Origin of the sequence: Enterobacter sp. JJBC, assembly GCF_036936505.1 — a bacterium.
Taxonomy (GTDB): Bacteria; Pseudomonadota; Gammaproteobacteria; order Enterobacterales; family Enterobacteriaceae; genus Enterobacter; species Enterobacter hormaechei_C.
Genome location: NZ_CP136935.1, coordinates 1725610 through 1780738, shown reverse-complemented (window position 1 = coordinate 1780738; position 55129 = coordinate 1725610). Strand labels below are relative to the sequence as shown.

The following is a 55129-nucleotide window of genomic DNA, read 5'->3' as shown; positions in this document are numbered from 1 at the left end:
CAGGAACAGCTTCCAGCGTTTGGTACGCAGGCCCACCGTGGAACGGCTGGAGATCACCGACACAAACGGCGACAGGATCAGCGAGAAGACGATTGGCGCCAGCCAGAACAGGAAACGCAGATCCAGCCAGGCCATACCAACGGCCCACACCAGGCCCAGCAGCAGCTGAGAGCCGTGGCGCATAAAGGCCTCACTCCACGGCGTAGAGTCATCGTCACGCTGCGGTGAATTCCATACCACTTCCCATCCCAGGAACGCGCTCACCACAAACACCGTATGGAACAGCATACGCACCGGCGCCAGCAGGACCGAGAACAGCACTTCCAGCAGCAGTGAAAGGGTCACGCGGCAGAAACCACCGTACTCCTTCGAACCTTTGCACCAGATCAGAATGATACTGAGCAGCTTAGGCAGGAACAGCAGCACCATGGTCGACGCGAACAGCGCAATCGCCAGCTCCGGACGCCACTGCGGCCACACCGGGAACAGCTGGCGCGGTTGCAGGAAGTATTGCGGCTCCGTCAGAGCATGCACAACCTGCAACGCGGTCGAGAGTGCCAGGAACATAAACCACAGCGGCGCAGACAGATAGGACATAACGCCCGTCAGGAACACCGCACGGTGAACAGGGTGCATCCCTTTCACCAGGAACAGGCGGAAATTCATCAGGTTACCGTGACACCAGCGGCGGTCGCGTTTGAGCTCATCCAGCAGGTTCGGCGGCAGCTCTTCATACGAGCCAGGCAGATCGTAGGCAATCCAGACGCCCCACCCTGCACGACGCATCAGAGCAGCTTCCACAAAGTCATGCGACAGAATGGACCCGGCAAACGACCCTTCACCCGGCAGCGGCGCCAGGGCACAGTGCTCGATGAATGGCTTCACGCGGATAATGGCGTTGTGGCCCCAGTAGTGAGATTCACCCAGCTGCCAGAAGTGCAGACCGGCAGTAAACAGCGGCCCGTAGACGCGGGTCGCAAACTGCTGGCAGCGCGCATACAGCGTGTCCATACCTGACGCTTTTGGCGAGGACTGAATAATACCCGCGTTCGGGTTGGCTTCCATCAGACGGACCAGCCCGCTCAGGCAGTCGCCGCTCATCACGGAGTCCGCATCCAGTACCACCATGTAGCTGTACTGGTTACCCCAGCGACGACAGAAGTCATCAATGTTCCCGCTCTTACGCTTAACACGACGACGACGACGGCGGTAGAAGATCTGCCCTTCCCCCTGCACCTCGGCAATCAGCTCCATCCAGGCTTTTTGCTCTGCCACGCAAATATCCGGGTTGTAGCTGTCGCTCAGGATATAGACGTCGAAATGCGCCGCGTTACCGGTCGCCTTCACAGACTCCCAGGTGGCACGCAGCCCGGCGAATACGCGGTCAACGTCTTCGTTACAGATAGGCATGATCAGCGCGGTACGGTGCTCAGGATTGAGGGGTTCATCCCCGACCGTCGACGCGGAAATGCTGTATTTGTCACGCCCCATCAGCAGTTGCAGGAAGCCCATCAGCGCCGTCCAGAACCCGGCGGAGACCCAACAGAACAGCACGGCGAACAGCAGAAGAATGCCGCTCTGTAAAATATACGGCAGCAGCTGCATGAAGGAGACCCAGATATCCTGGCCAATCATGTCAGCAGGGTTAATCAACGCCCAGCCCTGGTACGGCAGAATGGTTTTCATGTACCAGGTGGCGACAACCGTCTGCGCCAGCGTCAGCAGTAGCAGAATGTAACGACGAATCGTTCCTACGGTACGCCATTTCTGCTCGGAGGCCTGCTGTTCTTTGGTCAGACGTGACAGATAGCGCGGTGTCACGTCACGCCCACGCAGACGATCCCAGAAGCGGCCCACCGGGTTGGTGCGCCACGGATCGGGGAACATGGAGGAACGCGTGGCCTTCGGCATCGCCTGTAGCTGGTCACGCCCTTCGTCATCCTTGATTAACTGCCCTTCTGCCAGCGAGTCCGGCCATGCCTGCTCCAGACGTGCCTTCACTGACCCCAGCGGCGTATCATCATCACGGGAAAAATGACGATGTTCACCATCCAGCGCGGTGTGAACCGCACGGATGTCGCTCGCAGGGAGCGCCGCTTTTTCAATGTCCGTCAGCGGCATGGCATCAATATATTCAGATGTATTATTCATTGGCAGGTAGCTGATAGCTCCAGGTTTCACTCAGCGGCTTATCGTTACTGACCAGCGCGGCGCGCATTTCAGTGGTCTGTTTCGGATCCTTCACCTTCACGCGCAGGGTCAAACGCCACCCTTTGGTGACCGGGTTGTACCGCACGGCGTTTTCAACGATTTCACCGTTATCGCCAATGCTGGCCTGTGCCGTCACGGCAGTATCCGGCGCCAGTTTTTTCATATCCTGCCCGGTGAAGTCCACGATAAATGCCAGCGTGCCATCCGGCTGACGAATCAGGTTGGACTGCTTCACGTCACCCGTTGAACGACGCGTCTGCATCACATACGCGTTATCCGGTGCGTGCAGCTTGTCTTCGTCACGGCTGAAGGTAATCGCATACTTGAAGTTCATCTCTTTACCGGCTTCAGGCAGCTGATCCGGTGTCCAGTACGCCACGATGTTATCGTTGGTTTCATCGTTGGTTGGAATTTCAACCAGCTCAACCTTACCTTTACCCCAGTCGCCTTTCGGCGTAACCCAGGCGCTTGGGCGCAGATCGTAGCGGTCATCCAGATCTTCAAAGCGGGAGAACTGACGGCCACGTTGCAGCAGACCAAAGCCCTGCGGGTTTTCCATCGCAAAGCTGCTGACCGCGAGGTGTTTCGGGTTGTTCAGCGGACGCCAGATCCACTCGCCGTTACCGGCATGGATGGAGAGGCCATTGGAATCATGCAGTTCAGGACGGAAATTGGTCGCCGGAGATGGCTGGTTCGGCCCAAACAGGAACATACTGGTCAGCGGTGCAACGCCCAGTTTGCCCACTTTATCGCGCAGGTAAACTTTAGACTGCACGTCAACCACCGTGTCACGCCCTGGCATGATCACGAAGCGATAAGCGCCGGTCGCACGAGGGGAGTCCAGCAGCGCATAAATTGTCAGACGTTTGTCGGTTGGTTTTGGACGTTCGATCCAGAACTCGCGAAAACGTGGAAATTCTTCACCTGATGGCAGCGCGGTATCAATTGCCAGACCGCGCGCAGAAAGCCCGTACACCTGCCCCGCGCCAATCACGCGGAAGTAGCTGGCGCCAAGCATGCTGACGATTTCATCGTTTTTATCTTTGCTGTTAATCGGATAAAGCACCTTGAAGCCTGCGAAGCCGAGGTCTTTCACCGTGTCTTTATCGTGTTGCACATCGCCAAAATTGAAGTAATCCGGGCTGTACTTGATTTTGCGTACCGCGGTCGCCGTCACTTCATTGATGGCAACTGGCGTGTCGAAGTACATACCCTGGTGGTAAAATTCAAGCTTGAACGGGGTTTTAATATTGTTCCAGTACGCTTTATCGTGATTGAACTGGATCTGCTGATAGTCCGCGTATTTCATGTCGCGGAAAACGGAGGGCAGGTTACTTTTTGGCGCTTCGTAGCTCTTGCCCGCCATCGATTTTGCCTGTTTTGCGACATCATCGATGTTAAAGGCCAGTGCAGATGAGGTATACAGTGACAACAGCACTGCTACACCCAACCAACGCATTTTCATCATTTGTGGTTTATGTTTCATAATAAGTAAGCACTTCCCCCTTTGTGTGCTTATATCGATCCGATCCATTTTAATGGAAACTCAGGCAATCCGACAACATTATCACTGCTTTGTTCAGCTCGCTGGCTCATGGATTAAGCAAATGAAAGAACCCGCTTTTCACTTTGCGTGCTTATCCTGGAGACAGGGTGTCGGTCTTGGTGTAGGGTTGGCTCCGAATGTAACCATTATGAGCCTTAGGGATAAGGCGAAAAGTCTGAGAATGCGCAAAGTTATATGAGCACAACCCCTGTACAACGTGAATATTTCCTCGACTCGATCCGCGCATGGCTCATGCTATTGGGGATCCCTTTTCATATTTCACTGATCTATTCCAGCCACACCTGGCACGTGAACAGCCAGATGCCCTCCTGGTGGCTGACGCTGTTTAATGATTTTATCCATGCCTTCCGCATGCAGGTGTTTTTTGTTATTTCCGGTTATTTCTCTTACATGCTCTTCTTGCGCTATCCCCTCAAGCGATGGTGGAAAGTGCGCGTGGAGCGCGTGGGCATACCGATGTTGACGGCCATTCCGCTGCTGACGCTGCCGCAGTTCATCATGTTGCAGCATGTTAAAGGCAAGGCGGAAAACTGGCCGAATCTCTCCTTCTATGAGAAATACAACACCCTGGTCTGGGAGCTTATTTCCCACCTCTGGTTCCTGCTGGTACTGGTGGTGCTAACCACGGTGAGTTTGCTGATCTTCAGCCAGCTGCGTCAGCGCGCGAGCACCACATCCTCGACCTTCTTCGCCAACATCACCCTGGGCAAGCTGTCGCTGCTGTTTCTTGCGCTGGGGGTCGCGTATGCCGCCATCAGGCGTACCCTGCTCATTGTCTACCCTCCCATTCTGAGCGATGGGCTGTTTAATTTCGTGGTGATGCAGACCCTGTTCTACATTCCCTTCTTCCTGATTGGGGCGCTGGCATTTATTCATCCCCGGCTTAAAGCGCTGTTTACCACCCCCTCCCCCTGGTGTGCGGTGGGTGCTGCGCTGGCCTTTGCCGCCTATCTTCTCAATCAGCGCTATGGCAGCGGGGACGCGTGGATGTATGAAACAGAGAGCGTTATAACGATGCTGATGGGCCTGTGGATGGTGAACGTGGTGTTCGCCCTTGGCCATCGTCTGCTGAATTTTAAATCCAGTCGCGTCACCTATTTCGTTAATGCTTCGCTGTTTATCTACCTGGTTCACCATCCGCTGACGCTGTTTTTCGGGGCGTACATTACGCCGCATATCGCCTCGAATGCGCTGGGCTTCTTCACCGGCCTGGTCTTTGTGGTTGGCATTGCCATCGTGTTGTATGAAATCCACCTGCGGATCCCGCTTTTGCGTTTCCTGTTCTCAGGCAAACCTCAGGTTAAAGCGGGATAACAAAACGGCGCCTCCAGGGCGCCGTTTTTGCACTTCAGACATCAAAATGCCTGGCTGCGCGCGGTCAAAATCCGCTGATACAGGTCGGCGGTGTGCTCATCGAAACAGACAAAAATGACTTTTTCCGGCATGGGTTTGAGGGAAAGGTAGTGATAAACGGTATTCACGGCGATCGTAGCTGCCGCTTCCTTTGGATAGCCGAACACCCCGGTGCTAATGGCGGGGAACGCCATGGTCTTATACCCGTTATCCGCCGCAAGCCGCAGGCAGTTACGATACGCCTGCTCCAGAATCTCAGCCTCATGGCGGTCGCCACCGTGCCAGACGGGTCCAACGGTATGGATCACCGCTTTGGCCGGGAGATCGCCCGCAAGCGTAATAACAGCATGCCCCGGCGGGCACTCTCCCTGCTGCTGACGCACGGTTTTGCATGCTTCAAGGAGTTGAGGGCCTGCGGCCCGGTGAATGGCACCGTCCACCCCGCCACCACCCATCAGGGAGGAATTGGCTGCGTTGACGATCACGTCAACGTGCACCGTCGTGATATCGCCATGAATAACGTCGATTTGCGGTCTCATAAACACCCTCTGCAACCCGCCTTTTTCATCAGTGTATCGCAGAGGGAGAAGGAGAAAAACTGCCGCGAAAAAAACGTCGGTTAGCGGTAATCCACCTGAACGACCGCAAGCGTTTTCTGTTCATTCAGGTATTTCATGCTGACAGCGGCCAGAGCTGAATGAGGATGATGGCCCCGGAGCGCCTCGTCATAACTGATGGTATGCGTTTTCATACGGTTATTTTCCGGACAGGAGATCGCAAACTGCTGATGCCGGGGCGTGACTTCGCACGGGTCAGCGACCACCGCGCCACGAAAATGAATCACCCCACCATTTTCTATAGTTGCTGAATAAGCCGGAGAAAAAAAAGAGGACAGGATCAGTCCCAGACCAGAAATAATACACGCTGCGGATTTGAACATTATTTGTACTCCTCAATGAAATTCGTCCTTGAGGGGTAAAAACGCTCCGTTATGAAGTATCAATTTAAGCAACCCGATGACTGGGTTCTTGATATCAGCATAGCTTACCTGTGCAGCGCCGCCACTTTATTAAATCATTGATTTCATGAATTATTAAAGCGCACTTACCGGTGCGTTCCACTGCTGTGATAAATGAAGCGATTTTCCATCGGAAACGGTGACGATTATTTTTACCGCATCCCCTGAGCGAATATTTAAACTGATTCGCGTTAAATCAATCGGCTGATTAGCGGGTATAAAAAGAGTATTTTTCTGCCGCGATGTACTTTGTCCCCCCTGCCCCTGTCGGACAGATAACACCTCAACCTGACATTCGCAAGCGTCTGCCAGCGTGACCTGAGGAATAATGGTTGTCATATTTGCCTGCTGTGAGGTGCTGAACGTTATCTGGCTGGCAAGCGCGGCAAGGAGAATGAAGGTGCTCATGAGATCCTTCCGAAAAAAAACAGGGCGCATGCCCTGTTTTTTGGTACAGAAATGAATCAGTACTGGTGTGCGGTCGCGTTGTTGCCAAAGCCAACCTGGTGCACAGTCACCGTTGAGCCGGACGCTGTCTGGTCTACCGCCGCGCCGTTGCCGCCGCCGAACTGTTTCACGTTGATAACAGAGTCTTTGCTATTCCATTGGTCGATGGTGGCGCTGTTACCAAAGCCTTTTTGCAGCAGATCGATAGAACTGTCATCAGAGCCCTGGCCAACATCTGCGCCGTTACCACCACCATGCTGGGTAATGGTCAATTCAGAATCTCGGGCGTCCGTCTGCAAAGCAAGCGCGGAGTTACCGCCGCCGTACTGGTAAATGCTCAGGGTTGAGTCAGGGCCGTTATTGCCGCCACCCCAGCCACCACCGTGGCCGCCGCCAAATTGTGGTACCGCACCTGCGAAAGCACTGCCAGAAACTACGATTGCTGCAATAACTGCCACTTTGAAAAGTTTCATGGTAAACCCCCATCGGATTGATTAAGGCGTCACACATCGCTAACGTTGAATAACGCGAATAGCCATTTGCGACTGTCTCTGTACTACAACTGCTGTTTTCTGCGTACCATACTGCGTTATATTCGCCCTGTTACCCGAGCCTTTCTGGATAATCATGGCGGTGTTGCCAAAAGCGCCCTGCTTAATACTCGCATCGTTGCCGTTGCCGGTCTGATCGATATAAGCAAGGTTATACGTCCCTGACTGATCAACATTCGCGCGGTTATTCCCGCCCTCCTGAGAAATAACGGACAGCAATTTAGAACCGCCCTGGCGTACATCAGAATTATTTCCTGAACCCTGTTGACCAATAATGGCTGCCTGATTGTATGAAGCTTTACTTAATTCATTTATCGCAAAATTATATTCAGAACTGGCTAAATCTGAATCACCTGCGATTACAAACCCAGGCGCACCCAGTAATGTAAACATCATAAACAACGTTTTGTTTTTCATGCTGTCACCCTGGACCTGGCTATAAAAAAGTATCTTTTGCTCCGTTAACGCGATTCGTTTTGTTAACGCCGCGTTACGGAAAAGAGTATGTCTGCCGAAACATGTTTAATATCTCACCCGTGCGCCTTATTTTTATATTCTCCTTCACCTCAAAGTCGTAAATCTCGCCTGAAACGACGGGATACACGCCTAAAGCAGAAACCAAAAATGTCTTCCTGCGCTTGTACAACAGCGAGACAGACTGTCCAACCTGCACCGGCTTCTTCAGACAAAAAAGACAATGCCCTTTGCCACGCGCGTGACACGAAGCAAGTTTTCTTAAGAAAAAATTCTGGCTTAGGGAAGTCTTATGTTTTTAGCAGAGATCATACTTTTTACCGGCTGGCTTAGAATAATACAAAGCCAAATAATTCAACCCATTATAATATACTTTATGGTTTTTAAAATCTGTGCACGTTTATACACATGTACAACTTTCCCCTTATCTTAAAATCTATTAGCCCTGCAATATACACAAATTAATATCGAATTTTACATTCTGTTACACGATTAACACTTGCTTTAAAGTTTGCAATAGCTAGATTGAAAACAGCAGTACGTTATTTGTTTTTAATTTTACCGCCTCCTTTGGAGGAAGGTTTTTTAACTACACACAGCAGTGCCACACCTGTCAGTACCTCTGGTGCCCTTTTCAATAATACGAGGGCAACTGCCGGGTGTCATAAATAACGTGGGGTTTCATCATGTTTAATGAAGTCCATAGCTTACCCGGTCATACATTATTGTTGATCACAAAACCTTCCTTACAAGCGACAGCGTTATTGCAGCATTTAAAGCAATGCCTGTCTCTTAACGGGAAACTGCATAATATTCAACGTTCTTTTGATGATATCGCTTCTGGCAGCATCATTCTTCTCGATATGATGGAAGCGGATAAAAAACTCATTCATTACTGGCAAGATAATTTAAGCAGGAAAAACAATAATATCCGCGTATTGTTATTAAATACGCCTGATGAGTATCCTTTCCGCGAAATTGAGAGCTGGCCGCATATTAACGGCGTGTTTTACGTCACTGAAGAAGAAAACCGTGTCGTGGAGGGTTTGCAGGGCATATTGCGGGGGGAGTGTTATTTCTCGCAGAAACTGGCCAGCTACCTCATTACCCACTCCGGAAATTATCGCTATAACAGTTCGGAATCGGCCCTTCTGACGCACCGTGAGAAAGAGATCCTGAACAAACTGCGTATTGGTGCTTCAAATATTGAAATCGCCCGTTCGTTATTTATCAGCGAAAATACGGTTAAGACGCATCTTTATAATCTTTTCAAAAAGATAGCTGTTAAAAATCGCACGCAGGCGGTGTCGTGGGCAAACGATAACCTCAGGCGTTAATAGCATGAAACGCACCTTAAGTTGGATTGCCGCCGCAGGCATTATGCTTGCTGCCGGAAACCTTCAGGCTGTTGAGGTAGAAGTTCCCGGACTGTTAACCGACCACACCGTCACCTCTGTCGGACACGATTTTTATCGTGCCTTCAGCGATAAGTGGGAAAGCGATTATCCGGGTAACTTAACCATCAACGAACGGCCCAGTGCGCGGTGGGGAAGCTGGATCACAATAACCGCTAATCAGGACGTTATTTACCAGACTTTTTTATTCCCAACGAAAAGAGACTTCGATCAGAACGTCGCTTTCGCGCTGGCACAAACAGAAGAAGCTATTAACCGCCTACAGTTAGACAAAGCCCTTTTGAGCACAGGCGATTTAGCAAAAGATGAGTTCTAACAACGATACCAATTTCGGAGGCTGTAATGCGTCTCGCACACACAGTGATTTCGTTAATGCTCATTGCGCCGTTGAGCTGGGCCGGAAATATGACATTCCAGTTCCGCAACCCTAATTTTGGCGGCAACCCGAATAACGGAGCCTTTATGCTTAACCAGGCTCAGGCTCAAAACTCCTATAAAGACCCCAGCTATGACGATGATTTCGGTATCGAGACCCCGTCAGCCCTGGATAATTTTACTCAGGCCATCCAGTCGCAAATATTAGGTGGCTTATTAACTAACATTAATACCGGAAAACCCGGCCGGATGGTCACTAACGACTTTATCGTCGATATTGCCAATAAAGACGGGCAGCTTCAGTTAAATGTGACAGACCGAAAAACCGGTAAAACGTCGACAATCCAGGTTTCCGGTTTGCAGACCAGTTCAACTGATTTCTAAACAACCCCGAAATAAGGACAATTATTATGCAGCGCTTTTTTATTTTAGTTGCAGTGTGCTTATTAAGCGGTTGTTTAACTGCCCCGCCAAAAGAAGCCGCTAAACCCACCCTGATGCCTCGTGCCCAGAGCTATCGGGATCTGACGCATCTGCCGGTCCCAACCGGAAAGATATTCGTCTCGGTGTATAACATTCAGGATGAGACGGGTCAGTTCAAACCGTATCCGGCCAGTAACTTCTCGACAGCCGTACCGCAGAGCGCCACCGCGATGCTGGTTACCGCCCTGAAAGATTCTCGCTGGTTTATCCCGCTGGAACGTCAGGGGCTGCAAAACCTGCTTAACGAACGAAAAATCATTCGTGCCGCGCAGGAGAATGGTACCGTTGGCGTCAATAACCGCATGCCGCTACAGTCTCTCACCGCAGCCAATATCATGGTGGAAGGCTCGATTATCGGCTACGAAAGTAACGTGAAATCGGGTGGCGCGGGTGCGCGTTACTTTGGCATCGGGGCCGACACGCAGTATCAGCTGGACCAGATTGCCGTCAACCTGCGCGTGGTTAACGTGAGCACGGGTGAGATATTATCCTCGGTGACCACCAGCAAAACGATTCTCTCTTATGAAGTGCAGGCCGGGGTATTCCGCTTTATCGATTACCAGCGTCTGCTGGAGGGTGAAATTGGCTATACCTCTAACGAGCCGGTCATGCTGTGTCTGATGTCGGCCATCGAAACCGGCGTGATTTTCCTCATTAATGACGGTATCGATCGCGGCTTGTGGGATCTTCAGAATAAAAGTGACGTGAGTAATGCGGTGCTGGTGAAATATCGTGAGATGTCGGTGCCGCCAGAGTCATAATCGGCGGCGCTTAAAAAAGGCGAGATTTCCGTCTCGCCTTTTTTTATTTACTTACCGCAGGAACGCTCTGGCTCTTCTCGCGTCGGGCCGCAAGCCAGAGGCCGCTGTTCTTCATTGCGTAGCCAAACAGTAACCCCAGCATGAGCGAAGGGACCACCAGCTTCCAGTCCCCCTGCCCTGCAAAGGTCGCGCAGGCACCCATGAATGTGCCGGGCACAAAGGACAACAGCAGATGTTTTGCCTGAACGCACATCAGGAAGGCCACAATGCCGGTCATGGCGTACCCCAGGATTTCCACATGCGGCGCCAGCGCGCTGCCTTTCATAATGACCAGCGCCCAGACCACGCCACTCAGTAACGTGCAGCCTGAAATAAAGAGCCCTTTGAGACCACCCTGCGGGCAGGCGAAATAGGCCGTGCAGCCAAGAAAACCAGCCCAGCTCAACAAGCCGAGAGAGACAGCCACCCAACCCCAGAGGCCGGAGAGGATGCCAGTCGTGATTGCAATACAAAGTAATATGTTCATGGTGCGCATCTTAGCAGATGCGCACCATAGAAATGAGATCAGAAGCACATTACGTGCAAGTTGAAATGTATCGTTGCAGAATTTTTGTGATTCAAGTCACTCTTCGTTCTCTTCTTCCAGCTCGTCCCACATAGCAGCGATAGCGTCACGCGTCAGCGGAGCCAGCGTTCTCCAGAATGGCGAAGTGGCGTGGGCTTCCACTTTACCCAGGAAGGTGCCAACCCACGGCAGCAGATACGTTTCGAACAGGGTCTCAATCGCCTCGTTCTCATCATCACCTGCATTATCTTCAATCCAGGAGGCCGCCAGCAGCAGGGTACCGATATGATCGGCAGGCATATCCGTCAGCGGCATGCCGCGTTCTGAAAGAAACGCCCGAACTTCCGCTTCGGTCGCACCTTCCTGCCAGGCAGAACGATACGGCGACACGCGACACTCTTCCCCCACAAACAGCGCGTTGTAATCCGTTGAAATCTGCTGCATATCGCAGCTTTTTTGCAAGCGTTCCAGCAATTCATCCTGTTCCAGCGGCCAGCTCTGCGCCAGTTTACCTTCACGAATAAGGGTAAACAGCGGAACCAGCAGCGGATCCTGCGGCTGGCGGTAATATAAGGTGCCCAGCACGCGACAAAGGATGGAAAACTCATTCATGTTTTTATTCCGTTATTAATTAAAGATCGGCAAATTCATCAATCGGCGCCATGCCGCGCGACTCAAGGAAGTCGAGCATACGACGCGGCGTGACGTTCAGGATCTGTTCTTCCGGGAAATTCACGTCCCGCAATATTTTCAGGCACTCGCTGAAATCCCCCAGTGTGAAGGCCGTGTGTGAATCAGAGCCCAGCGCCACCATTCCGCCCGCGTCACGCACGGCCGCCGCCACTTCGCGGCAGTTGGCTTCACTGCCCTTACGCGAGTGAACAAAGGAGGAGTTGTTAATCTCCAGCGCCACGCGGTGCTTTGCTGCCGCCTGCGCCACGGCCTGAATATCAATCGGGTATTTCGGATTTCCCGGGTGGCTGATAATGTGCACGTTGCCGCTGGCAATAGTGGCAATCATCGCTGCGGTGTTGGTCTCTTTATCCTGGGGCGCAAAGACCGGCTCATGGAAGCCAGCGAGGATCAGATCTAAAGAGGTCAGCATCGGGCCGGTGCAGTCAATTTCACCGTCGGTATTTTTGATGTTCGCTTCGATGCCGCGCAGTATCCCAATACCGTCCACCAGGCGTGGCCAGATACGCATATTCACAAAATGCCAGTAGTGCGGCGCATCCGCCATATCCGGACCGTGATCGGTTATCGCAAACAGTTTGATGCCTTTCAGCTTCGCCTGAGCGATATAATCATGGAGGTTACTGTAAGCGTGGGTACTGGCGACGGTGTGCATATGCAGGTCAACGGGATACATCTTTCTCTCCTCTGCGGTTTTTCCAAAGGATAGCAGTTATCAGCGGCGAATATTAGCAAAAACCCGGCGAACGCCGGGTTTCTCTCAGTAGCCTCGCTGTCTGTCGACCTGTCCGGTCACCGCGTTGCCCTTCTCAATTTCGCTGATGGTATGCGAGATGTACGCCACGGCCTCCGCCGGTCGCGTCACGGCCGCAATATGGGGCGTCATCGCCACGCGCGGATGTGCCCAGAGCGGGCTGTCTTTTGGCAGCGGTTCGCGGCTATACACATCCAGCATTGCGCCTTTCAGTTTACCGCTATCCAGCGCTTTCAGCAGATCGTCTTCCACAACGTGTACCCCGCGCGCCAGGTTCATTAAGTAGCTGTCTTCTGCCAACTGGTTGAGGAGCGTGCCATTGATAATGCCGACCGTTTCCGCCGTATTCGGCAGCAGGTTAATGAGGACGCGAGTCCCTTTCAGGAACGCCGGGAGTTCGTCCGTTCCGGCAAAGCTCTCGACGCCCGGATACTCCTTACGGCTCCGGCTCCAGCAGCGCAGTGGGAAGCCCCACGGGGCGAGCGCTTCGGCGACTTTTGAGCCCAGTACACCCGCGCCGAGGATGCCGATGGTGAAATCTTCACGCTGATAATCCGGGAGCGGTTCCCAGTGGGATTGCTGTTTGAACGCCTGATAATCGTCGAAGCGGCGGAACCAGTGCAGCACCTGGCTCACGGCATATTCCTGCATCTGCTGCCCCATACCGGTATCTTCCAGACGAAACAGGGGAATATCTTCCGGCAGCATTTCAGGGTGTGCCTTCAGCTTACTGAGAATGGAATCCACCCCTGCACCAAGAGCAAACACCGCCTTCAAACGGCGTCCCTGAAGCATTTCGACCGGGGGATGCCAGACCAGCGCGTAGTCGGCATGTTCATTATCGCCCTGTTTCCATTCGCGAACGCGTGCGCCAGGCAGAGCCGCCGTGAGCGCGCTAATCCAGTAAGCCGTATCAAAAGTGGGGTGATAGAAGATAATATCCATAGTCATTGCCTTTTATTGCGCTGTTTTATTTTCATTTTCAACTGGCTTGCCAGCATAACAAATTTATCGCTAAACCGCGTTGCTGATAAAAGAGGCGCATTTCGCACATTTAGGAATCAGGTTGCCTGAAGTTTGTCTAAACACGCTAAATTACTGAAAAAGTGGGTTGACGGCAGTACGGCTTTTCCTTACATTAGCGCCCGTCCCGACAACAACGGGATGACAATATGGTGAGGTGTCCGAGTGGCTGAAGGAGCACGCCTGGAAAGTGTGTATACGGCAACGTATCGGGGGTTCGAATCCCCCCCTCACCGCCATATTCATGATGAGAGCTCGTACGAAAGTACGGGCTTTTTTCTTTTATATTCTCGTAAGGGGGGATGAGACCCCCCGACCGGGGTTCGGCAACTGGCGACAGCCAGTTGGACAGACTGAGAGCGTAGCGAACAGGCTGCCCGAAGGGCGAGCGAAGCGAGTCAATCCCCCCCTCACCGCCATATTTGAAAAAGAGCTCGCATGAAAATGCGGGCTTTTTTTTCACATGTTGCACGCCTGTGGGGGATTCGAACTTTGCAGCCCCTGCGGTAATTGTGTCGGGTGGCGCTACGCTTACCCGACCTACAAAAAGCTAGTCTTCAACCATCTTTGCATACTCTTCGGTGAGAAAATCCACCAGCGTCCTGACCGATGGCAGCAGGCCGCGCCGGGAAGGATACACCGCATGGATCACTTCCCGTCTGGGTTCCCAGGCATTCAGCACCCGAACAAGTTCACCTGAAGCCAGCTGATCCTTCACCATCAAAATGGGCAGCTGTACCACGCCCACGCCCGCCATCGCCGCCTCCCGCAGCGCCAACATGTCGGTAGTCACAAGGCGCGGCGTGAAGTGAATTTCTGCCTTTGCGCCCTCCGGCCCGTTCAATTCCCACTTATGCAGGTGCTTGCCCGCCCCCATACTTAACCCCGGCCACTCGCTGAGTTCAGAGGGCATCGCCGGGTTGCCCATCCGTTCAATCAGTGCCGGCCCGGCAACCAGACAGTGTCCCCTGTCCGCCAGCACCCTTAATACCAGATCGCTGTCATCAAACGGGCGCGGACGAACGCGGATCGCCACATCCACCCCCTCCGCCACCAGATCGACCCGGCGGTTGGTGGCTTCGAGCTGAAGGTTGATCCCCGGATAGCGCGCCATAAACCGCGCCAGCATGGGCCCCACGTGAACGTGCAGCAAGGTGACAGGACAGGTGATCCGGACCATACCACGCGGCTCAGCCTGTAAAGCAGCCACCGCCTCCTCCGCAGCTTCAGCCTCCACCAGCATAGCTTTACAGTGCTGATAGAATGTCTGCCCCACCTCCGTCACCGCAAACTGCCGCGTGGTACGTTGTATCAACCGAACACCCAGGCGTTCCTCCAGCTGCGCAATCCGACGGCTCAGTTTCGACTTAGGCTGATCGAGCGCCCGACCCGCCGCTGCAAAGCCGCCATGCTCCACCACCTTCACAAACCATACGAAATCATTGAGGTCCTGCATACGCCTCCATTGTTCCATTTAAGGAACAGTGAATGTCATTTTTGCTATCTACCGGGATATTAACCCTGAATATAAGCTAATTCCATCAACAGGACATCAGGAGTTAATCATGAAAAACGTAACAGGCGTGTATACCGCACCTCGTCCGCACTGGGTCGGTGACGGTTTTCCGGTTCGTTCGATGTTTTCTTACCAGACGCATGGCGAGCCCCTGAGCCCGTTCCTGCTGCTGGACTACGCCGGACCGCATACCTTCCCGGCGGATGGCGCGAAACGCGGCGTGGGCGAGCATCCTCATCGCGGTTTTGAGACGGTAACCATCGTCTACTCAGGCGAAGTGGAGCACCGTGATTCCACCGGCAGAGGCGGCGTTATTGGCACTGGCGACGTGCAGTGGATGACGGCAGGCGCAGGCATTTTGCACGAGGAGTTCCACTCCAGCGCGTTTTCGCAGAAAGGCGGTGAACTGAAAATGATGCAGCTGTGGGTCAACCTGCCCGCCAAAGACAAAATGGCGACGCCTGGCTACCAGAGCATCACTCAGGCGGATATCCCGGTGGTCACCCTGCCGGATAACAGCGGAACATTGCGTGTGATTGCTGGCCGCTTTGGAGAGGTAACCGGCCCGGCGCATACCTTCTCACCGCTGAACGTGTGGGATCTCGCGCTGCATCAGGGTAGCCACCTGACGCTTAATCAGCCCGAAGGCTGGAGCACGGCGCTGGTTGTCGTTGAAGGCAGCGTGACGGTGAACGGCACCACGCCTGCCGGTGAGGCGCAACTGGTCGTGCTGAGCCAGAGCGGTGACAAACTGCATCTCGAAGCCAGCAGCGATGCCAAAGTGCTGCTGATGGCCGGGGAGCCGCTGAATGAACCCATCGTGGGCTATGGCCCGTTTGTGATGAACAGTAAAACCGAAATCGCCGAGGCTATTCGCGATTTTAACTCCGGCCGCTTTGGCCAAATCTAAACGTAATAAAGGAGCGCATTATGTCTACCCCTGCAAACTTCAACGGTGCACGTCCCGTTATTGACGTAAACGATGCCGTTATGCTGCTTATCGATCACCAGAGCGGGCTGTTCCAGACCGTAGGAGACATGCCAATGCCTGAGCTGCGCGCCCGTGCAGCAGCGCTGGCAAAAATCGCCTCGCTGGCGAAGATCCCGGTGATCACCACGGCGTCGGTTCCACAGGGACCGAACGGCCCGCTTATCCCGGAGATCCACGCCAACGCGCCGCACGCACAGTATGTGGCACGCAAGGGTGAGATCAACGCCTGGGATAACCCGGAGTTCGTGGCGGCGGTGAAAGCCACCGGGCGCAAAACGCTGATTATCGCGGGGACGATCACCAGCGTCTGCATGGCCTTCCCGTCCATCAGCGCGGTGGCGGACGGATATAAAGTGTTTGCGGTGATTGATGCCTCCGGCACCTACAGCAAAATGGCGCAGGAGATCACCCTGGCGCGCGTGGTGCAGGCAGGCGTGGTGCCGATGGACACGGCAGCCGTTGCTTCCGAAATTCAGCGCACGTGGAACCGTGAAGATGCGGGTGAATGGGCAGAGGTGTACACACACATCTTCCCTGCCTACCAGCTGCTGATCGAAAGCTACAGCAAAGCGCAGGACGTGGTGAAAAATAGCGAAGTGCTCGATTCGCAGCGTTAATCCTGCGCGCTGCGACATAAGCTGATTAAGGCTTAACCGAACAAGCACGAATGCTGAAAATCTGCTTGACCGTTTTAGCGCAACTCCCTATAGTAGCGCCCCGTTGCCCCCCAAGCGGTCAGGCAGCAAAACAATATGGTGAGGTGTCCGAGTGGCTGAAGGAGCACGCCTGGAAAGTGTGTATACGGCAACGTATCGGGGGTTCGAATCCCCCCCTCACCGCCATATTTGAAGAAGAGCTCGCATGAAAATGCGGGCTTTTTTTTCGCATGTTGTACGCCTTTGGGGGGAATAAGAACCCCCGACCGGGGTTCGACAACTGGCGCAGCCAGTTGGACAGACTGAGAGCGTAGCGAACAGGCTGCCCGCAGGGCGAGCGCAGCGAGTCAATCCCCCCGGTGCTATATGCAGCTCGGTGCGGCCTGAGCCCCTCACCCTAACCCTATCCCTATCCCCAGGGAAGAGGGGGTAAAATGCACAAAAAACAAAGCCCGGTTTCCCGGGCCTTGAACACAACAGCATATTCAATAATACGCTTGTAGCGTGCGCTGGCAGAGCGCCGAGCGGACGCAATCCTCTTTTGTGAAGCGGACCACCCCTATCATCTCATCTTCCTCAAAACGTGACATGGCATCGCTCAGGCCAGACTTAACGCCCGACGGCAGGTCACACTGGGTAATATCGCCGTTGACGATCACCGTCACGTTCTCCCCGAGGCGCGTTAAAAACATCTTCATTTGCGCAGCGGTCACGTTCTGAGCCTCGTCAAGAATAACGACCGCATTTTCAAATGTACGTCCGCGCATATAGGCGAACGGCGCGATTTCCACCTTACCAATCTCTGGTCGCAGGCAGTACTGCATAAAGGAAGCGCCCAACCGCTTCACCAGCACGTCATAGACGGGCCTGAAGTACGGGGCAAACTTCTCGGAAATATCGCCGGGCAGGAAGCCCAGATCTTCATCCGCTTGCAGTACCGGACGGGTAACGATGATCCTTTCCACGTCCTTATGAATCAGCGCCTCCGCCGCTTTGGCGGCGCTGATCCAGGTTTTCCCGCATCCGGCTTCCCCGGTTGCAAAGATGAGCTGTTTACTCTCGATAGCATTCAGGTAGTGCGCCTGAGCTTCATTTCGCGCCACAATTGGCGATGCATCGCGGCTGTCCCGCGCCATGCCAATGGATTCTACGCCGCTCATCTGCACAAGCGAGGTGACCGATTCTTCTTCACGCTGCTTATGGCTACGTGAATCCCGTCTCAGCACACGTTTTGCTTCACGACGAGCTTTGATCACTGCTTTCTGTCTTCCCATGGATAGCACCTTGAGTTGTTGGTATTCATCACACGCGCCAGCATCGGCACGATTATGCGCACGAACATCAGAGGGTTGGCTTCCTTGTAAGCCATTGCTTGCATTACCGGATGACGATATACAACGGCTACGCGCACCGTTATGCACGTCGGTAGAAAAAGGTTGTTGAGGTGAAGGAGAGAATTTGGTGGTGAAGAAATCGCTGCCGGAGTCTGAGCCTCCGCGCCGGGTACTGCGGTTGATGTGTTTACCTTGTCCAGTACAGGACGCAACCATTCGCGATCTCCATAGTGAGTTAACATCACTGCCGGGAACTACCGCTGTCTTCTCTTAAGTACATCAGGAATTATCATAAATGCAACATTTATTTTACCTGAATGCAACTTTTCGGACTGCCCCTACATGGAAAATCAGTCTTATATAGAAATATTACAGAAATATAACAATAAGATAGTCCGGGAAAAAAATAATGTCCCCGCGAACTGTCGCAGGGACGATTATCAGGCTTCTATGAGACCCTGAGCGAGCCAGGCATTCGCGTCACGCGCGCCGGGCAGGGCAAAGAAATAGCCGCCGCCGATGGGCTTAATGTACTCTTCCAGCGCTTCGCCGTTGAGCCGCTTCTGCACGGTGAGGAATCCCTTCTCCAGATCGTGCTGATAGCAGACAAACAGCAGTCCCATATCAAGCTGCCCGGAGTTGGTCACCCCCAGCGAGTAGCTGTAACCCCTGCGCATCATCAGGCTGGATTGCGTCTCTTTGGTGCGAGGATTGGCGAGGCGAATATGGCTGTCCAGCGCGATGACATCCCCGTTCGGATCGCGGGCGTAGTCGGGTTCATCGTGCTCGAGCTTCATGCCGAGCGGTGCGCCGGTTTGCTTATCGCGGCCGAAGATAGTCTGCTGCTCTTTCAGCGGCGTGCGGTCCCAGAACTCCACGTGAAACTGAATGATACGCACCGCCTGATAGCTGCCGCCCACCGCCCAGGCCGGTTCGCCCTGATCCGCCGTCACCCAGACCACCTTGTTCATCAACGCGGTATTGCTGCTGTCCGGGTTGGCGGTACCGTCTTTGAAGCCCAGCAGGTTGACCGGCGTCTCTTTCCCTTTACTGCGCGCGGCGTGGTCAGAGATAAAACCTTCCCGCTTCCAGCGCACGCTCAGCAGATCCGGGGTGTGCTTGATAATATCGCGCAGGGCGTGGATCACCGTATCCTGGGTATTAGCGCAGATCTGCAACAGCAGATCGCCGTGGCACAGCGCCGCGTCGAGAGAATCATTCGGGAATCGCGTCATTTTTTGCAGCGCTTTCGGCTTCTGCTTCGCCAGACCGTAGCGATCATCAAATAGTGATTCCCCCACCGACACGGTGATGGTCAGATTATCGGGAGCGATAAACGCCCCGAGGATCCCGGAATCCATCGGCGGCAGGCGCGGATTCGGTGTTTCCGGTGCCGGACCGCCGGCGGTGAGGAAGGCAATGCGCGTGGTTAATAGCCTGAACAGACGCTCAAGGTCGGCCTTATCACTCGCCAACGAATCGAAAGCCACCAGCATCATCGAGGCCTGCTGCGGCGTCAGGATCCCCGCCTGGTGCTCACCATAAAACGGCTGCGTTTCCATACGCGCGTCCGGGGAGAGCGTGCCGGGGGCGCTTTGCGGTTTTGCCGCATGCGCCACCGGACAGCCGCCCGCCAGGGCAAACGCGCCGCCCAGCGCCCCTACCCCTTTTAACAACCGACGTCGGGAAGGTTCCGCCACGTCGTACTCGTCATGCTCGTTCATCGCTTAATCCAGACCCAGTACGCCACGCAGCAGGGAGAGATCTTCCGCCAGCGTCGTAATCGGGCCTTTCAGCGCGTTACGATCAGCATCGGTCAGCTTGTCGTAGGTTTCGAACCCGTCTTTGGTGCGGTATTTCGCCAGGATAGCGTCAACTTTCTTAAAATTGGCATCCACTTTCGCCAGCAGTTCGCCGTTCTCTTTTTGCAGCTGTGGCCGCAGCAGATCGACAATTTTCTGTGCGCCGTCGACGTTTGCCTGGAAGTCCCACAGGTCGGTGTGGCTGTAACGATCTTCTTCACCGCTGATTTTGCTGGCGGCTACTTCTTCAATCAGACCCGCTGCGCCACCCACCACTTTCGACGGTGGGAATGCCAGCTCGCTGATGCGTTTTTGCAGCTCCAGCACGTCGCTGTTGAGCTGCTCGGCGTATTTCTCCATCCCCCTGGTGGAGTTATCGCCAAACAGGGCTTTTTCCAGACGGTGGAAGCCGGTGAATTTCGGATCGGCGGCCTTCTGCTCGTAGTCGTCTTCACGGGCGTCAATGCTGCCATCGAGGTCAGAGAACAGCTCGGCAATCGGCTCGATGCGCTCGTAGTGCTGACGTGTAGGCGCATACAGGGATTTCGCTTTTTCGATATCGCCCGCTTTCACCGCGTCGGTAAAGGCTTTGGTGCCTGCCACCAGGTCCGCCGTCTCTTTGGTGACGTAGGCTTTATAGGCGGTAATAGCGTCGCCGAGACTCAGCAGCGCCGTGCCTTTGGCCGCGTCCGCCGTCGCTGCGCCTTTGACGATCAGCTTACCTTTCGGGTTAGTCAGCAGGCCGCAGGTCATGTCATATTCCCCGGGCTGAAGATTTGCGGTCATCTTCTGGCTGAAGCCCGGCGCGATATTCTCGCGCTCTTCTACCACCATCACGCCTTTCAGGATCTCCCACTCCAGCGCTTTCTGGCTGTGGTTCTGAATAATAAACTGGGTTTTACCGCTGTTAACCGTGATGGTCATCGGCTCACACTGTTTATCGTTGACGGTGACTTTTACCTGCGGAATATCTGCCGCCTGAGCGGTGAAGGCAGACACGAACAGCGCGGCAATGCCTGCGCATAACGCACTACGACGGAACTGAATGGCCATGACTCTTCCCTTTAAAAGTATGTTGTAACTAAAACAGCACTTACGGCGCAACGCGCGACGTCTGCGAGCCGGTACGCGGCGGCATAGCGAACAGGATCAGCGCCGGAACCAGATAGATAAAGTACATCGCCACTTCGCTGACGCTCGGCGTTTCCTGGTAGCCGAAGATCCCTTCGAGCAGGGTACCGGTCAGTGAATGGGTCGACAGGACGTTGCTGAGATCGAACGCCACGTCCTGGAAGTGGTTCCACAGGCCCGCTTCGTGGAAGGCGCGGATCGCCCCTGCCGCCAGTCCCGCGGCCACCAGCAGAATAAACAGGCTGGTCCACTTGAAGAACGCGCCCAGGTTAAGACGAATGCCGCCCCAGTAGAGCAGGAAGCCAAGCACAACCGCCGTGGCCAGCCCGAGCATCGCGCCCAGCGGCGGCCAGATGCCCACGTCCTGCTGAAAAGCCGCGAGCAGGAAGAACACGGACTCCAGGCCTTCACGCGCCACGGCGAAAAAGACCATCATGATCAGCGCCCAGCCGTGGTGGTTGCCTTTTTGCAGGGCGTTATCCACCGCCTGCTCAAGCTGTACCTTCACGTTACGGGAAACTTTGCGCATCCAGAACACCATCCAGGTGAGGATCACCACCGCTATTACGGCAACAATGCCTTCAAACAGCTCCTGCTCTTTCTGCGGAAATTCACCGGTGGTTTCGTTGATAAGAATACCCAGCCCCAGGCAGAGCGCCGCGGCAAGGAAAACGCCAACCCACATCACGCCAATCCAGCGTCCGCGCTGGGTACGCTTCAGATAACTGGCGATAAGGCTAACAATCAGGGCCGCTTCAAGGCCTTCACGTAACATAATGAGAAAAGGAACAAACATGCCGACACCTTAAATGTTTATCGCGGTCAACTGATGCAAAGAAAGGTAAATTCTTGTGATAGTGATTATCATTACGGCAACAAGAAAAACAAGCGAAATGTGTTGCGTTTTGATGACCAGATGTAAACGCATTGCGGAGTAATAATTGCTTGAGTAACCGTTGCGTTTATAAGGTATAACGAAAATGCCCATTTACGGTTAACCGGGGCTGTGGCTAAATGTCCACCTCGAAAACCAACTGAAAATAAACCATGTTTAAAATTGTCCATTTCCTGCTGGCGCTGGTGATTATTCTTGCGCTTGCCTGGCTGGTGAGTTTCGACCGCCGAAAAGTTCGTATTCGTTTCGTTTTACAGCTGATCGTGATTGAAATTGCGCTGGCGTTCTTTTTCCTGCATGCAGAAAGCGGTCTGTTTATTATTAAATACGTCTCCGGTTTCTTTGAGTCGCTGCTTAAATTCGCTGCCGAAGGGACGAATTTTGTCTTTGGCGGGATGGGTGAAAAAGGGCTGGCGTTTATTTTCCTTGGCGTGCTCTGCCCCATTATTTTTATCTCAGCGTTGATCGGTATTCTTCAGCACTGGCGCATTCTGCCGATCTTTATTCGGGTGATCGGGACGCTGCTGTCAAAACTGAACGGCATGGGCAAGCTGGAATCCTTCAACGCGGTGAGCTCGCTGATCCTCGGTCAGTCGGAAAACTTTATTGCCTACAAGGGCGTACTCGGGGATCTCTCCTCGCGTCGTCTGTTTACGATGGCTGCCACGGCTATGTCGACGGTGTCGCTGTCGATTGTCGGGGCCTATATGACCATGCTCGACGCCAGATTTGTCGTCGCGGCGCTGATCCTGAACATGTTCAGCACCTTTATTATTCTTTCGGTCATTAACCCGACCCGCCCGGAAGCGGAGCCGGATATCAAGCTGGAAAAACTGCACGAATCCCAGAGCTTCTTTGAAATGCTGGGCGAGTATATTCTGGCCGGTTTTAAGGTGGCAATGATTATTCTGGCGATGCTGATTGGTTTTATCGCCCTTATTAGCGCCGTTAACGCCCTCTTCTCCAGCATATTTGGCATGAGCTTCCAGCAGATTCTGGGTTATGTGTTTTATCCGCTGGCGTGGCTTATTGGTATTCCGTTGAGCGATGCCTTAAACGCGGGGAGCATTATGGCAACTAAACTGGTGGCGAATGAATTTGTGGCGATGATCGAGCTGCAAAAAATTGCCCATCAAATGTCACCTCGCGGGCTGGGTATTTTGTCCGTGTTCCTGGTGTCGTTCGCTAACTTTGCTTCCATTGGCATTGTGGCGGGGGCAATAAAAGGTCTGAACGAGCAGCAGGGCAACGTGGTGTCGCGGTTTGGTTTGCGTCTGGTGTACGGCGCGACGCTGGTGAGCCTGCTTTCGGCGAGCTTTGCGGGGTTGGTGTTGTAAGTTTTGTGCGGTTAATGCCCGGCGGCGCTTCGCTTGCACGGGCCTACGATACTACAACGGCGGGATTTCCCGCCGTTTTTCATTAAAACTGCACGCACACCGGCTGGTCAACCCGCATCACCGACTCCTGCGCGAAGCGTGACTTATAGATCCCGCGCAACGCTTCAATATTCTTCTCACTCTGCGCATCTTTCCCGTGGATCAGCATCAGCGCCTTGCTCGGCTCGCGCGCCACCTTGCCGTCGTTACCCAGCCACTGACCACGGGCATCAAACACCGTTAAGCCATCGCGAAAACGCGGCGTCACGTCCTGGTCAACAAACTGCTGCCACTCGCTGCCGGTAATCTGCGCCCCTGCCGGGCGATTCAAGCCAAAATAGAGCGTGGTCTGCTGCATCTGGTTATCCGCTTTGCAGGTTTCCACCGGCACGTGCTGCGCGGGTGCGTTACAGCCCGCCAGCATCACGAATGCTGCCACCATTAACCCTGTTTTAATTCTCATTGATGAAGACTCACATAGGTGAAAGGACTATCCCCTCTCCCCACCGGGGAGAGGGTTAGGGTGAGGGGAGATTACTCAGCCTGAAGCTTAGTCGGCGGCGCAGTGTGGTAGTGCGCGTCGGCTTCCGCAAAGCGTTTCTGCATGGAGGCAGACGGTGCTTTACCCAGCAGGCTGAAGACAACGATACCGATGCTGCCGAAGATGAAGCCAGGAATGATTTCGTACAGGCCCAGCCAGGCGAACTGTTTCCAGACGATAACGGTCACCGCACCAATAATCATCCCCGCCAGCGCGCCGTTGCGGGTCATGCGTGACCACATGACGGAGAACAGGACTACCGGCCCAAACGCGGCACCGAAGCCCGCCCACGCGTAGCTCACCAGCCCCAGCACGCGGTTTTCCGGGTTTGCTGCCAGCGCAATCGCCACCAGCGCAACCAGCAGCACCATAAAACGCCCTACCCACACCAGCTCTTTCTGGCTCGCGCCCTTACGCAGGAACGCTTTGTAGAGGTCTTCGGTGATGGCGCTGGAGCACACCAGCAGCTGACAGCTCAGGGTGGACATCACCGCAGCCAGGATCGCGGAGAGCAGAATACCGGCAATCCAAGGGTTAAACAGAATCTGCGCCAGTTCGATGAACACGCGCTCGGCGTTCTGGTTCACCGCGCCCGCCTGCGCCGGGTTGTTGTTAAAGTACGCAATGCCGAAGAAGCCAACCGCGCACGCGCCCGCCAGACACAGGATCATCCACGTCATGCTGATGCGACGCGCGTGAACGATGGTATGGTGAGAATCCGCCGCCATAAAGCGCGCCAGAATGTGCGGCTGACCGAAGTAGCCCAGGCCCCAGCCCATCAGGGAGACGATGGCGACAAAGTTCAGCCCTTTCAGCATATCGACGTTTTCAATGCTCTTCTGCTTGATCACTTCCAGCGATTCGCCAAAGCCGCCGACGGTGAAAATGACAATCACCGGGGTCAGGATCAGGGCGAAAATCATCAGGCTCGCCTGCACGGTGTCGGTCCAGCTTACCGCCAGGAATCCGCCCACGAAGGTATAGAGGATGGTCGCGGCCGCACCGGCCCACAGGGCGGTTTCATAGCTCATGCCGAAGGTACTTTCGAACAGACGCGCGCCCGCCACGATGCCGGAAGCACAGTAGATGGTGAAGAACAGCAGGATCACCACCGCAGAGATAATGCGCAGGATACGGCTGTTATCTTCAAAGCGTCCGGTGAAGTAATCCGGCAGCGTCAGGGCGTTGTTGTTGGCTTCGGTATGCACACGCAGACGGCCTGCTACCAGCTTCCAGTTGATCCATGCGCCAACGGTCAGGCCGATGGCGATCCAGCTTTCGGAGATACCGGAGATGAAAATCGCGCCCGGCAGCCCCATCAGCAGCCAGCCGCTCATGTCGGAAGCGCCCGCAGAGAGTGCGGTGACCATCGGGCCTAAGCTGCGCCCGCCGAGGATGTAGTCGTCAAAGTTTTTAGTGGAACGCCATGCCAAAAACCCTATCAGGATCATGCCAAAAATATAAACGAGAAATGTCACCAGCATCGGTGTGCTAATAGCCATTCAAATTCTCCAAAATGTCGAGCGACAACCGTCCGGGTTGCCTTGTTATGTCATCACCGGAACGTAGTGATGTGTGTATGTGTTTCCGTTGGGCGCGCTATCCTGCCGTATACGCATCCCACTGACAAACGATTTAACACTGCATTTACATGAATTTCATCACTGGTTTTATACGTCTTTCCTATAGGTTGCACTCGCTCACGCTTTTACGGGTTGCACCTTTAAAAAGTGTTAAGCACCGCATAAAAACTGGGCTCAGAAACGGCCGCACGTTCTTTTTCACAGCTAACTAATCGTTAACAATCCATTCATTTTCCAGCTTGCAGACCAGGTCACATTTAACACGGTTGCACAAAGTTGCAACATGGTGGATATTTCACGCTATCAACAGAACGCTATTACAGAACAACAGGAGTTTTGGCATGGGGATGACCACCATGGGGGTTAAGCTGGATGACGCTACCCGCGAACGGATTAAAACCGCTGCGACCCGCATCGACCGCACACCGCACTGGTTAATCAAGCAGGCGATTTTTAACTATCTGGAAAGACTGGAGAGTGAAGAAGGTCTGCCGGAGCTGCCTGCCCTGCTGGCGGGCGCAGCGAACGAAAGCGAAGAAGCCGCGACGGCCGTTGAGGAGAACCACCAGCCGTTCCTCGAATTTGCCGAGCAGATCCTGCCGCAGTCCGTCAGCCGCGCCGCCATTACCGGCGCCTACCGCCGTGCCGAAACCGACGCCGTGCCGATGCTGCTGGAGCAGGCGCGCCTGCCGGAAGCCGTTGCCGCTCAGGCGCACAGCCTGGCGTATCAGCTCGCCGACAAGCTGCGTAATCAGAAAACCGCCAGCGGACGCGCCGGTATGGTGCAGGGTCTGTTGCAGGAGTTCTCCCTCTCCTCGCAGGAAGGCGTGGCGCTGATGTGTCTGGCGGAAGCGCTGCTGCGTATTCCGGATAAAGCCACCCGCGATGCCCTGATCCGCGACAAAATCAGCAACGGCAACTGGCACTCCCACATTGGCCGCAGTCCGTCGCTGTTCGTTAACGCCGCCACCTGGGGCCTGCTGTTTACCGGCAAGCTGGTCTCCACCCATAACGAAGCCAACCTGTCGCGCTCTCTGAACCGCATCATCGGCAAGAGCGGCGAGCCGCTGATCCGCAAGGGCGTGGACATGGCGATGCGCCTGATGGGCGAGCAGTTCGTCACCGGGGAAACCATTGCCGAAGCGCTGGCGAACGCCCGCAAGCTGGAAGATAAAGGCTTCCGCTACTCCTACGACATGCTGGGTGAAGCGGCGCTGACCGCCGCCGACGCGCAGGCCTACATGGTATCTTACCAGCAGGCGATCCACGCCATCGGTAAAGCGTCCAACGGTCGCGGTATTTATGAAGGCCCGGGCATCTCCATTAAGCTCTCCGCCCTGCACCCGCGCTACAGCCGCGCGCAGTACGACCGGGTGATGGAAGAACTCTACCCGCGCCTGAAGTCCCTGACCCTGCTGGCGCGCCAGTATGATATCGGCATTAACATCGACGCCGAAGAGGCGGACCGTCTGGAGATCTCCCTCGATCTGCTGGAAAAACTGTGCTTCGAGCCGGAGCTGGCGGGCTGGAACGGGATTGGTTTCGTTATCCAGGCCTACCAGAAACGCTGCCCGTTCGTCATTGACTACCTGATTGACCTGGCCAGCCGCAGCCGTCGCCGCCTGATGATCCGTCTGGTGAAGGGCGCCTACTGGGACAGCGAAATCAAACGCGCCCAGATGGAAGGTCTGGAAGGCTATCCGGTCTATACCCGCAAGGTCTACACCGACGTCTCCTACCTCGCCTGCGCGAAAAAACTGCTCGGCGTGCCGAACCTGATTTATCCGCAGTTCGCCACCCACAACGCCCACACCCTGGCGGCGATCTACAGCCTGGCGGGTCAGAACTACTATCCGGGCCAGTACGAGTTCCAGTGTCTGCACGGCATGGGCGAACCGCTGTACGAGCAGGTGACCGGTAAAGTGGCCGACGGCAAGCTGAACCGTCCGTGCCGTATTTATGCCCCGGTAGGTACTCACGAAACTCTGCTGGCCTACCTGGTGCGTCGTCTGCTGGAGAACGGGGCGAACACCTCCTTCGTTAACCGCATCGCCGATACCACCCTGCCGCTGGACGAACTGGTGGCCGACCCGGTACAGGCCGTTGAGAAGATGGCGGCGCAGGAAGGCCAGATTGGTCTGCCGCATCCGAAGATTGCCCTGCCGCGCGAGCTGTATGGTGCAGGTCGCGTCAACTCGGCGGGTCTGGATCTCGCCAACGAACACCGTCTGGCCTCGCTCTCTTCTGCCCTGCTTAACAGCGCATTGCAGAAGTGGCAGGCCAGGCCGATCCTTGAGCAGTCCGTTGAGGACGGTGAAATGCAGCCGGTGATCAACCCGGCAGAGCCGAAGGATATCGTCGGCTACGTGCGCGAAGCCACGGAAACGGAAGTGGAGCAGGCCCTGGAGAGCGCGGTGAACAACGCGCCAATCTGGTTTGCCACCCCGCCGCAGGAGCGTGCCGCCATTCTGGAACGCGCGGCGGTTCTGATGGAAGATCAGATGCAGCAGCTGATCGGCATTCTGGTGCGTGAAGCGGGTAAAACCTTCAGCAACGCCATCGCCGAAGTGCGCGAGGCGGTCGACTTCCTGCACTACTACGCCGGTCAGGTGCGCGATGATTTCGACAACGAAACCCACCGTCCGCTCGGCCCGGTGGTGTGTATCAGCCCGTGGAACTTCCCGCTGGCGATCTTCACCGGCCAGATTGCCGCGGCCCTTGCCGCAGGCAACAGCGTGCTGGCAAAACCGGCAGAGCAGACCCCGCTGATTGCCGCCCAGGGCATTAACATTCTGCTGGAAGCGGGCGTACCGGCGGGCGTGGTGCAGCTGCTGCCAGGGCGCGGTGAAACGGTCGGGGCCAAACTGACCTCCGATAACCGCGTACGCGGCGTGATGTTTACCGGTTCTACCGAAGTGGCCTCCCTGCTACAACGCAACATCGCCACCCGTCTGGATGCGCAGGGCCGTCCTACCCCGCTGATCGCTGAAACCGGCGGCATGAACGCCATGATCGTGGACTCCTCCGCACTCACCGAGCAGGTCGTCGTTGACGTGCTGGCCTCTGCCTTCGACAGCGCGGGCCAACGCTGTTCCGCCCTGCGCGTACTGTGCTTACAGGATGACGTGGCTGACCACACGCTGAAGATGCTGCGCGGTGCGATGGCGGAATGCCGCATGGGCAACCCGGGCCGTCTCACTACCGACATCGGGCCGGTGATCGACGCGGAAGCCAAAGCCAACATTGAAAACCACATTCAGACCATGCGTGCAAAAGGCCGTCCGGTGTTCCAGGCGGTGCGCGAGAACAGCGAAGATGCCCGCGAGTGGCAGACCGGCACCTTCGTGCCGCCAACGCTGATTGAGCTGGCAAGCTTCGACGAGCTGAAAAAAGAGGTCTTCGGCCCGGTACTGCACGTGGTGCGCTACAACCGTAACAACCTCAACGAGCTGATCGATCAGATCAACGCCTCGGGTTACGGCCTGACGCTTGGCGTGCATACCCGTATCGACGAAACCATTGCCCAGGTGACCGGCAATGCTAAAGTTGGCAACCTGTACGTCAACCGCAACATGGTTGGCGCGGTCGTGGGCGTGCAGCCGTTTGGCGGTGAAGGTCTCTCCGGCACCGGCCCGAAAGCGGGCGGTCCGCTCTATCTGTACCGTCTGCTGGCAAACCGTCCGGAAAATGCGCTGGGCGTGACGCTGGCGCGTCAGGACGCGGAATATCCGGTGGATGCGCAGGTGAAAGCCGTGCTGACCCAGCCGCTGGACGCGCTGATTAAGTGGGCTGAAAATCGTCCTGAGCTGCGTGCGATTGCACAGCAGTACGGCGAGCTGGCGCAGGCGGGAACACAGCGTCTGCTGCCGGGTCCTACCGGCGAGCGCAACACCTGGACGCTGATGCCGCGCGAGCGTGTGCTGTGCGTGGCGGATAACGAGCAGGATGCGCTGGTGCAGCTGGCAGCCGCAACGGCAACGGGCTGTGAGGTGCTGTGGCCGGAAGATGCCCTGCATCGCGACCTCGCCAAACAGTTGCCAAAAGCGGTCTCGGCCCGCATTCGCTTTGCGAAGGCCGATGCCCTGCTGACCCAGCCGTTTGACGCGGTGATCTACCACGGTGATTCCGACCAGCTGCGCGAACTGTGCGAGCAGGTGGCGGCCCGCAGCGGCGCGATTGTCTCGGTGCAGGGCTTCGCCCGCGGGGAGACCAACCTGCTGCTGGAGCGCCTGTACGTTGAGCGTTCGCTCAGCGTTAACACCGCGGCGGCGGGGGGTAACGCCAGCCTGATGACAATCGGCTAACGCTGTGCTAATAAGGCTCCGGAGACGGAGCCTTATTTTATTGGGGAGTATATGAAACGATATCTTATCGCCGGTGCGGCACTGCTGCTGAGCGCCGGCGCGCTGGCCGACGAGTGCGACAACGCGACCACCCAGCTTGAACTGAACACCTGTAGCGCGCAGCAGTACCAAGCCGCCGATAAAAAGCTCAACGAGACCTATCAGGCCGCCATCAAACGTGCGGCTGCGCCTCAGCGCGATCTGCTGAAAAAGGCGCAGCAGGCGTGGATCAGCCTGCGCGACGCAGACTGTGCGTTTATCGGTTCGGGTACGGAAGGCGGGAGCGTTCAGCCAATGATTGTGAACCAGTGTCTGGCGGAGAAAACCGCAGAGCGCGAAGCGTTTCTGGCCACGCTGATGCAGTGTGAAGAGGGCGATCTAAGCTGCCCTCTCCCACCGGGCAATTAACGCACGCGGATCCCTTCGATAATCATCCGCTGTACGTTTTCCAGGGTGCTCTGGAAAAACGCCTCGTCCTGGAGCGTTTTACCGGTCACCGCCTCGACCTGGGCCGCGAAGTCAGCGTAATGCTGGGTAGCGGCCCAGATCATAAAGATCAGATGCTGCGGGTCGACGGGCGCCAGTTTTCCGCTGGCGACCCATCCGGCAATAATGGCCGATTTATCGTCCACCAGCTGCTTTAGATCTCCCGTCAGCTCCGCCTGCAACAGCGGCGCGCCCTGCAACATCTCCAGGCAGAACAGCCTTGATGCCTGCGGGTAATCACGCGATACCTCCAGCTTCAGGCGTATGTACTCCTCTATCGCCACCAGCGGGGCCAGCTCTTCGCGAAATGCTTTAAGTGGTGCGAGCCAGATATCGAGGATCTGCTGCATCACCGCCACATACAGCGCCTCTTTCGACGGGTAGTAGTAGAGCAGATTGGTCTTGGACACCCCGGCCTGCTCCGCTACCTGCTCAAGGCGCGTACCGTGAATACCAAACTGCGAAAATGTCTCCAGCGCAGCGCTGAGGATCGCCTGTTTCTTGGCGCTCACCGCCTGCGAACGTTTACCTGGTGTTTTCACTGCGCCTTGTGTCATTTTCGCTCTCCATTTTCTGTCCTGCGCTCAGCATAGCAAAACCCCCGTCTCGCCACGACCTTCTGCACCCTCAGCGCGCATGAGTGCCTGTTTTCTGTGCAATGATTTTGACCATCTAGTCCACATTTTCGCTGTTAATTTCAACAACCATCATTTAACACCCTAATAACAAAGTGATTTTCAAAACTGGCACTGCCTTTGCAAAAACATCGTGACACCTGCGATGTAATGAAGAGAGGTTCGTGATGAAAATTGGCGTATTTGTACCGATCGGCAACAACGGCTGGCTTATCTCGACCACTGCCCCGCAATACATGCCGACCTTTGAGCTGAATAAAGCCATCGTGCAGAAAGCGGAGCATTACCATTTCGACTTTGCGCTCTCGATGATCAAGCTGCGCGGTTTCGGCGGTAAGACCGAATTCTGGGACCACAACCTGGAGTCCTTTACCCTGATGGCGGGCCTGGCGGCGGTCACCTCGCGGATCCAGATCTACGCCACCGCCGCCACCCTTACCCTGCCCCCGGCGATCGTGGCGCGGATGGCCTCCACCATCGACTCCATCTCCGGCGGGCGCTTTGGCGTTAACCTGGTCACCGGCTGGCAAAAGCCGGAGTACGAGCAGATGGGGATCTGGCCGGGGGACGATTACTTCTCCCGTCGCTACGACTACCTGACTGAATATGTGCAGGTGCTGCGCGATCTGTGGGGCACCGGCAAAAGCGATTTCAAAGGCGATTTCTTCACCATGAACGACTGCCGCGTCAGCCCGCAGCCGTCGGTGCCGATGAAGGTTATCTGCGCCGGGCAGAGCGACGCGGGAATGGAATTCTCGGCGAAATACGCCGACTTCAACTTCTGCTTCGGCAAAGGCGTTAACACCCCGGCCGCCTTCGCGCCCACCGCGGCACGCATGAAAGCGGCCGCCGACAAAACCGGGCGCGACGTGGGCTCCTACGTGCTGTTTATGGTGATTGCCGACGAAACCGACGACGCCGCGCGCGCCAAATGGGAACGATACAAGGACGGCGCGGATGACGAAGCGCTGAGCTGGCTTACCGAGCAGAGCCAGAAGGATACCCGCTCCGGCGCGGACACCAACGTTCGCCAGATGGCCGACCCGACGTCTGCCGTCAATATCAACATGGGCACCCTGGTTGGCTCGTATGCCAGCGTCGCCAGAATGCTCGACGAAGTGGCTGCCGTGCCCGGCGCCGAAGGCGTGCTGCTGACCTTCGATGATTTTCTCACCGGCGTGGAAACCTTCGGCGAGCGCATTCAGCCGCTGATGCAGTGCCGCGCCCACATCCCTGCCGTGACGAAGGAGGTGGCGTAATGACGACCCTCAACGCTCGCCCGGAAGCCATTACCTTTGACGCGCAGCGCAGCGCGCTGATCGTGGTGGATATGCAAAACGCCTATGCCAGTAAAGGCGGGTATCTGGATTTGGCCGGGTTTGACGTCTCCACCACGCAGCCGGTGATTGAGAACATCAAAACCGCCGTGCACGCTGCGCGCGCTGCGGGCATGCTCATCGTCTGGTTCCAGAACGGCTGGGACGACCAGTACGTCGAAGCTGGTGGTCCCGGCTCACCCAACTTTCACAAATCCAACGCCCTGAAAACCATGCGCCAACGGCCCGAACTCCAGGGCACGCTGCTGGCGAAAGGCGGCTGGGATTATCAGCTGGTGGATGAGCTGGTACCGGAAGCCAGCGATATCGTACTGCCGAAACCGCGCTACAGCGGCTTTTTCAATACCCCGCTCGACAGCCTGCTGCGCAGCCGGGGCATTCGTCATCTGGTCTTTACGGGCATTGCCACCAACGTCTGCGTGGAGTCGACCCTGCGCGACGGCTTTTTCCTCGAGTATTTTGGCGTGGTGCTGGAAGACGCTACCCATCAGGCCGGGCCGGATTTTGCCCAGAAAGCCGCCCTGTTCAATATCGAAACCTTTTTTGGCTGGGTCAGTAACGTCAATGATTTCTGCGACGCGCTGGATCCCCCGCTCGCCCGCATCGCCTGAGGAGAACCGCTATGCCGAAATCCGTGATTATTCCGCCGGGCACCAGCACCCCGATTGCCCCGTTTGTCCCCGGCACCCTCGCCGACGGCGTGGTGTATGTCTCGGGCACGCTGCCGTTTGATAAAGACAACAACGTGGTGTTTATCAACGACCCAAAGGGGCAAACCCGCCACGTGCTGGAGACGATCAAAACCGTGATCGAAACGGCGGGTGGTACGATGGAGGACGTGACCTTCAACAGCATCTTTATCACCGACTGGAAAAACTACGCCGCGATTAACGAAATCTACGCGGAGTTTTTCCCCGGCGATAAACCGGCGCGGTTTTGCATCCAGTGCGGGCTGGTAAAGCCCGAAGCGCTGGTTGAAATTGCCACCGTTGCGCACATCGCGAAGTGAGGCCGCCATGAAACTGTCCATTTCCCCGCCCCCCTTTGCGGGCGCGCCCGTGGTGGTACTGATTGCCGGGCTCGGCGGCAGCGGGAGCTACTGGCTGCCTCAGCTCGCCGTGCTGGGGCAGGAGTATCAGGTGGTGTGCTACGACCAGCGGGGCACGGGGAATAACCCGGATACCCTGCCGGAAGACTACACCCTCGCACACATGGCCGACGAGCTCGCACTGGCGTTAGCCGGGGCCGGGATCGCCCGTTACTGCGTGGTCGGCCACGCGCTGGGGGCGCTGGTGGGCCTGCGGCTGGCCATCGATAAGCCCGACGCCCTTACCGCGCTGGTCTGCGTCAACGGCTGGCTGACGCTCAATGCCCATACCCGACGCTGTTTTGACGTTCGCGAACGTCTGCTGCATTCGGGCGGCGCGCAGGCGTGGGTAGAGGCACAGCCGTTGTTCCTCTACCCGGCAGACTGGATGGCCGCCCGCGCCCCGCGGCTGGAGGCCGAGCACGCGCTGGCGCTGGCCCATTTTCAGGGCAAAGCCAATCTGCTGCGCAGGCTGCATGCCCTGAAACAGGCCGATTTCAGCCGCCACGCTGCACGCGTTCGCTGCCCCGTGCAGATTATCTGTTCCACCGACGATCTGCTGGTGCCGTCCGTCTGTTCTGATGAACTGCACGCCGCACTCCCGCACGCCCGCAAAACGGTCATGCGCCAGGGCGGGCATGCCTGCAACGTGACCGCGCCGGACATCTTTAACACTCTGCTGCTGAACGGGCTTGCCAGCCTGCTGCACAGCCCAGAATCCGCTTTGTAAGGAGTTTGAATGAGCGAAGCCATCACGCCCGCCGCGCTGGAAACGCTGTTTACCGGCGCACGTACCCATAACGGCTGGCTGGATATACCGGTCAGTGACGAGACGCTGCACGAGATTTATGACCTGATGAAATGGGGGCCGACGTCCGCCAACTGCTCCCCGGCGCGCATTGTGTTTGTGCGAAGCCCGGAAGGAAAAGAAAAGCTGCGCCCGGCGCTCTCCAGCGGCAACCTTGAGAAAACGCTCACTGCCCCGGTCACGGCGATTGTCGCCTGGGACAGCGAGTTTTATGAGCGCCTGCCTGAACTGTTCCCGCACGGCGATGCCAGAAGCTGGTTTACCGCAAGCCCCGCGCTGGCGGAAGAAACCGCCTTTCGCAACAGCTCAATGCAGGCCGCGTTCCTGATTTTCGCCTGCCGCGCGCTCGGGCTCGACACCGGGCCGATGTCCGGTTTTGACCGGGAAAAAGTGGACGCGGCCTTTTTCACGGGCACGCTGCTTAAAAGCAATCTGCTGATCAACATCGGCTACGGCGATACGACCAAACTGTACGGACGCCTGCCGCGTCTGGCCTTTGACGATGCCTGCGGGCTGGCGTAAGGAGCCATCATGACGACACCCGATCAACAAACGTTCCGTGATGCCATGGCCTGCGTCGGTGCGGCGGTCAATATCATCACCACCGACGGCCCGGCGGGAATGGCGGGCTTTACCGCAAGCGCGGTATGCAGCGTAACCGATACCCCGCCCACTCTGCTGGTGTGCCTCAACCGCGGCGCGTCGGTCTGGCCGATTTTCAGCGAGAACCGCACCCTGTGCGTTAACACGCTGAGTGCCGGACAGGAGCCTTTATCCAACCTGTTTGGCGGGAAAACGCCGATGGCGGACCGCTTTGCCGCTGCCCGCTGGCAGACAGGCGACACGGGCTGCCCGCGTCTGGAAAATGCGCTGGCCTCGTTCGACTGCCGCATCAGCCAGGTGGTGAGCGTTGGCACTCACGACATTCTGTTTTGCGACATCGTATCCATCGTACGCCACCCGGCGCCGCAAGGGCTGGTGTGGTTCGACCGCGGCTATCACGCACTTATGCGACCCGCCTGTTAATCCGCATTCAGGAGACAGATCATGTTCGGACTTCCCCACTGGCAGTTGAAATCGACCTCCACAGAAGCAGGCGTGGTCGCGCCGGATGAAAGGCTCCCGCTCGGGCAGACAATGGTGATGGGCGTGCAGCATGCGGTCGCGATGTTTGGTGCGACGGTGCTGATGCCCATGCTGATGGGGCTGGATCCTAACCTCGCCATTTTGATGTCGGGTATGGGTACCCTGCTGTTCTTTTTTGTCACCGGCGGGCGTGTGCCCAGCTATCTGGGCTCCAGCGCCGCCTTCGTTGGGGTGGTCATTGCAGCGACCGGGTTTAACGGTCAGGGTATTAACCCCAACCTGAGCGTGGCCCTCGGCGGCATTATCGCCTGTGGGCTGGTCTACACCCTGACCGGTCTGGTGGTGATGAAAGTCGGCACACGCTGGATCGAGCGGATGATGCCCCCCGTCGTCACCGGGGCGGTGGTGATGGCGATAGGCCTGAACCTCGCGCCGATTGCGGTGAAGAGCGTTTCCGGCTCACCGTTTGAAAGCTGGATGGCGGTGATTACGGTGCTGTGCATCGGCGTGGTGGCGGTCTTTACGCGCGGCATGATCCAGCGGCTGCTGATCCTGGTCGGGCTGATTGCGGCCTGTCTGGTCTACGCGCTGCTGGCGAACGTGCTCGGCCTCGGCAAACCGGTTGATTTCACACTGATTCATCAGGCCGCCTGGTTCGGCATGCCGCACATAACCTCGCCCACCTTTAACGCTCAGGCGATGATGCTCATCGCGCCTGTCGCGGTGATTCTGGTGGCTGAAAACCTGGGCCATTTGAAAGCCGTAGCGGGAATGACCGGCCGCAATATGGACCCGTATATGGGACGGGCGTTTGTGGGAGACGGTCTGGCGACCATGCTCTCCGGCTCGGTCGGCGGCAGCGGCGTGACGACCTACGCGGAAAACATCGGCGTGATGGCAGTGACCAAAGTCTACTCGACGCTGGTCTTCGTGGCGGCGGCGGTGATGGCGATGCTGCTCGGCTTTTCCCCAAAATTCGGCGCATTGATCCACACCATCCCGGCACCCGTGATTGGCGGCGCCTCGATTGTGGTATTTGGTCTTATTGCCGTCGCGGGGGCACGTATCTGGGTGCAGAATCATGTTGATCTGAGCCAGAATGGTAACCTGATCATGGTGGCGGTGACACTGGTGCTGGGGGCGGGTGATTTCGCCCTGACGCTGGGCGGGTTTACGGTAGGCGGGATTGGCACGGCGACCTTCGGCGCGATCCTGCTCAACGCCCTGCTGAGCCGCCGGAAAAGGGATGTACCGCAAGGAAAAGCCATCACCCCTTCCACCTGAAATACGTGCCGCATTCTTGCCGGGTGACGCTACGCTTACCCGGCCTACAATTGGCAAGTAGGCCCGAGCAAGCGAAGCGCCGCCGGGCTAAACGGACAGGGTGCGCGTTGTTAGCTATCTGCCCCTTGTTCAGCGCTCAATCCGGCAGTCGCCTTACGTCGTTTTTTTAACTTCAACTCGCTCACCAGCACCCCGGCGATAATAAATGCCGCGCCCACCAGCGCCAGCAGCGGCAGACGCTCCCCGGCGAGTCGCCCGAAAATACCCGCCCACACCGGTTCACCGGTGTAAATGACCGTCGCCCGTGTCGGGGATACGCTGCGCTGCGCCCAGTTCATGGTAACCTGGATAATGGCGCTGAAAATGCCCAGCCCCAGCGCCACGACGATAAGCCCGGTAGACATCGGCGGGACGGACTCCCCTGCCGGCACCATCGTCGCGAACGCCACCAGCGACGCGGTGGCAAGCTGCACCACCGTCACCCGCTTGACGTCCACTTTTCCTGCCCAGGCGCTAATCAGAATAATTTCTGCCGCAATGGCGACGGCCCCCACCAGAGTGATGATCTCCCCCGGCCCCAGCGCCAGCAGATTATTTTCCGGCCCGGCTAATAAAATAAGGCCGATGAACGCCAGCACGATGCCAATGCACGACATCAGGCCCGGCATTCTGCCGAGGCACAGCCACTGCAACAGCGGCACCAGCGGTACGTACATGGCGGTGATGAAGGCGGATTTACTGCTGGAGATAGACTGGAGCCCCCACGTTTGCAGGCTGTAACCCATGGCAATCGCCACGCCAATGGCGACACCCGCTTTAAGCTCTCTCAGGGTCAATCCGCGCAGGGTTTTCAGTGAAATAAGCGCCACGGCAACCGCCGCGGTTGCAAAACGCAGCCCTACAAAGAAAAACGGATCGCTCATCGTGACCGCGTACTGAACGGCAAGAAAGGTTCCGCCCCAGAACATGGTGATCAAAATCAGGATCGCTTCCTGAGGCTTAATGGAGAAGGTAAAACGGGAAACGGACATGGGACACCAGCACGAAGAATCAATCCTGTAGTGTGCGATGCCTTTGATGACAGTTCAATGTAGCAGACATAAAAAAACCGCCGGGAAACCCGGCGGCAGAGAGTTAACCCGGCGTACTACTTGTTGCTGCCGTGGCTATTTTTACCCCCTTTTTTACCAGCCTCTGATGCGCGCTGAGGGTCGTTTTTAAAGTTGCCCCCGCTAGACTGGCCACCTTTACGACCTGCTTCTGATGCTCTTTCACGGTCTTCAGCGAAATTACCTGAACCACCACGATGGTTTGCCATCTCTAACCTCCAGAGTGTGAAACATTAGACATCATATTGCATTCAGTAAAAGAGGATTCTTTCACCTCGCGGCTCAAGGACAGTGCCTTTATCTGTGCCGCGTGAAACTAAGCTTAGTGTAATGCGGCTATCCGGCAAGCGAGAGGTAATATTCTGCAACATGATCTCAGCCTTTCGTATGAAATATTGAGGAAGTCATTCATAAGCCATTCTTATATTTTGAAAAATCCCCGCCGCGAAAGTTGTTTCATTTTGCTACAAGGCGCATAACCAAAAGATATTGTTATATATCAAAGAAATGCCGTTCATTTTTGCAGTCTGGCTGTGATGTCATATCTTTAAAGGAACGCAGCGATCCGCTGTAAGAAAAACCAACGAGGAGTGATGCAAAATGGCAAAAGTTCTGGTGCTCTATTATTCCATGTATGGACACATTGAAACCATGGCTCACGCAGTAGCAGAAGGCGCAAACAAAGTAGACGGCGTTGAGGTCGTGGTTAAACGCGTACCGGAAACCATGCAGGCGGAAGCCTTCGCCAAAGCCGGGGGGAAAACACAAAACGCCCCGGTCGCCACCCCGCAGGAGCTCGCGGACTATGATGCCATTATCTTCGGCACCCCGACCCGCTTCGGCAATATGTCCGGCCAGATGCGCACCTTCCTCGACCAGACGGGCGGGCTCTGGGCCTCCGGCGCGTTATACGGCAAGCTGGCCAGCGTGTTCAGCTCTACCGGCACGGGCGGCGGCCAGGAGCAGACGATCACTTCCACCTGGACAACGCTTGCGCATCATGGGATGGTCATTGTGCCGATTGGCTACGGCGCGCAAGAACTGTTTGATGTCTCCCAGGTCCGTGGTGGTACGCCCTATGGCGCAACAACGATTGCCGGTGGGGATGGTTCACGTCAGCCAAGCAATGAAGAACTTTCAATCGCCCGCTATCAGGGTGAATACGTCGCGGGTCTTGCCAAAAAACTGAACGGCTAACCTAACAGGAGGACAAGTATGCCAACTCAAGAATCCAAAGCTCACCACGTGGGCGAATGGGCAAGTTTACGCAATACCTCTCCGGAGATTGCCGAAGCCATCTTTGAAGTCGCCAATTATGACGAAAAGCTGGCTGAACAGATTTGGGAAGAAGGCAACGATGAAGTGCTGGTTCGCGCCTTCAAAAAAACCGACAAAGACTCGCTGTTCTGGGGCGAGCAAACCATCGAACGTAAAAACGTCTGAACGTTCCCCCCGCCCACGCGGGGGGTTATTTTCTATTTCGCCGCGTTATCCATCACCGCATTGAATTTATCGACAGGACAGAAGCCGTTGCCATCCACCGGACAGCCCTTCAGCTCCAGCGTCACGCGCTGCGCAGGGGATTGCAGCGACAGTACGCTGGCGTTACGCAGCTGATCTGAACTCTGGTAAACATACTCAATTTTCATCAGCTCCTGGTTAGTGTTTTTATCATGCCAGCGCTGGAAGACAATTTTACCGCCAATCGGGGTTCTTTCCTGCTGGTCGTGCAGCTGATAAGGCCTGAAGTCCAGCGCGGTCAGCAGCGAGGCGATGTTAGAGTCGTGCCCTACCAGCAGGGTGATTTTTGGCGCTTTTGCCTGGTCGGTCACCAGCGCTTTATCAATGTACTTCACCAGCGGTTTAGCCACGTTCTGCGCCACCTCCGTCGACGTAAACAGCGAGTCCTGATAGCCGTTTTTCAGCTTCGACAGCACGCGCCACTGCTGATCGGTTTTGATTTCCCCCCAGGCAACCTGGTCTGTCGGGAAGCCTTCGTAATACTGTAGCGTGAAAGCATCTACCAGCGAGTTACCCACCTTCAGCGGCCCGGAGACGCCCGGCTCTTTTTCATAATCGGCGCTGAACGTATCTTTCGCCTCCGTCAGGGAGCAGACTTTTTTCTCCTTGCAGGACGGCGAGTCGCTGTAGTTTGTCAGCTGTTCCAGCAGTTTGTAGCTTTCATCCAGCTGCATTTTCTGCCGTTCCGTCTCCATCGCTTTCAGCGCTTTCTCGCGAAACTCAGGGGAGTTATCGGTAATGACCGGATTGAAGGTGGGGTCCATGGTGCCCATTTTTTCCTGGTGATGCACAGGAACATCGCACCCGGGGAACGCGCCGGTGATAAAGAACTGCGCGGTCGCCACGGTGCGCTGGAGGCTGTTGGCGTAGGCATAGACGGTATCCGCTGGCGGGCATTCACCCGTCTTCACCATCCCCTGCTCTGCCAGCCACTCGCGCATATAGTGACCCATATACACTTCCAGTACGCCACCTTTGGTGGTGAGCTGTCCACCCGGGACGTCCCACTCCGGCCACTGCTTCGGCGTGGACTGCTCCAGCACGCTGCCGTTATTGGCAAGCGGCGCGCGCAGGTTGTGGCGGCTCATGATGAGCACCTGTTCCAGCTGATAGCCATCCGGCGTGTCCTGTGCCTGCGCCCCAAACGTCACTGAAAGCGTTCCTGCCACGGCGACAGCGAGTAGTGCTTTTCTCATCCCTTTTTCCTCATGCGTTTTTATCGTTACGCTGAGTGTGACAGACTGGTGACCGTTTTTTCGGGAAGCATTTCTCAAACTGATGAATACGTTCAGATGCTGATGCCGGTGACGATGCCGACATACAGCGCCGCCCATGCGCAGGCTGACAGCAGGCTAACGACGTAAACCTTCATCGCGCTCATCCTGAGCATGCCGGCCGCCAGCGGCACGATATAACGCAGCACCGCCAGGAAACGCGACGTGAACAGCGCGACTACGCCGTTCTTTTGCAGCTGATGCTGTACCCGCAGAATCTTATCGGCATGTTTTGCGGTGAGGCGTGACACCAGCCGGGTATGCCCCATCAGCTGGCCGATATGGTAATTCAGCACCGAACCTGCCGTAGCGCCCATCACCACCGCCAGCCACGTCATTCCGGGATGCAGACTCGACTGGCTGACGGCGATCCCCGCCATCAGCATGACCGATGCGGGCGGCAGCACCGAGGAGACCAGCACCGTCGATTTACTCAACGCCATAACAACGAGCAGCGCGAACAGATGCGTCGGATAATGCGCAAAATGATCCAGCAGCGTGTCCAGCCATGCCATTTTACTCTCTCCGGTAACAAATGAATTCTCCATTTAAAAAGAAAACAGTTAAATAAAACCTCAACATGCGTTTAATACTATTCATTTAAACCGTTCTTCAACATTATTAAAATTCCTCAGCAGCAGTTTTAAATAAGCGTATTATCCCTCTCGTTTTACAACGATCTCGTTATGGCGAGGCTCCTGTACAAATAAACGTTATCGCTCTGGTGGGTTCGAGAGAACCGGCACAGGGTAAAACAGGCACTGTCGAATCAAGGCTTTGTCAGTATAACTTCCCTTGCGGGATACGGTGTACAGTGCTGAACCCAGGACGTGGGGATCTCCTTTCCGACATGCCCTGTCTTGCTCGCCCCTGAGAGATTTTATTATTCAAAGGGAATTTGCTATGTCTTACGCTATTCACAACCAAAACCTGGCTTTCAATGACAGCGCCATCGCGCAATATATGAATACCGATTTTATCGTTATTGATATTTCATTATGCGTGGCTCTGGCACGCGAGCAGTTCTTTGAAAAATTAAAAGATGATGATATTCCGTCGCATATTTTTATCGAAGATAACGGTCGCCTCGCGGGTTTGATCGCCGTACGCAAATTGTTGCAGGCCACCGACACCGTGCAGCCCGTTAAGGGGTTGATGATATCTGATTTTATTCAGCTCAAACCGGAAGATGAGCGGGCGGATGTCGCCGGGCTGCTGGCGCATGCGGGTGCGGATGTAGTGCCGGTTGTGACCCACGGCAAGCTGGTGGGCTGCCTTACCGAGCGTGAAATCGCCCATCTGCTGGAAGATGACGTTACTGAAGATGCCCAGCTTCAGGGGGCGACGCTGCCGCTGGAGAAGCCCTATCTGGAAACCAGCGCCTTCAGCCTGTGGAAGAAACGCTCCGTCTGGCTGCTGCTGCTGTTTGTCGCGGAAGCGTATACCAGCTCGGTGATCCAGCATTTTGAAGAGGCGCTGGAATCCGCCATTGCGCTGGCGTTCTTTATTCCGCTGCTGATTGGCACCGGCGGAAACAGCGGGACGCAGATCACCTCGACGCTGGTGCGCGCCATGGCGCTGGGTGAAGTCCACCTTCGCGATGTGGGTCGCGTGCTGCGCAAAGAGATCAGCACCTCGTTAATGATTGCCGCCACGCTGGGTCTGGCGGGCTGCGTTCGCGCCTGGATGATGGGTATTGGGATGGAAATCACGCTCATCGTCAGCCTGACGCTGGTCTGCATTACGCTGTGGAGCGCCATCGTCTCGTCGGTGATCCCGATGGTACTGAAACGCTGCAAAATCGATCCGGCGGTGGTCTCCGCACCGTTTATCGCCACGCTAATCGACGGGACCGGGCTGATTATCTACTTCAAAATCGCGCAGTATACGCTGGGGCTGGAATAACGAAAAAACCCTGCGATATTGCTATCGCAGGGTTTTCGAATTTGGCGGAAGCGTAGAGATTCGAACTCTAGAACCCTTTCGGGTCGCCGGTTTTCAAGACCGGTGCCTTCAACCGCTCGGCCACGCTTCCAAAGTGAGGCGCACTATAAACATCTCTGAGCATGATGTAAAGCACGAATTTGCATAACATTACACGTCTTCCGTCCTCCCCTTCCGTCCCGCTGATTTCTTCGCCATCGACTGGCTAAAATGTAAACATTTATTTTTACATTCATAACGTTTATTAGATTCGCGGGTGGTCATTTAGACTCTTTTTCGCACAACACTCATTAACCGTAGATCACTGCGTTAAGAGATAGCCATGACTTTATTTAACGACGATTATGAATTTTTTATTTATCAGTGATAACTATTACCTTTGCCATGGTGTATCAAGCTCCCTGACATCAACCCATTTGATTCGCGATGACGCGGATATTCACGATCTTGATGGGGTCGATCAGGCGATGGATTTTATCATTGCGATTGAACAGGATAAGTTACGCAATAAAACCATTCGGCAGGTCAAAAAAGTTAAGCGTGATTACATTGTCCTGATGCATGAGATAGAAGCCAACCGCGCAGTGAGAATCGATAATATTATCTATTCGTCGATGCATTTTACTGCTCACCCTTTTCAGCAGCTGATGCGCTTTTACCGGGCGCTCAGAACACACTCCTTTACGCGACGAGAATATGACGTGCTGAAGCTGTTTCATTTGGAAAACCATGAGATCGCGAAAAAGCTGCAATTGTCACAAAAAACGACCAGCACCTACCGCGTGAGGATCCTCGAGAAATTAAATATGCGCTCAAAAAACATTCTGGCGATGACCCGTGTAAAATCGGCGATCGTCGATTAAAAGCTGTAACATTTTGCCTTGCCACGGAAAAACCGGGCCGTCACGTTTCGCCCTGAGGGGGTTTGGCTGGCGCGGTATACCAGTTCTCTTTGGCAACCATCACGCTGCCCTCTGGCTGCATAACAAAATTCGGGGACATGATCTGCACGTTAAATTCGTTAAACACATCCTGTATCTGGCTATGCAGTTCATTGCGGGCAACCGCGAGGGACTGATCGGGCAGCAGGCGGACCTGCAATTCGTAAGCGATATACCAGTCCATTAACCCTAACTGGCGCACCAGCGGCGGCTCGGAAAGGTCAATCCCTTTTGCCCGTTTCGCGGCCAGCTCCAGCATGGCATGCACCTGACGCCATGGGGTGTCATAACCGATAGTGACGCTGACCGTCAGATTGAGGCTGCCATCGGGCTGTAGCGCGCTCAGGTTGGTGATCTTACCGCTCACCACCACCGCGTTGGGCACGGTAACGACATAATTTTCCCGGGTAATAATTTTGGTCGCCAGCATGCCAATTTCACTGACCTTACCTTCGTTATCCGCCACCCGAATGACATCGCCTTTACGCAGTGCGCGGGAGTAAATCAGGACCAGACCGCTCATGGCATGGTTCATCACCCCTGCCGAACCCAGCGTTAACATCAGTCCAAAGAAGACGCTAATACCTTTAAACGCCAGCGAGTTTGCACCGGGAAGAAACGGCCAGGCGGCGGAGAGAGCAAATAGCCAGACGGCAACGGAAATGAGCTTACGGGTAGCCCCCACGGTTTCCGGATGTACGCCGGGAAGTTGCAGACGACCAGCCTCCACCTGATTCAGCACCATCTTAAGAAGCTTCAGAATAAAAGCGGTAATGAGGAAAATGATCAGAACAATCGTCAGCCCCGGCAAGGCCGAGACAATCGCCAGGGCGATTTGCTGCACCACGCGAAGCGTCCAGTCTCCCAGCGACGTGCCCCACACCCGCGTCCACGGAAACAGACTGAATGCCCAGCTCAGCCAGACGTAAAAGCCAATCAAACCCAGCAGGAACATCAGCAAGGCGTAAAGCCGAATCTCAATGGCGCCAATGTACCGCCGCCAGCTTTGCGGCACCCGGCTGCGATTCTCCACAATACGCAGACGGTAGACGCGTCGAAACCAGCGCCAGGATCGCCACGCGCCGTAGCAGAGCAGCAACAGCGCCAGCAGGCCAGCGGCTGTTTTTACCGTCGACAGCGCCAGCCAGCCGGAATCGTATTGATCGCGCAGCGCCATTCTCTGCGCTTCCATGCGCGCCAGCACGCGCTGTGCGGCCTGATCGAGGGTAAGATCGTCCCCTTCGTCCAAATCCCCTTCCGTCAGCAGCATCACGGGCTTACCGTTCATCACTATCAGCCGTCCCTGCTGGTTATAGCGGGTCACGGGGACGATGCTGAGCGGCTCACGCACATCCGCCTCGGTAAAATTGCGCAGGGTGTTGCGGATGCGTAAAACGCGCTCTTCCGGCGTGGTCAGGCCAAATTTCGCCTGTAGCATGACGATGGGCTGATGGAAGATATAGACCGTTCGGGCGCGCTCCTGCTCCGTAGGCGCCTGGCGGGGCTCTGCGGCATACGATGAGAAGGCGCTCAGGGCGGCAAAACAGAACGCAAACGCGAGCAGGATCTTTTTCATCCTCACTCCCCCAGGTCAGAAATCTTGTTATTTTTCAGGCAACCCGCGAATGCCAGGTGGGTATGTTGAGAATAGTCCAGCCTTTCGTTTCTGCAACAAGCGACGGTGAGCGTGTTGCTCTCAATCGCAATATATGTATTATGTTATAACATAACAATTTCGGATTGCGTTCTATGTTACTTAAAAAAGGGTTATTTCTGGCTTCACTGCTCTTCATGGCACCTGCCGCTTTCGCCGCAACCACCTGGCCCCTCACGATTGAAAATTGCGGCGTAAAGCAGACCTTTACGCAGGCTCCTCAGCGCGTCGTGACCGTGGGTCAGCATGAAACAGAATTACTGCTCGCACTGGGGCTGGAGAAAACGATCGCCGCGACGTCAGTCTGGTTCGGCACGCTGCCACCCACGCTGGAGGATGCCGGGAAAAACCTCCCCCGGCTTGCGGATAATTCCCCCTCCTTTGAGGCCGTGGTAGGGCAGAAACCTGAACTCGTTCTCGCGCAGTATCACTGGCACATTGGTCCGCAGGGAGAAGTGGGAACCCGTGAACAGTTTGCGTCGCTGGGGATTAATACGTGGATCTCCCCTGCCGACTGCACGGATAAAACGGTAACGGAAACCTCAAACGCAGACGGAGCACGTAGCGCGCCGTTTTCACTGGCGGAAATTACACGGGAAGTGACAGATCTGGCGACGATTTTTGATGTTTCCGCGCGAGGTGAGCAGCTCAATCGTGCGCTGGCGGAGCGTATTAAAAAGGCCCAGGCGCGCGCCTCCGCGAAACAACTTAGCGTCGTATTCTGGTTCTCCAGCAGCCGTCTGAATGGCGATCCCTGGGTGGCGGGGAATTACGGCGCGCCTGGCTGGATCAGCCGCACGCTGGGGTTGAAGAACATTATTGACTCTCACGACGAATGGCCCGCTGTAACGTGGGAACATATTGCCCGATCGCAGCCGGACGTGATTGTTATCGCCGGGATGTCCCGCAGGCTCTATCCTGCCGATGAGGTTGAGGTAAAAAAAGCGTTCTTGCGCAGTGACCCGGTGACAAAGAACATGCCTGCGGTCAGGAACAACCACATCATCGTGGTGCCAGCGATGTCGTTAAACCCTTCATTGCGTAACGTCGATGCGGTTGAGCTTATCAGCGATCGGCTGGCTTCTTTCCAGGATGAACAATGAGTCATTTCGCTTTTGACCGCCGCCAGCAGGGTTTACTGGCAGCAGGTGCCATGGCGCTGCCGCTGATGCTGGTCTTTGCCGCCAGTATCGGGGATATGCCGGTGTCGTATGCCAGTACCGGGAAAGCGATCCTCAACGGACTGGGTTTGACCTCTTATGCGTTGCCGCAAACGGAGGAAGGTATCGTCTGGCAATATCGCATGAGCCGGGCAGTAATGGCCGCGTGCAACGGCGGCGGCCTGGCGATGTGCGGGCTGGTGTTACAGTCGATCCTGCGTAACCCTCTGGCTGAGCCTTATCTGCTGGGGATTTCCGCGGGCGCCTCGCTGGGGGCCGTCTGCGTGATGCTTCTCGGCATGGGGGGAAGCGTGATTGGCGTGAGCAGCGGTGCGTTTGTCGGCTCATGCGCCGCCTTTGCGCTCATCATGGTGATAACAAACGGGATGAGTGAAAGCCCGTCGCGCATTTTGCTGGCTGGCATTGCGGGCACCCAGCTCTTCAACGCCATGACCGCGTACGTCGTCAGCACGTCCGCCAATGCCGAGCAGTCCCGTAGCGTCATGTTCTGGCTGCTGGGAAGTCTGAGCGGCGTGCGCTGGCCTGACGCGCTGCTGGCGCTGGCCGTTACGCTGGCGGGTTTACTGGTGGTATTGCTCTTTTCACGGGCGCTGGACACCTTCACCTTCGGGGATGAGGTCTCCACCACGCTGGGGATCCCGGTTACCGCCGTGCGTATTGTCTTATTGCTGACCTGTGCCATTGTTACCGCAACGCTGGTGAGCGCCACCGGCGCAGTGGGGTTTGTCGGGCTGGTCATTCCCCATGTGACGCGCATGCTATGCGGGCCGGGCCATCGTCGCTCGATCCCGCTGACGTTTCTTATCGGCGCCCACTTTATGATCCTCGCCGATATCGTCTCACGCACGCTGATTGTGCACCAGGTTCTGCCCATCGGGGTGGTGACTGCGCTGGTGGGCGCCCCCGTCTTTGTGGCGTTGCTTTATCAAAACCGAAAGGAGCATCCATGAATATTACTGTGGCCGGGTTAACCGTAACCCGACAAGCGCAGACGGTGCTTAAGAATATCGATCTCGACCTGCCATCCGGGCAGATTATCGGCCTGTTAGGGCCAAACGGCTCGGGCAAGTCGACGCTGCTGCGCTGTCTCGCCGGGCTGTTTCCACGACTCAGCGAACGCGTGGCGCTTAATGGCACAACGCTCGGCATGATGCCGCTGAAAAAACGCGCGCAGCACATGGCGTTTGTCCCGCAACATGCTGAGGTCGACGGAGAACTGACCGTTGAGGACATTGTCAGACTGGGGCGTACGCCCTACCGGAAAACATTCCAGAAAACCTCGCGCGACGATGAGGCTGCGGTTGAGCAGGCGATTGGCCTGATGCAGTTATGCCGCTTACGCCAGCGGCGATGGCACTCTTTGTCTGGCGGAGAGCGCCAGCGAAGCCAGATAGCCCGCGCGCTGGCCCAGCAGCCGCAGGTGCTGTTGCTCGATGAACCGACAAACCACCTGGACATTCAGCACCAGCTGGAGCTGATGCGGCTCGTTTCACAGCTGCCGCTTACGGTGGTGGTTGCACTGCACGATCTCAATCTTGCAGCCAATTATTGCCAGCGTCTGATCCTCCTGAAGGCCGGGCAGATCGCCGCCACGGGCGCGCCCGAAGCGGTTCTGACGCCGGTAAACATCGAGGACACCTGGTGCGTAAAAGCTCAGGTCTGCAAGGCCGACGCCGGGATCACGATAAGCTACAACATGGTGGCATGACGGAAGACTGGCGCAAAAGCAAAAACCCCTGCGATATTGCTATCGCAGGGGTTTCGAATTTGGCGGAAGCGTAGAGATTCGAACTCTAGAACCCTTTCGGGTCGCCGGTTTTCAAGACCGGTGCCTTCAACCGCTCGGCCACGCTTCCTAAGTGAGGCGAACTATAAACACCTCACCGCGCGCTGTAAAGAGTGCGCGCATTCGTTCGCTTTAAAAATAGCCAAAATGCGTTTAATCGGTTGAATAGACGACAGATTGGCCGTTTTGACAGCATAATATCCACCGCGGATCGTTAGTGCTTTTTGATGTACATATCTTTGGTGTAGTAGTACCCGAGCTTGTCTGGCGTGAAGCCCCCTACCCACGGTTTCACCAGGTGCGTGCGCACGTAATGATAGACCGGGATCGCCGGTACATCCCGTCCCAGCAGATCTTCTGCCTGCTGGTAGAATTTACCGCGCTCCTCCGCCGTTTTCGATTTCGCCGCGTTCACCAGTGCCCGATCGTAGTCCGGATTGCTGTACTGAGTGGTGTTTTGGCTGTCCCCGGTACGGAAGTTGTTCAGGAAGGTTGCCGCATCGTCGTAATCGGCAATCCAGGCGTAGCGTACCGCGTCAAAGTTATGGGTGTGCATGGTATCAAGCATGGTTTTCCACTCCTGATTTTGCAGCTTCGCCTCCACGCCGAGGTTCTTCTTCCACATTGAGCTGGCGGCAATGGCAATACGCTGGTGCGATTCCGAGGTGTTATAGAGGAGATTAAAGCTGAGCGGATGGCTGTCGTTAAATCCGGCTTCGGCCAGCAGCTTTTTCGCCTCGGCAATGCGTTTATCTATCGGCCAGCTGGCGTAATCCGGGTTCTGGAGCTTGACGCCGCCAATATCCGGCTGGCTGATGAGCCATGCCGGGCGCTGACCCTGCCCTAATACTTTATCGGCGATAATGTCTTTATCCAGCGCCAGGTTCAGCGCCTTGCGCACGCGGGCGTCGTTGAACGGCGGCCGGGTGGTGTTGAATTCGTAATAATAGGTGGCAAGCTGCGGCGATACATCCAGCTCGCTCCCCAGCGTTTTCTTCAGCTGAGCAAACTGGTTGATGGGCACCGTGTAGACAATGTCGATTTCGCCCGCTTTGTAGCGGTTAACGTCAGCAGCTTCAGAGGAAATGGGCAGATAGGTCACCTTGTTAATGACGGTATGTTCGTTATCCCAATATTTTGGGTTACGCACCGCCACAATGCGTTCGTTAACCACCCACTGTGACAGTTTATAGGCCCCGCTGCTGACGAAGTGCTCCGGTTTGGTCCACTTATCACCGAAACGGCCTACCAGGACTTTATCAATTGGCACCAGAGACGGGTGAGCCAGCATCGCCAGGAAAGGGGCGTTAGGTTGCGTGAGCGTCACTTCCAGCGTGGTGTCATTGATGGCTTTCACCCCCAGCGACTCGGGCGCTTTTTTGCCTTCTGCGATATCAGTGCCGTTGACGATACGCATACTACCGGGATAGCTGGCATACGGAGAGGCGGTTTTCGGGTCGACCAGCCGCTGCCAGCTCCAGACAATATCTTCCGCGGTGATGGGGGTTCCATCGCTCCAGGTAATGCCCGGGCGCAGATGGAACGTCCAGACGGTGTTGTCTTTATTTTCCCATTTCTCCGCCAGGCGCGGCTGGATTTCACCTGCCGGAGAGACGCTGACCAGCCCGTCGAATAAATCGCTGATAATATTGAATTCGACATCGCTTTCGACTTTATGCGGGTCGAGCGAGGCGGGTTCACTGCCGTTGTTCCTGACCAGTTCCTGCTTATCTGCCAGCTGGGTTCCTGCCGGCACCTTAGCCGCCCAGGTTGCCGTGCTGGCGCACAGGATCCCTGCGGTTAACAAAGAGAGTGTAAAGTGCGTGCGTGTTTGTGGTTTCATTTCCTTCGCCTTATTGTCTGTTTTTATGACGATCCGGAAATAACTCTTAGCGGCCTTAGGGAAATAACGCAATATTTTTCAGTGACCTATAAGAGGTTGATCTGAATACGCCCTACAAACCGCACTTCATTCTGAGTACAAAGGCTTTGCCAGAATAAAAAACCAGCATAATCCCTAAGGGGCTGAGTAAAGATGGGTAAAACCACTTTGCGTCTGCCGCGCCGTTTCCTATTCTTTGCGCTAATTACATCTGTCATAAGAGAGTGACTCATGGATCGTATAATTACTTCTTCACGCGACCGCACATCGCTACTCAGCACCCATAAGGTGCTGCGCAATACCTATTTCATGCTCAGCCTGACGCTGGCGTTTTCGGCGATCACCGCAACGGCCAGCACCGTACTGATGCTGCCTTCTCCAGGCCTGATCCTGACGCTGGTGGGTATGTACGGTCTGATGTTCCTGACCTACAAAACCGCGGATAAACCGGTGGGGATTCTCTCCGCGTTCGCCTTTACCGGCTTCCTGGGCTACATTCTGGGGCCAATCCTGAATGCCTATCTGTCTGCCGGAATGGGCGACGTGATTGGTATGGCGCTGGGCGGTACCGCGCTGGTGTTCTTCTGCTGCTCGGCCTACGTGCTGACCACCCGTAAGGACATGTCCTTCCTTGGCGGTATGCTGATGGCGGGTATCGTGATTGTACTGGTCGGTATGCTGGCGAACATCTTCCTGCAATTGCCTGCGCTGCATCTGGCAATCAGCGCGGTGTTTATCCTGATTTCATCCGGCGCAATCCTGTATGAAACCAGCAACATCATTCACGGCGGTGAGACGAACTATATCCGCGCCACCGTGAGCCTGTATGTGTCGCTGTACAACATTTTTGTCAGCCTGCTGAGCATCCTGGGCTTCGCCAGCCGCGATTAACACACCGTGCTGTGAACAGGGCCCCGCTTATGCGGGGCTTTGTTTTTTTTGGTAAACTTAGGCGGTTTTTGACTAACGCGTGAATGAATATGTTGAGTTTTGAAGGCAAAGAGATCGAAACCGATAACGACGGTTATCTGAAAGAGAGCAGCCAGTGGAGCGAAGCGCTGGCGGAGAAAATTGCGGATAACGAAGGAATTACCCTCTCCCCGGAACACTGGGAAGTGGTGCGCTTCGTGCGAGAATTTTACCTTGAATTCAACACGTCGCCAGCTATCCGCATGCTGGTCAAAGCCATGGCGAATAAATTTGGCGAAGAGAAAGGCAACAGCCGTTATCTGTATCGCCTGTTTCCGAAAGGCCCGGCTAAACAGGCGACAAAAATCGCCGGCCTGCCAAAGCCGGTAAAATGCATTTAATAGCGAATACTGAAGTCAGCGTATTCCCGGCCGGGTTGATGCGGTTCCGTTAGCACCTTATCAACCCGCGCGCTGCGCGGCCCGCCCGCTTTCAGCCACGCCACCAGCTTCTCAACCCGATCCGCCTCACCGCAGGCCACAACCTCCACGCTGCCATCATCCATGTTACGCGCATACCCCGTCAGCCCGAGCTGAAGGGCTTCGCGCTGGGTGCTGTAGCGGAATCCGACGCCCTGTACAAGGCCATGGACCCAGGCAATGGTGCAAACATTTGACATCATCCTTCTCCTTATCCGACTGGCGCGTTGCATTTCCTCACTGAAGTCGGGAAAATGGCGGCCATTTCATTGGAATCGACAGAATAGCAAATTATGAGTGTACGTTTAGTGTTAGCCAAAGGGCGCGAGAAGTCATTACTGCGCCGTCATCCCTGGGTCTTTTCCGGCGCGGTTGCCCGCATGGAAGGTAAAGCCAGCCTCGGTGAAACCATCGATATTGTTGACCATCAGGGGAAATGGTTAGCACGCGGCGCATACTCGCCTGCATCTCAGATCCGCGCGCGCGTCTGGACGTTCAATAAAGAAGAAGCCATCGATATCGACTTCTTTGTCCGTCGTCTGCAACAGGCGCAGCAGTGGCGTGAGTGGCTGGCAAAGCGTGACGGGCTGGACAGCTATCGTCTGATTGCCGGAGAGTCCGACGGGCTGCCGGGCGTGACCATCGACCGCTTCGGCAATTTCCTGGTGTTGCAGCTGCTGAGCGCCGGGGCGGAATACCAGCGTGCCGCGCTGATTAGCGCCCTGCAAACCCTGTTCCCGGAATGTGCCATTTACGACCGCAGCGACGTGGCGGTACGTAAAAAAGAGGGCATGGAGCTGACGCAGGGCCCGGTCACCGGCGAACTGCCGCCTGCCCTGCTGCCTATCGAGGAGCACGGCATGAAGCTGCTGGTGGACATCCAGGGCGGCCATAAGACCGGTTATTATCTCGACCAGCGTGACAGCCGTCTGGCAACGCGCCAGTACGTTGCCGATAAGCGCGTGCTGAACTGCTTCTCTTATACCGGCGGCTTTGCGGTCTCTGCCCTGATGGGCGGCTGTGCCCAGGTTGTGAGCGTCGACACCTCACAGGAAGCGCTGGATGTGGCGAAACAGAACGTTGAGCTGAACAAGCTGGATCTGAGCAAAGCGGAGTTTGTGCGCGACGACGTGTTCAAACTACTGCGTAAATACCGCGACCAGGGCGAGAAATTTGACGTCATCGTGATGGACCCGCCGAAGTTTGTGGAAAATAAAAGCCAGCTGATGGGCGCCTGCCGTGGCTATAAAGACATTAACATGCTGGCGATCCAGCTGCTGAACCCGGGCGGCGTACTGCTGACGTTCTCCTGCTCTGGCCTGATGACGACAGATTTATTCCAAAAAATCATCGCCGATGCCGCAATAGATGCGGGTCGTGATGTACAATTTATAGAGCAGTTCCGTCAGGCCGCCGATCACCCGGTGATCGCTACCTACCCGGAAGGGCTGTATCTGAAAGGGTTTGCCTGTCGCGTCATGTAACTTGAAAAGAGAAATATTGCCCGCACATAGTGTGTATGTAATGTTTCCCGGGAGGTGACTATGATTGCCAGCAAATTCGGTATCGGCCAGCAGGTCCGCCACACCTTGCTTGGATATTTGGGTGTGGTCGTGGATATCGACCCGGAGTATTCCCTTGATGAACCGTCAGCAGACGATCTGGCCGTTGACGCAGAGCTTCGCGCCGCGCCCTGGTATCATGTGGTTATGGAGGGCGACGATGGTCAGCCTGTCCATACCTATCTTGCCGAAGCGCAGCTGAGTGGTGAACTACAGGATGAGCATCCGGAACAACCCACTATGGACGAGCTTGCTCAGACCATCCGCAAACAGTTACAGGCACCAAGACTGCGTAACTAAAGGTGTAAAAAAGCCCGTCAAACGGGCTTTTTTTATTTTGCCAGCCCCAGACGGGGAATATCGATTGCCGGACAGCGATCCATCACCACTTTCAGCCCGGCATCGCGTGCCAGCACGGCCGCCTGCTCATTAATCACGCCCAGTTGCATCCACAGCGTTTTCGCGCCAATGGCGATCGCTTCCTGCGCCACGCCCCAGGCCGCTTCTGAATTACGAAAAACGTCCACCATATCCACCTTTTCCGGCACGTCCGCGAGCGTCGCATAACCCTGCTGACCCAGCAGCGTTTTCCCCGCCACCTTCGGCGAGACCGGGATCACGTGATATCCCTGGTCCAGAAGGTATTTCATGACCCGATAGCTTGGGCGATCCGGTTTATCGCTCGCGCCGACCAGCGCGATAGTGCGCGTGGTCGTCAGAATCTCGACAATGTCGTTCTCTTTCATGCTGTTCCTCCTGGTTTTTTTCAAAGTGTACGTCAAAGCGAACATCTCAACCACGCATCCCATACAGAAGTATGAGGGCAAAACGGCAGAATATGTCTATATGTTAGTAAACGTGTTTATCGAAAAATTTTGATACATTCTTACCGGGTAGTTTGTCTACAGGAGTCTGCTATGAAAACCGGCATTGCCTGGGCTGTGGTTGCGTTAATCATGCCGGTTTGTGTTTTCGCAACTACTCTCAGACTCACAACCGACATTGACCTGCTGGTGCTGGACGGGAAAAAAGTCTCCAGCTCCCTGCTGCGGGGCGCAGACAGCATCGAGCTGGATAACGGCCCGCACCAGGTGGTTTTTCGGGTGGAAAAGACCATTCGCCTCGCCGACAACGAACAGCAGGTGTACATTTCGCCTCCGCTGGTGGTCAGCTTTAATACCCAGCGTATCAGCCAGGTCAATTTTCGTCTCCCGCGCCTTGAGACAGAAAAGGAGTCACTGGCATTTGATGCCTCGCCGCGCATTGAACTGGTGGACGGGGATTCCATGCCCATCCCGGTAAAGCTGGATATTCTGGCGCTGACAAAAAGGCCAAAGGGAACTGACTATGAAGCGGACACCGAGACCTACAACAGGGCCAGCAGGCGCGCCTCGCTGCCCCAGTTCGCCACCATGATGGCGGATGACAGTACCCTGCTTTCGGGCGTATCGGAGCTGGATGTACTCCCCCCTCAGTCGCAGACCCTTACTGAGCAACGTCTCAAGTTCTGGTTCCAGAATGCCGATCCGGACACGCGCGCCCGTTTTCTGCAATGGGCGAAACAGCAACCTTCGTCGTAAGCCACATTTTTTTGTCCTTTCTCTTGCAGCATCAGTCAGTTCCCGTCATCGTGTAGCGAGGTAACCTCACGGATAAGATTATGGAACTGACAACACGCACACTTCCGGCGCGCAAGCACATTGCTCTGGTTGCGCACGATCACTGTAAACAAATGCTGCTTAACTGGGTTCGTCGCCATCAGCCTCTTTTACAGCATCATGCCCTTTCTGCTACGGGAACAACCGGCAACCTGATCCACCGCGAAACCGGTCTGGAAGTGAATGCCATGCTGAGCGGCCCGATGGGGGGTGACCAGCAGGTAGGCGCTCAGATTTCAGAAGGTAAAATTGACGTTCTGATTTTCTTCTGGGATCCGCTGAACGCGGTTCCGCATGATCCGGACGTTAAAGCGCTGCTGCGTCTGGCTACGGTGTGGAACATTCCGGTAGCCACCAATCTTTCAACGGCAGATTTCATCATTGAATCGCCGCAGTTTAACGATCCGGTGGAGATTTTGATCCCGGATTATCAGCGTTATCTTGCGGAGAGACTGAAGTAGTTTTTTGCCCGGTGGCGCTGCGCTTACCGGGCGTACAGAATTTGCCCGGCGCGTTACGGCTTTCTCGTCACCGGCACGTCAATACTCTTCAAAATATCGACAAACACCGACTGCTCCTCTTTGTTGAACAAGAGCCACACGCGATGGCGCGCGCGGGTTATCGCCACGTACAGTAAGCGCCGCTCCT

58 protein-coding genes, 4 tRNA genes, 1 other RNA gene and 1 riboswitch (2 of these 64 running past the window's edge) are annotated in these 55129 nt (G+C 55.7%); of the genes, 33 read left to right on the top strand and 30 right to left on the bottom strand.

Features of this window, described 5'->3' with window-relative positions:
* Together mdoH and mdoG are read right to left on the bottom strand one after the other, a co-directional pair.
* Nucleotides 1–2151, bottom strand: the 5' portion of a protein-coding gene (gene mdoH, locus RY075_RS08465; RefSeq protein ID WP_015570846.1) for a glucans biosynthesis glucosyltransferase MdoH. It extends 378 nt beyond the left edge of the window; the window shows 2151 of its 2529 coding nt (coding positions 1–2151); it begins with the start codon at nucleotides 2149–2151; the stop codon falls past the left edge of the window.
* Entirely contained in the window at nucleotides 2144–3697 is a 1554-nt protein-coding gene (gene mdoG, locus RY075_RS08460) for a glucans biosynthesis protein MdoG (protein WP_015570847.1), read from the bottom strand. The genes mdoH and mdoG overlap by 8 nt, the downstream gene beginning before the upstream one ends.
* Nucleotides 3698–3952: 255 nt before the next feature.
* On the opposite strand from mdoG, the gene mdoC reads away from it, so the two are divergent.
* Nucleotides 3953–5092: a glucans biosynthesis protein MdoC gene (mdoC, locus tag RY075_RS08455; protein ID WP_023315799.1), complete on the top strand. Its 1140-nt coding sequence runs from the start codon at nucleotides 3953–3955 to the stop codon at nucleotides 5090–5092.
* A 41-nt stretch (nucleotides 5093–5133) separates the two neighbouring features.
* Here the strand turns inward: mdoC and ymdB are convergent, their stop codons facing one another.
* From ymdB to csgB, 5 genes are all read right to left on the bottom strand, one after another.
* Complete coding sequence (gene ymdB / locus RY075_RS08450) at nucleotides 5134–5670, bottom strand: O-acetyl-ADP-ribose deacetylase (protein WP_022650775.1); 537 nt, start codon at nucleotides 5668–5670, stop codon at nucleotides 5134–5136.
* Between the two features lie 80 nt (nucleotides 5671–5750).
* A complete protein-coding gene (locus tag RY075_RS08445; RefSeq protein ID WP_003858038.1) occupies nucleotides 5751–6071 on the bottom strand; it encodes a type 1 fimbrial protein in 321 nt (106 codons plus the stop codon).
* Between the two features lie 153 nt (nucleotides 6072–6224).
* Nucleotides 6225–6557 carry a curli assembly chaperone CsgC gene (csgC, locus tag RY075_RS08440; RefSeq protein WP_003858040.1) on the bottom strand — a complete coding sequence of 111 codons (333 nt, stop codon included), beginning with the start codon at nucleotides 6555–6557 and terminating at the stop codon, nucleotides 6225–6227.
* Between the two features lie 56 nt (nucleotides 6558–6613).
* The gene (csgA, locus tag RY075_RS08435) at nucleotides 6614–7069 is read right to left on the bottom strand and encodes a curli major subunit CsgA (RefSeq protein ID WP_003858043.1); all 456 of its coding nucleotides are present in this window, start codon (nucleotides 7067–7069) and stop codon (nucleotides 6614–6616) included.
* Nucleotides 7070–7108: 39 nt separating this feature from the next.
* Nucleotides 7109–7564 carry a curli minor subunit CsgB gene (csgB, locus tag RY075_RS08430; protein ID WP_023315797.1) on the bottom strand — a complete coding sequence of 152 codons (456 nt, stop codon included), beginning with the start codon at nucleotides 7562–7564 and terminating at the stop codon, nucleotides 7109–7111.
* Nucleotides 7565–8307: 743 nt separating this feature from the next.
* On the opposite strand from csgB, the gene csgD reads away from it, so the two are divergent.
* From csgD to csgG, 4 genes are read left to right on the top strand one after another with little or no spacing between them, the layout of a single operon-like run.
* On the top strand, nucleotides 8308–8958 hold the full coding sequence (gene csgD, locus RY075_RS08425; protein ID WP_003858049.1) for a biofilm master transcriptional regulator CsgD: 651 nt from the start codon (nucleotides 8308–8310) through the stop codon (nucleotides 8956–8958).
* Between the two features lie 4 nt (nucleotides 8959–8962).
* The gene (csgE, locus tag RY075_RS08420) at nucleotides 8963–9352 is read left to right on the top strand and encodes a curli production assembly/transport protein CsgE (protein ID WP_003858052.1); all 390 of its coding nucleotides are present in this window, start codon (nucleotides 8963–8965) and stop codon (nucleotides 9350–9352) included.
* 26 nt (nucleotides 9353–9378) lie between these two features.
* Entirely contained in the window at nucleotides 9379–9795 is a 417-nt protein-coding gene (csgF, locus tag RY075_RS08415; RefSeq protein WP_003858054.1) for a curli production assembly/transport protein CsgF, read from the top strand.
* A gap of 26 nt (nucleotides 9796–9821) precedes the next feature.
* A complete protein-coding gene (gene csgG / locus RY075_RS08410) occupies nucleotides 9822–10655 on the top strand; it encodes a curli production assembly/transport protein CsgG (protein WP_003858055.1) in 834 nt (277 codons plus the stop codon).
* Between the two features lie 43 nt (nucleotides 10656–10698).
* On the opposite strand, the gene RY075_RS08405 is transcribed toward csgG, so the two are convergent.
* The 4 genes from RY075_RS08405 to ghrA all read right to left on the bottom strand — a co-directional run bounded on the left by RY075_RS08405 (nucleotide 10699) and on the right by ghrA (nucleotide 13612).
* Nucleotides 10699–11181: a DUF1097 domain-containing protein gene (locus tag RY075_RS08405; RefSeq protein ID WP_072201885.1), complete on the bottom strand. Its 483-nt coding sequence runs from the start codon at nucleotides 11179–11181 to the stop codon at nucleotides 10699–10701.
* Between the two features lie 96 nt (nucleotides 11182–11277).
* Nucleotides 11278–11832, bottom strand: coding sequence for a molecular chaperone (locus RY075_RS08400; protein ID WP_003858059.1), 555 nt, complete (start codon nucleotides 11830–11832; stop codon nucleotides 11278–11280).
* A gap of 19 nt (nucleotides 11833–11851) precedes the next feature.
* Nucleotides 11852–12589, bottom strand: a complete 738-nt coding sequence (locus RY075_RS08395; protein ID WP_003858061.1) for a phosphatase — start codon at nucleotides 12587–12589, stop codon at nucleotides 11852–11854.
* A gap of 84 nt (nucleotides 12590–12673) precedes the next feature.
* Nucleotides 12674–13612, bottom strand: coding sequence for a glyoxylate/hydroxypyruvate reductase GhrA (gene ghrA, locus RY075_RS08390; RefSeq protein WP_032608987.1), 939 nt, complete (start codon nucleotides 13610–13612; stop codon nucleotides 12674–12676).
* A gap of 229 nt (nucleotides 13613–13841) precedes the next feature.
* Here ghrA and RY075_RS08385 point away from each other — a divergent pair.
* Both RY075_RS08385 and RY075_RS08380 read left to right on the top strand, forming a co-directional pair.
* Nucleotides 13842–13929: transfer RNA gene (locus RY075_RS08385), tRNA-Ser, on the top strand.
* A gap of 42 nt (nucleotides 13930–13971) precedes the next feature.
* Nucleotides 13972–14109, top strand: a non-coding RNA gene (locus RY075_RS08380) — RtT sRNA.
* A 131-nt stretch (nucleotides 14110–14240) separates the two neighbouring features.
* Here the strand turns inward: RY075_RS08380 and RY075_RS08375 are convergent.
* Nucleotides 14241–15146 carry a LysR family transcriptional regulator gene (locus RY075_RS08375; RefSeq protein WP_023324439.1) on the bottom strand — a complete coding sequence of 302 codons (906 nt, stop codon included), beginning with the start codon at nucleotides 15144–15146 and terminating at the stop codon, nucleotides 14241–14243.
* Nucleotides 15147–15255: 109 nt separating this feature from the next.
* On the opposite strand from RY075_RS08375, the gene RY075_RS08370 reads away from it, so the two are divergent.
* The 3 genes from RY075_RS08370 (at nucleotide 15256) to RY075_RS08360 (ending at nucleotide 17039) form a co-directional block, all read left to right on the top strand.
* A complete protein-coding gene (locus tag RY075_RS08370) occupies nucleotides 15256–16116 on the top strand; it encodes a pirin family protein (RefSeq protein WP_109948524.1) in 861 nt (286 codons plus the stop codon).
* A 20-nt stretch (nucleotides 16117–16136) separates the two neighbouring features.
* A complete protein-coding gene (locus RY075_RS08365) occupies nucleotides 16137–16814 on the top strand; it encodes an isochorismatase family protein (RefSeq protein ID WP_003858068.1) in 678 nt (225 codons plus the stop codon).
* 137 nt (nucleotides 16815–16951) lie between these two features.
* Nucleotides 16952–17039: transfer RNA gene (locus tag RY075_RS08360), tRNA-Ser, on the top strand.
* 299 nt (nucleotides 17040–17338) lie between these two features.
* Here RY075_RS08360 and phoH read toward each other — a convergent pair.
* From phoH to efeU, 4 genes are all read right to left on the bottom strand, one after another.
* A complete protein-coding gene (gene phoH / locus RY075_RS08355; RefSeq protein ID WP_003858070.1) occupies nucleotides 17339–18127 on the bottom strand; it encodes a phosphate starvation-inducible protein PhoH in 789 nt (262 codons plus the stop codon).
* A gap of 500 nt (nucleotides 18128–18627) precedes the next feature.
* Nucleotides 18628–19911 carry an iron uptake transporter deferrochelatase/peroxidase subunit gene (efeB, locus tag RY075_RS08350; RefSeq protein ID WP_003858074.1) on the bottom strand — a complete coding sequence of 428 codons (1284 nt, stop codon included), beginning with the start codon at nucleotides 19909–19911 and terminating at the stop codon, nucleotides 18628–18630.
* A 3-nt stretch (nucleotides 19912–19914) separates the two neighbouring features.
* Entirely contained in the window at nucleotides 19915–21042 is a 1128-nt protein-coding gene (efeO, locus tag RY075_RS08345) for an iron uptake system protein EfeO (RefSeq protein WP_045350133.1), read from the bottom strand.
* A gap of 40 nt (nucleotides 21043–21082) precedes the next feature.
* Entirely contained in the window at nucleotides 21083–21916 is an 834-nt protein-coding gene (efeU, locus tag RY075_RS08340) for an iron uptake transporter permease EfeU (RefSeq protein WP_003858080.1), read from the bottom strand.
* 251 nt (nucleotides 21917–22167) lie between these two features.
* Between efeU and RY075_RS08335 the strand changes: the two genes are divergently transcribed.
* Nucleotides 22168–23352 (top strand): nucleoside transporter C-terminal domain-containing protein, encoded by a 1185-nt coding sequence (locus tag RY075_RS08335; protein WP_003858081.1) that lies wholly within the window; start codon nucleotides 22168–22170, stop codon nucleotides 23350–23352.
* Between the two features lie 82 nt (nucleotides 23353–23434).
* Here the strand turns inward: RY075_RS08335 and RY075_RS08330 are convergent, their stop codons facing one another.
* A complete protein-coding gene (locus tag RY075_RS08330) occupies nucleotides 23435–23854 on the bottom strand; it encodes a DUF3574 domain-containing protein (RefSeq protein ID WP_023315789.1) in 420 nt (139 codons plus the stop codon).
* A gap of 71 nt (nucleotides 23855–23925) precedes the next feature.
* Nucleotides 23926–25434 (bottom strand): sodium/proline symporter PutP, encoded by a 1509-nt coding sequence (putP, locus tag RY075_RS08325; RefSeq protein WP_003858085.1) that lies wholly within the window; start codon nucleotides 25432–25434, stop codon nucleotides 23926–23928.
* A gap of 422 nt (nucleotides 25435–25856) precedes the next feature.
* Between putP and putA the strand changes: the two genes are divergently transcribed.
* Nucleotides 25857–29819: a trifunctional transcriptional regulator/proline dehydrogenase/L-glutamate gamma-semialdehyde dehydrogenase gene (putA, locus tag RY075_RS08320; protein WP_003858087.1), complete on the top strand. Its 3963-nt coding sequence runs from the start codon at nucleotides 25857–25859 to the stop codon at nucleotides 29817–29819.
* Nucleotides 29820–29870: 51 nt separating this feature from the next.
* The gene (locus RY075_RS08315; RefSeq protein ID WP_109948740.1) at nucleotides 29871–30266 is read left to right on the top strand and encodes a lysozyme inhibitor LprI family protein; all 396 of its coding nucleotides are present in this window, start codon (nucleotides 29871–29873) and stop codon (nucleotides 30264–30266) included.
* Here RY075_RS08315 and rutR read toward each other — a convergent pair.
* Nucleotides 30263–30901, bottom strand: a complete 639-nt coding sequence (gene rutR / locus RY075_RS08310) for an HTH-type transcriptional regulator RutR (RefSeq protein WP_023315786.1) — start codon at nucleotides 30899–30901, stop codon at nucleotides 30263–30265. The genes RY075_RS08315 and rutR overlap by 4 nt on opposite strands.
* A gap of 245 nt (nucleotides 30902–31146) precedes the next feature.
* On the opposite strand from rutR, the gene rutA reads away from it, so the two are divergent.
* From rutA to rutG, 7 genes are read left to right on the top strand one after another with little or no spacing between them, the layout of a single operon-like run.
* Nucleotides 31147–32238: a pyrimidine utilization protein A gene (gene rutA, locus RY075_RS08305; protein ID WP_003858092.1), complete on the top strand. Its 1092-nt coding sequence runs from the start codon at nucleotides 31147–31149 to the stop codon at nucleotides 32236–32238.
* Nucleotides 32238–32927, top strand: coding sequence for a pyrimidine utilization protein B (rutB, locus tag RY075_RS08300; RefSeq protein ID WP_003858095.1), 690 nt, complete (start codon nucleotides 32238–32240; stop codon nucleotides 32925–32927). The genes rutA and rutB overlap by 1 nt, the downstream gene beginning before the upstream one ends.
* Nucleotides 32928–32938: 11 nt before the next feature.
* On the top strand, nucleotides 32939–33325 hold the full coding sequence (rutC, locus tag RY075_RS08295) for a pyrimidine utilization protein C (protein WP_003858097.1): 387 nt from the start codon (nucleotides 32939–32941) through the stop codon (nucleotides 33323–33325).
* Nucleotides 33326–33332: 7 nt separating this feature from the next.
* Nucleotides 33333–34133 carry a pyrimidine utilization protein D gene (gene rutD / locus RY075_RS08290; RefSeq protein ID WP_003858098.1) on the top strand — a complete coding sequence of 267 codons (801 nt, stop codon included), beginning with the start codon at nucleotides 33333–33335 and terminating at the stop codon, nucleotides 34131–34133.
* A 9-nt stretch (nucleotides 34134–34142) separates the two neighbouring features.
* A complete protein-coding gene (locus tag RY075_RS08285) occupies nucleotides 34143–34733 on the top strand; it encodes a malonic semialdehyde reductase (protein WP_003858101.1) in 591 nt (196 codons plus the stop codon).
* 9 nt (nucleotides 34734–34742) lie between these two features.
* Nucleotides 34743–35237 (top strand): NADH-dependent FMN reductase RutF, encoded by a 495-nt coding sequence (gene rutF / locus RY075_RS08280; protein ID WP_003858102.1) that lies wholly within the window; start codon nucleotides 34743–34745, stop codon nucleotides 35235–35237.
* Between the two features lie 21 nt (nucleotides 35238–35258).
* Complete coding sequence (gene rutG / locus RY075_RS08275) at nucleotides 35259–36581, top strand: pyrimidine utilization transport protein G (RefSeq protein ID WP_058652291.1); 1323 nt, start codon at nucleotides 35259–35261, stop codon at nucleotides 36579–36581.
* 110 nt (nucleotides 36582–36691) lie between these two features.
* Here rutG and RY075_RS08270 read toward each other — a convergent pair whose 3' ends face one another.
* Both RY075_RS08270 and RY075_RS08265 read right to left on the bottom strand, forming a co-directional pair.
* Entirely contained in the window at nucleotides 36692–37612 is a 921-nt protein-coding gene (locus RY075_RS08270; RefSeq protein WP_003858106.1) for a DMT family transporter, read from the bottom strand.
* Nucleotides 37613–37728: 116 nt separating this feature from the next.
* Entirely contained in the window at nucleotides 37729–37899 is a 171-nt protein-coding gene (locus tag RY075_RS08265) for a general stress protein (protein WP_001273664.1), read from the bottom strand.
* Between the two features lie 391 nt (nucleotides 37900–38290).
* On the opposite strand from RY075_RS08265, the gene wrbA reads away from it, so the two are divergent.
* The gene (gene wrbA / locus RY075_RS08260; protein ID WP_003858109.1) at nucleotides 38291–38887 is read left to right on the top strand and encodes an NAD(P)H:quinone oxidoreductase; all 597 of its coding nucleotides are present in this window, start codon (nucleotides 38291–38293) and stop codon (nucleotides 38885–38887) included.
* An 18-nt stretch (nucleotides 38888–38905) separates the two neighbouring features.
* Nucleotides 38906–39133: a YccJ family protein gene (locus tag RY075_RS08255; RefSeq protein ID WP_003858110.1), complete on the top strand. Its 228-nt coding sequence runs from the start codon at nucleotides 38906–38908 to the stop codon at nucleotides 39131–39133.
* A 32-nt stretch (nucleotides 39134–39165) separates the two neighbouring features.
* Here the strand turns inward: RY075_RS08255 and agp are convergent, their stop codons facing one another.
* Nucleotides 39166–40407, bottom strand: coding sequence for a bifunctional glucose-1-phosphatase/inositol phosphatase (gene agp, locus RY075_RS08250; protein ID WP_032657984.1), 1242 nt, complete (start codon nucleotides 40405–40407; stop codon nucleotides 39166–39168).
* Between the two features lie 92 nt (nucleotides 40408–40499).
* Nucleotides 40500–41000 carry a DedA family protein gene (locus RY075_RS08245; RefSeq protein WP_003858113.1) on the bottom strand — a complete coding sequence of 167 codons (501 nt, stop codon included), beginning with the start codon at nucleotides 40998–41000 and terminating at the stop codon, nucleotides 40500–40502.
* A 158-nt stretch (nucleotides 41001–41158) separates the two neighbouring features.
* Nucleotides 41159–41328, top strand: a riboswitch (M-box (ykoK) riboswitch).
* A 60-nt stretch (nucleotides 41329–41388) separates the two neighbouring features.
* Here RY075_RS08245 and RY075_RS08240 point away from each other — a divergent pair.
* Nucleotides 41389–42390, top strand: a complete 1002-nt coding sequence (locus RY075_RS08240) for a magnesium transporter (RefSeq protein WP_015570882.1) — start codon at nucleotides 41389–41391, stop codon at nucleotides 42388–42390.
* Nucleotides 42391–42432: 42 nt separating this feature from the next.
* On the opposite strand, the gene RY075_RS08235 is transcribed toward RY075_RS08240, so the two are convergent.
* Nucleotides 42433–42520 (bottom strand) — tRNA-Ser (locus RY075_RS08235).
* 253 nt (nucleotides 42521–42773) lie between these two features.
* Between RY075_RS08235 and RY075_RS08230 the strand changes: the two genes are divergently transcribed.
* The gene (locus RY075_RS08230; RefSeq protein ID WP_003858117.1) at nucleotides 42774–43292 is read left to right on the top strand and encodes a LuxR C-terminal-related transcriptional regulator; all 519 of its coding nucleotides are present in this window, start codon (nucleotides 42774–42776) and stop codon (nucleotides 43290–43292) included.
* Nucleotides 43293–43332: 40 nt separating this feature from the next.
* Here RY075_RS08230 and RY075_RS08225 read toward each other — a convergent pair whose 3' ends face one another.
* The gene (locus RY075_RS08225) at nucleotides 43333–44946 is read right to left on the bottom strand and encodes a mechanosensitive ion channel domain-containing protein (RefSeq protein WP_129258352.1); all 1614 of its coding nucleotides are present in this window, start codon (nucleotides 44944–44946) and stop codon (nucleotides 43333–43335) included.
* A gap of 173 nt (nucleotides 44947–45119) precedes the next feature.
* Here RY075_RS08225 and RY075_RS08220 point away from each other — a divergent pair, with 173 nt between their 5' ends.
* From RY075_RS08220 to RY075_RS08210, 3 genes are read left to right on the top strand one after another with little or no spacing between them, the layout of a single operon-like run.
* Nucleotides 45120–46127: an ABC transporter substrate-binding protein gene (locus tag RY075_RS08220; protein ID WP_032657972.1), complete on the top strand. Its 1008-nt coding sequence runs from the start codon at nucleotides 45120–45122 to the stop codon at nucleotides 46125–46127.
* Nucleotides 46124–47155 (top strand): iron ABC transporter permease, encoded by a 1032-nt coding sequence (locus RY075_RS08215; protein WP_022650751.1) that lies wholly within the window; start codon nucleotides 46124–46126, stop codon nucleotides 47153–47155. The genes RY075_RS08220 and RY075_RS08215 overlap by 4 nt, the downstream gene beginning before the upstream one ends.
* Nucleotides 47152–47913, top strand: coding sequence for an ABC transporter ATP-binding protein (locus RY075_RS08210; RefSeq protein WP_045894119.1), 762 nt, complete (start codon nucleotides 47152–47154; stop codon nucleotides 47911–47913). The genes RY075_RS08215 and RY075_RS08210 overlap by 4 nt, the downstream gene beginning before the upstream one ends.
* Nucleotides 47914–47973: 60 nt before the next feature.
* Here RY075_RS08210 and RY075_RS08205 read toward each other — a convergent pair.
* A tRNA-Ser gene (locus RY075_RS08205) sits at nucleotides 47974–48061 on the bottom strand.
* A 144-nt stretch (nucleotides 48062–48205) separates the two neighbouring features.
* The gene (locus RY075_RS08200) at nucleotides 48206–49834 is read right to left on the bottom strand and encodes an ABC transporter substrate-binding protein (RefSeq protein ID WP_338628410.1); all 1629 of its coding nucleotides are present in this window, start codon (nucleotides 49832–49834) and stop codon (nucleotides 48206–48208) included.
* Nucleotides 49835–50104: 270 nt separating this feature from the next.
* Between RY075_RS08200 and yccA the strand changes: the two genes are divergently transcribed.
* On the top strand, nucleotides 50105–50764 hold the full coding sequence (gene yccA, locus RY075_RS08195) for an FtsH protease modulator YccA (protein WP_003858127.1): 660 nt from the start codon (nucleotides 50105–50107) through the stop codon (nucleotides 50762–50764).
* Between the two features lie 89 nt (nucleotides 50765–50853).
* Entirely contained in the window at nucleotides 50854–51183 is a 330-nt protein-coding gene (tusE, locus tag RY075_RS08190; protein WP_032610197.1) for a sulfurtransferase TusE, read from the top strand.
* Here tusE and yccX read toward each other — a convergent pair.
* The gene (gene yccX, locus RY075_RS08185; RefSeq protein ID WP_003858131.1) at nucleotides 51180–51461 is read right to left on the bottom strand and encodes an acylphosphatase; all 282 of its coding nucleotides are present in this window, start codon (nucleotides 51459–51461) and stop codon (nucleotides 51180–51182) included. The two genes, tusE and yccX, sit on opposite strands and share 4 nt — an antisense overlap.
* A 93-nt stretch (nucleotides 51462–51554) precedes the next feature.
* On the opposite strand from yccX, the gene rlmI reads away from it, so the two are divergent.
* Both rlmI and hspQ read left to right on the top strand, forming a co-directional pair.
* Nucleotides 51555–52745, top strand: coding sequence for a 23S rRNA (cytosine(1962)-C(5))-methyltransferase RlmI (gene rlmI / locus RY075_RS08180; RefSeq protein ID WP_022650747.1), 1191 nt, complete (start codon nucleotides 51555–51557; stop codon nucleotides 52743–52745).
* 60 nt (nucleotides 52746–52805) lie between these two features.
* Entirely contained in the window at nucleotides 52806–53123 is a 318-nt protein-coding gene (hspQ, locus tag RY075_RS08175) for a heat shock protein HspQ (RefSeq protein WP_003858136.1), read from the top strand.
* 32 nt (nucleotides 53124–53155) lie between these two features.
* Here hspQ and RY075_RS08170 read toward each other — a convergent pair whose 3' ends face one another.
* A complete protein-coding gene (locus tag RY075_RS08170; RefSeq protein ID WP_003858138.1) occupies nucleotides 53156–53569 on the bottom strand; it encodes a CoA-binding protein in 414 nt (137 codons plus the stop codon).
* 171 nt (nucleotides 53570–53740) lie between these two features.
* Between RY075_RS08170 and RY075_RS08165 the strand changes: the two genes are divergently transcribed.
* Nucleotides 53741–54403 carry a DUF2057 family protein gene (locus RY075_RS08165; protein ID WP_023315770.1) on the top strand — a complete coding sequence of 221 codons (663 nt, stop codon included), beginning with the start codon at nucleotides 53741–53743 and terminating at the stop codon, nucleotides 54401–54403.
* Nucleotides 54404–54483: 80 nt separating this feature from the next.
* Nucleotides 54484–54942, top strand: coding sequence for a methylglyoxal synthase (gene mgsA / locus RY075_RS08160; protein WP_003858146.1), 459 nt, complete (start codon nucleotides 54484–54486; stop codon nucleotides 54940–54942).
* Between the two features lie 53 nt (nucleotides 54943–54995).
* Here mgsA and helD read toward each other — a convergent pair whose 3' ends face one another.
* A protein-coding gene (helD, locus tag RY075_RS08155) for a DNA helicase IV (RefSeq protein ID WP_338628407.1) crosses the window boundary here: on the bottom strand, nucleotides 54996–55129 show its end. 1921 nt of this gene lie beyond the right edge of the window; 134 of the gene's 2055 nt are visible here — the last part of the coding sequence; its start codon lies beyond the right edge, outside the window; it ends in the stop codon at nucleotides 54996–54998.

Bases quoted from the DNA above. Each gene is read 5' to 3' on its own strand.
- RY075_RS08445 (WP_003858038.1), bottom strand. From the start codon at position 6,071: ATGTTCAAATCCGCAGCGTGTATTATTTCTGGTCTGGGACTGATCCTG.
- yccA (WP_003858127.1), top strand. From the start codon at position 50,105: ATGGATCGTATAATTACTTCTTCACGCGACCGCACATCGCTACTCAGC.
- RY075_RS08365 (WP_003858068.1), top strand. From the start codon at position 16,137: ATGTCTACCCCTGCAAACTTCAACGGTGCACGTCCCGTTATTGACGTA.
- rutG (WP_058652291.1), top strand. From the start codon at position 35,259: ATGTTCGGACTTCCCCACTGGCAGTTGAAATCGACCTCCACAGAAGCA.
- rutC (WP_003858097.1), top strand. From the start codon at position 32,939: ATGCCGAAATCCGTGATTATTCCGCCGGGCACCAGCACCCCGATTGCC.
- RY075_RS08375 (WP_023324439.1), bottom strand. From the start codon at position 15,146: ATGCAGGACCTCAATGATTTCGTATGGTTTGTGAAGGTGGTGGAGCAT.
- tusE (WP_032610197.1), top strand. From the start codon at position 50,854: ATGTTGAGTTTTGAAGGCAAAGAGATCGAAACCGATAACGACGGTTAT.
- mdoC (WP_023315799.1), top strand. From the start codon at position 3,953: ATGAGCACAACCCCTGTACAACGTGAATATTTCCTCGACTCGATCCGC.
- csgA (WP_003858043.1), bottom strand. From the start codon at position 7,069: ATGAAACTTTTCAAAGTGGCAGTTATTGCAGCAATCGTAGTTTCTGGC.
- phoH (WP_003858070.1), bottom strand. From the start codon at position 18,127: ATGGGAAGACAGAAAGCAGTGATCAAAGCTCGTCGTGAAGCAAAACGT.
- RY075_RS08200 (WP_338628410.1), bottom strand. From the start codon at position 49,834: ATGAAACCACAAACACGCACGCACTTTACACTCTCTTTGTTAACCGCA.
- ghrA (WP_032608987.1), bottom strand. From the start codon at position 13,612: ATGGATATTATCTTCTATCACCCCACTTTTGATACGGCTTACTGGATT.
- yccX (WP_003858131.1), bottom strand. From the start codon at position 51,461: ATGTCAAATGTTTGCACCATTGCCTGGGTCCATGGCCTTGTACAGGGC.
- RY075_RS08405 (WP_072201885.1), bottom strand. From the start codon at position 11,181: ATGAACATATTACTTTGTATTGCAATCACGACTGGCATCCTCTCCGGC.
- putA (WP_003858087.1), top strand. From the start codon at position 25,857: ATGGGGATGACCACCATGGGGGTTAAGCTGGATGACGCTACCCGCGAA.
- RY075_RS08170 (WP_003858138.1), bottom strand. From the start codon at position 53,569: ATGAAAGAGAACGACATTGTCGAGATTCTGACGACCACGCGCACTATC.
- rlmI (WP_022650747.1), top strand. From the start codon at position 51,555: ATGAGTGTACGTTTAGTGTTAGCCAAAGGGCGCGAGAAGTCATTACTG.
- csgD (WP_003858049.1), top strand. From the start codon at position 8,308: ATGTTTAATGAAGTCCATAGCTTACCCGGTCATACATTATTGTTGATC.
- csgF (WP_003858054.1), top strand. From the start codon at position 9,379: ATGCGTCTCGCACACACAGTGATTTCGTTAATGCTCATTGCGCCGTTG.
- csgB (WP_023315797.1), bottom strand. From the start codon at position 7,564: ATGAAAAACAAAACGTTGTTTATGATGTTTACATTACTGGGTGCGCCT.
- ymdB (WP_022650775.1), bottom strand. From the start codon at position 5,670: ATGAGACCGCAAATCGACGTTATTCATGGCGATATCACGACGGTGCAC.
- rutA (WP_003858092.1), top strand. From the start codon at position 31,147: ATGAAAATTGGCGTATTTGTACCGATCGGCAACAACGGCTGGCTTATC.
- RY075_RS08255 (WP_003858110.1), top strand. From the start codon at position 38,906: ATGCCAACTCAAGAATCCAAAGCTCACCACGTGGGCGAATGGGCAAGT.
- RY075_RS08400 (WP_003858059.1), bottom strand. From the start codon at position 11,832: ATGAATGAGTTTTCCATCCTTTGTCGCGTGCTGGGCACCTTATATTAC.
- mgsA (WP_003858146.1), top strand. From the start codon at position 54,484: ATGGAACTGACAACACGCACACTTCCGGCGCGCAAGCACATTGCTCTG.
- rutR (WP_023315786.1), bottom strand. From the start codon at position 30,901: ATGACACAAGGCGCAGTGAAAACACCAGGTAAACGTTCGCAGGCGGTG.
- csgG (WP_003858055.1), top strand. From the start codon at position 9,822: ATGCAGCGCTTTTTTATTTTAGTTGCAGTGTGCTTATTAAGCGGTTGT.
- RY075_RS08230 (WP_003858117.1), top strand. From the start codon at position 42,774: ATGAATTTTTTATTTATCAGTGATAACTATTACCTTTGCCATGGTGTA.
- RY075_RS08240 (WP_015570882.1), top strand. From the start codon at position 41,389: ATGTCTTACGCTATTCACAACCAAAACCTGGCTTTCAATGACAGCGCC.
- RY075_RS08215 (WP_022650751.1), top strand. From the start codon at position 46,124: ATGAGTCATTTCGCTTTTGACCGCCGCCAGCAGGGTTTACTGGCAGCA.
- rutD (WP_003858098.1), top strand. From the start codon at position 33,333: ATGAAACTGTCCATTTCCCCGCCCCCCTTTGCGGGCGCGCCCGTGGTG.
- rutF (WP_003858102.1), top strand. From the start codon at position 34,743: ATGACGACACCCGATCAACAAACGTTCCGTGATGCCATGGCCTGCGTC.
- RY075_RS08395 (WP_003858061.1), bottom strand. From the start codon at position 12,589: ATGTATCCCGTTGACCTGCATATGCACACCGTCGCCAGTACCCACGCT.
- putP (WP_003858085.1), bottom strand. From the start codon at position 25,434: ATGGCTATTAGCACACCGATGCTGGTGACATTTCTCGTTTATATTTTT.
- RY075_RS08265 (WP_001273664.1), bottom strand. From the start codon at position 37,899: ATGGCAAACCATCGTGGTGGTTCAGGTAATTTCGCTGAAGACCGTGAA.
- RY075_RS08225 (WP_129258352.1), bottom strand. From the start codon at position 44,946: ATGAAAAAGATCCTGCTCGCGTTTGCGTTCTGTTTTGCCGCCCTGAGC.
- agp (WP_032657984.1), bottom strand. From the start codon at position 40,407: ATGAGAAAAGCACTACTCGCTGTCGCCGTGGCAGGAACGCTTTCAGTG.
- efeU (WP_003858080.1), bottom strand. From the start codon at position 21,916: ATGTTTGTTCCTTTTCTCATTATGTTACGTGAAGGCCTTGAAGCGGCC.
- efeB (WP_003858074.1), bottom strand. From the start codon at position 19,911: ATGAACGAGCATGACGAGTACGACGTGGCGGAACCTTCCCGACGTCGG.
- RY075_RS08270 (WP_003858106.1), bottom strand. From the start codon at position 37,612: ATGTCCGTTTCCCGTTTTACCTTCTCCATTAAGCCTCAGGAAGCGATC.
- mdoG (WP_015570847.1), bottom strand. From the start codon at position 3,697: ATGAAACATAAACCACAAATGATGAAAATGCGTTGGTTGGGTGTAGCA.
- efeO (WP_045350133.1), bottom strand. From the start codon at position 21,042: ATGGCCATTCAGTTCCGTCGTAGTGCGTTATGCGCAGGCATTGCCGCG.
- csgC (WP_003858040.1), bottom strand. From the start codon at position 6,557: ATGAGCACCTTCATTCTCCTTGCCGCGCTTGCCAGCCAGATAACGTTC.
- RY075_RS08220 (WP_032657972.1), top strand. From the start codon at position 45,120: ATGTTACTTAAAAAAGGGTTATTTCTGGCTTCACTGCTCTTCATGGCA.
- RY075_RS08285 (WP_003858101.1), top strand. From the start codon at position 34,143: ATGAGCGAAGCCATCACGCCCGCCGCGCTGGAAACGCTGTTTACCGGC.
- RY075_RS08330 (WP_023315789.1), bottom strand. From the start codon at position 23,854: ATGAGAATTAAAACAGGGTTAATGGTGGCAGCATTCGTGATGCTGGCG.
- RY075_RS08335 (WP_003858081.1), top strand. From the start codon at position 22,168: ATGTTTAAAATTGTCCATTTCCTGCTGGCGCTGGTGATTATTCTTGCG.
- RY075_RS08370 (WP_109948524.1), top strand. From the start codon at position 15,256: ATGAAAAACGTAACAGGCGTGTATACCGCACCTCGTCCGCACTGGGTC.
- RY075_RS08315 (WP_109948740.1), top strand. From the start codon at position 29,871: ATGAAACGATATCTTATCGCCGGTGCGGCACTGCTGCTGAGCGCCGGC.
- RY075_RS08245 (WP_003858113.1), bottom strand. From the start codon at position 41,000: ATGGCATGGCTGGACACGCTGCTGGATCATTTTGCGCATTATCCGACG.
- RY075_RS08210 (WP_045894119.1), top strand. From the start codon at position 47,152: ATGAATATTACTGTGGCCGGGTTAACCGTAACCCGACAAGCGCAGACG.
- RY075_RS08165 (WP_023315770.1), top strand. From the start codon at position 53,741: ATGAAAACCGGCATTGCCTGGGCTGTGGTTGCGTTAATCATGCCGGTT.
- hspQ (WP_003858136.1), top strand. From the start codon at position 52,806: ATGATTGCCAGCAAATTCGGTATCGGCCAGCAGGTCCGCCACACCTTG.
- rutB (WP_003858095.1), top strand. From the start codon at position 32,238: ATGACGACCCTCAACGCTCGCCCGGAAGCCATTACCTTTGACGCGCAG.
- wrbA (WP_003858109.1), top strand. From the start codon at position 38,291: ATGGCAAAAGTTCTGGTGCTCTATTATTCCATGTATGGACACATTGAA.
- csgE (WP_003858052.1), top strand. From the start codon at position 8,963: ATGAAACGCACCTTAAGTTGGATTGCCGCCGCAGGCATTATGCTTGCT.